Here is a 57,102-nt window from a genome sequence, read left to right on the forward strand (position 1 = left end):
ATCGAAGCTGTCGGGCCGGGGCTAGCTGCTGAGGATCTGCTGGGAGGCCTGCTCTTGCTGCTCGTAGTTGTTGGCGTCGCGGATCAGGCCGTCACGCACTCCGTGCAGCATGTTCACAATGTTGCGGAAGGCCTGGTTCATCTGGCCCATAGTGTCCAGCGAGGTGGCCTCGGCCAGACCGCTCCAGCCTGCGCCGGAGATGTTCTGCGAGGACGCCCACATCCGGCGTGCCTCGTCCTCAACCGTCTGAGCGTGCATCTCGAAGCGGCCCGCCATGTCCCGCATCGCGTGCGGGTCGGTCATGAAGCGTGCGGTCATGGTTCCTGTCTCCTTATCTCGCAGTCTGCAGTTTCAAGAGTTCTAGCATGTGATTGGTGCGGTGGTAGCCCTTCGCGGAATACATTACGGCGCGCCGGTTAATTACCGGCCTCAAACGAGTGACATATCCCCTTTTCTTGGCCGGTTCTTACCGGGGCTACACGACGACCTGTTTGGGCATGACGATCGGCTTGAAGCCGTAACGCGGCCCGGCGTAGGCGCCGGCCCCCTTGGCGGCCGCCGCCATCCCGGGCATCCCGGCCATTCCGGAGACCGGTCCGGCTTCCTCCGGGACGCTCCAGCCGCTGCCGGACAGCAGGCTGGCGGCCGAAGCCGCCGCCGGTGTGGCGCTCGACCAGCTGGCCGGCACCGACAGGCTGCCGACCAGTGATGCCTCGCCCAAACCGGCCGAGACCGCTCCGGCGCCGGCCGGTGCGACCGTTTCCGCCAGCCCCACGCCCGCTGCGGCGGCCGCGCCGGCGGCACCCTCGATGGCTCCGGCGGCTGCCTCCGTCGGCGCGAGGGCGTTGGAGAGGAATATCGCGTTGGGAATCGCGGCCATGACGAACCATGCGGCGGTGTTGATCACCCCGTTGCAGATGTTGGCCACCATCGGCATGGCGAGCAGGTCGTCGATCGCCTGCATGACTCCGGTCAGCCCCGTTGCGTCGGCAACTGAGGTGAGTGGGGAGGCGAGGCTCATCACCGCATTGGGCACGTCGGTGATCAGACTGCTCAGACCGACCTGGTTGACCGTGGCAGCCGCGGCGGCCTGACCGACCGCGGCCGACTGCGCGGCAACCCCGCCCGGGTTGGTGGTCTGCGACGGCGTGGTCAGCGGGTTGAGTGTTCCGGCGCTCGCCGAGGAGGCCGCATAGGCGTACATGGCCATGGCGTCTTGGGCCCACATTTCCATGTAATGAGCCTCGGTGGCCATGATCGCCGGGGTGTTGATGCCCAGGAAATTCGTTGCGACCAGCGCAGCGAGCAGCGTCCGGTTGGCGGCGATGATCGGCGGCGGAACCGTCGCGGCAAACGCCGCCTCGTATGCCGCCGCGGATGCCATGGCCTGCGCGCCGGCACGCTCGGCCGCGGCGCCGGTGTACGTCAACCACGCTAGGTAGGGCTGGGCCGCGGCGGCCATCGACAGCGATGCCGGGCCCAGCCACTGCTCGCCGGTCAGCAGCGTAACCACCGACTCGAAAGAGGCTGCCGTCGCGGACAACTCGGCAGCCAGACCGTTCCAGGCTGCCGCGGCGGCCAGCAGCGGTCCGGCGCCGGCACCCGCATACATGCGCCCGGAGTTGATCTCAGGAGGCAGAGCGGCAAAATCCATTGTTTACCAATCCTTTTGAGTTAGTCTCACTCGTTGATTTGTGCAATTGCGCTGTGCGCAGCGCCTATACGCTCACCGGTTTGGGCATGACGATGGGTTTGACGCCGTAGCGCGGCGCACCGAATCCGGCGCTGTTGCGCGCGGCCGAGGCCAACCCCGGCACGCCGGGGTAGAGCACACCGGGAGCGGCTTGTGGGGCGGCGGCGGTCCAGCCGGCGCCCTGCAGCGCTCCGGCGGTTGTGCTTGAAACCAGGGTGGCCTGCCCGGCCCAGCTGGGCGGCACCGACAAGAGACCGATCGACGACGCCTCGCCGATTCCGGCAGCGACGGAACCTCCACCGAGCACCGCCTCCGCTGCACCGATTTCGGCCAGAGCCGCTTCTCCGCCGAGTGCGGCGTCGGCCGCAGCGGCCTCTTCGGCGGGTAGCAGTCCACCGCCGGCCAAACCGAGCAGGTTCGATGTGGAGGACGCCCAGTTCCCCATCCCGATGTTCATCATGTTGGCCATGCCACCGTTGAACGAGTCCGGAACCGCCGAGGAGCTTCCTTGCATAAGACCGCTCATGCCCGACATGAGTCCGGAGAACGGCGAACCCGCGGCCACCGAGTTGAGCGACTCAGTGGCGCCATAGGTGCCGGCGCTGAACCCCAGGGTGTTCACGAACATGTCGTGCATGGCCGCAGCCTCGGCGCTGACCTGCTGGTAAAGGGTGCCGTAGGCAGTGAACAAGGCCGCCTGCAGCGCCGATACCTCATCGAGAGCCGCCGGAGCGATGGCCGTGGTGGGTGCGGCGGCGGCTGCGTTCTGCGCGGTCAATGAGGTACCGAGTGCACCTAGCTGCGTTGCCGCGGCTGTCAACTCTTCCGGCACTATCTGCAGGAATGACATTGGTTGCTCCTAATGTGAAACATGGCGACCTTTTGACTCCCCGGGTCAACCCTGTGTGTTTGCGTAATGACCCCTGTGTATTGGCGTAACGCTAACCAGCCACGGCTCCACAGTCGCCGCCGAAAGGCAGGGGGTGACTAACGTTTACGGCCTCTTAACGCCGACGCGGGCAGTTTTAACAAGCTCCTTGCGGGCGATACGGCTATGTCATATGACCCAGATGGGCTGCCACTGCGGCCCCGGCGCGCGGCGGGCGATCCTACTCAAACTCCGACCCTGGCGCACGCTAGTGTTTTCTGAGTTCGTATCCAGGAGCGGATATCTCGTGCCCGGCGTCCGCGCGCTACATTCGCCGCCTGGCCCCCATAGCCCAATTGGCAGAGGCAGCGGACTTAAAATCCGTCCAGTGTCGGTTCGAGTCCGACTGGGGGCACGGTATAACGCCTAGTCAAGGGTCTATTGTCGGTGCCACTGTCGCTCGGCGGACGGGGGAACCGGCGCAATACCGGCGTGTGGGCGACCCGCCGCGACGGTAGCTAACTACCGCGCTCCGCTGGGATGCTGGCCACTGACGAGTCGCGCTACATCACCGGGCAAAACTCGTCATCGATGCCGGTTCATTCGCGACGGGAACGGCTGTTCTCGTCGCGAGGACGATGCGATCAAGGAACTGATGGGCGGCTGATATGCGGTTCACCTTCTGGGACTCGATGACGCGTTCGGAGTATCTGCCCTGCCTCGTGACTGCGGCGGAATCTGCGGGGTATCACGGGTTCGCCATCCCCGATTCCATCGGCTATCCGCAGCATTCCGATGCTGTGTACCCGTATACCGCAGACGGTGACTGTAGCTTCCTGGAGGGCAAGGAGTTCATCGAGCCGTTCGTGCTCGCCGCTTACCTCGGAGCGATCACCCGACGCATCCGCTTCAACACCTTCGTGGTGAAGTTTCCGGTCCGTTCACCCGTACTGGCTGCGAAGGAGGCGTTCTCGGTGGCCACACTGACCGGCAACCGCCTCGGCCTCGGAGTCGGCATCGGTAGCAGTCCGTATCCCGACGACTATTTGATGGCCGGCGTTGACCCTGCCCACAAGGGCGCCCGTCTCGACGAGGCGATCGACATCTTTCGGGGGCTGGAGTCCGGGCAGTTCTGTGAGTTCCACGGCCGCTTTTATGACGTGCCGTCGATGAAGGTCTGTCCGGTGCCCACTCACCCCATTCCGTTGTTGATCGGCGGCCACTCGGAGGCCGCCCTGCGGCGCGCGGCGACTAAAGCCGACGGGTGGATGCACGCGGGCGGTCCGAACGACATGCTGGAGTCGATGCTGGTCAAACTGCGGATGTTTCGCGCCAAGGCGGGAAAGTCGAACGAGCCCTTCGAGATTCATGCCGCCAGCCCCGATGGCCGCTCGGTTGACGGACGCAAACGGCTGGAGGGCCTGGGTGTCACCGACGTCATCGTGGGTGTCCGAAATCCCTACACCAAGGGTGAAGATCCGCAGCCGCTGGCGGACAAGGTGGCCAAACTCGAGCGCTTCGCCGACACCGTCATCACCAAGGTCAACCCCTGAAAGGACGTCGTGAAAAACCTTTTCTACTTTGACTGGCGCACCTGGTGGGCGATGGTCCGCCTGGTTCGCTTCGAGCAGGACCCTGCCCGGCGTCGGCGCCAATACCGCACCCTGTGTGTCGTCGTCCCGGCCATGGCGCTGCTGCACACGGTGACGTTCGCACTCGACCCGATCGTCTTCCCGGTGTTGCGACGCACCGACGTCCGACAACCCGTCTTCGTGGTGGGTCACGCCCGCAGCGGCACCACCTACATGCACCGGATGCTCGCCAATGACCCCCGGTTCTCCTATGTCCTGCTATGGGAGATGTTTTTCCCGTCGCTCATCGAGAAGAAGGTGTTGCGGGCGGTGTTGCGGTGGGACCAGCGGCTGGGTGGCCGGCTGTGCAGGCGCATCGACGCCCTCGATGAATGGCTTTTCAGCAAGAGCAACCAAGTTCACGAGTCGGGGCTGTTCGCACCGGAAGAGGACGAGTTCCTGCTGACGATGTCGTGCGCCTCAGGCTACTGGGTGGTGCAGTATCCCCGGGCTCAGCACCTGGACTTCTACTACGTCGACGACCGGTGGCCGGCGCGCAAGCGCCGCCGCGTGATGCAGTTCTACAAAGAGTGTGTGCGTCGCCAACTGGTCCTCAATGGTCCGGGCAAGACGCACCTGTCCAAGGCGCCGATTCACTGCGGCCGCGTCGAAAGCCTGATCCAGACCTTCCCGGACGCCAAATTCGTTGTGCCGGTGCGCAATCCCTACGAAACGATCCCGAGCTTCCTGAAGCTGATGCAGTTTGCCTGGTCGGCCCGTAAGCAATCGGAGCGCGACATGCAGGCGTCGTTCCGGTCGTTCGTGGAGTCGTCGTATCACTACTACCAGCACCCGCTGGACGTCCTCGACGCCCACCCCGAGGTGCCCAGCGTGATCCTCAACTACCGCGACCTGGTGACCGATCCGTCCGGCACGATGCACCGGGTGTACGACAAGCTCGGTCTCGACATGGCCCCAGAGCAAGAGAAAGCGCTCGCGGCCGAGAAGGGGCGTGAGTACCGATCCGGTCACTCCTACAGCTTCGAAGAGTTCGGCCTGGAAGCCGACGGCATCCGCACCCATCTGGCGCCGTTGTTCGATCGGTTTGGTTGGGAGGCTGACCGTGTCGGATGACCACGCCGCCGCATTGCGCGGTGCCTGGGACGAGATGATCGAGCGGTTGGGTAGGGCGCGAGACGCCCTGGAATCTCCCGAGTTATACGCTCCGCCGCAGTCCGGGCCGCGCGAGCTCGCCGAGGGCTATCGCTATCTGCTCGGCTTCGTGCACTCGGCTGTGGAGCGTGCCTTCTTCGGCGATCCCGCGTTCGCGTACTTCCGCCGCGCCATCGGGGCGCTCGACAAGGCAACCATCGACAATGCCGACGCGATGTACCTCTCGACTCCCATCGACGGCCGGTATGAGTACCGGATCACCGGCCAGGTCCAGGACTCACGCCACTGGCGCGGTGAGCCGCCAGCGCCGTCGGGTGCCATTGCGCCGCAGTACCTCATCGTCGAGGCCCATACCGGCTACGCCGGCGACACCGGCGACCTCGCTGAACTGCAGCCGGGCGTGCGCGGCAACACCGGCAAGCTGGACTCCGCCGAGCTGGCTATCGGGCAGGACGGACGTTTCGACATCCTCCTGGCCCCCGAGCGGCCAGCCGGGTACGAGGGCAATTTCATCTCCACCCAACGCATTTCAAAGGGCTCCGATGTTCGGTGTTTCGCGGAGTACGTCACCGTGCGAGCGTTGTATCACGACTGGGACCGCGAGGAGGCCCCCGTGCTGTTGATCCACCGGCTCGACAAGGTCGGTGAACATCCGCCCGCGCTGGACCCGGCCACCGCGGCCGCCGCAATGCGCCGCGTCGGCGAGATCGTCGACAACCAGACCAGGTTCTGGAACAAGTTCTACGACGTGGTGCTCGAGGCGCACGGAGATCGCAACGGTGACGGGCTGACCTTCATGCCGCGCAACGGCTTCAACGCCCCGGCCGGTGCGTCGCTGGCCACTGGCGGAGGACAGAGCACCAACGTCTACTCCGGCGGGATGTACGACCTGGCCGAGGATGAGGTCCTGCTCATCGACACCGAAGTGTTCGAGCCGCCCGCCTACATGGGCTTCCACCTGGCCAACGTCTGGGGCGAGTCACACGACTACGCCAACCACGTCAGCAGCCTCAACGGCACCCAGGCCCGCCGCGACGACGACGGGCACTACCGCTACGTCGTCGCCCACCGCGACCCCGGTGTGCCCAACTGGCTGGATACCACCGGACTACGCCGGGGCTTCATGACCATGCGTTGGACCTATTCCCAGCCGACCGAGCGGCTGCCCGTGGTGACGGTGCGCAAGGTCGTTTTCGACGAGATTGACGATCACCTACCCGCGTCGACACCCAAGTTCTCGCCAGCGGACCGGCGAGAACAAATACGTGTCCGTCAGGAACACGTCCAACGCCGCTACCGGCAGTACTGAGTGGGACGACGGGCTCGAACCGCAACGCCGAACGATCCGGCGACTGGGAATCCATCGAGGATAGGCAGAGGGCCTCGACACTCTGCATTGAGGTCCAAAGTCCCTGTACGAGGAGCGCCTCAAAGAACGAGCGTGGCTTCATGATTCGTTTGAGCTGCATTGTTGCCGCCATTGTTGCGACCGCCGTGAGCACCGCCGCGCCGGCCAGCGCCGACCCGCTGAGCGACTTGACGGGCTTGCTGCCGGCAGGCTACGGCAGCGGCGTATGCAAACCGACCGCTGCTGGGGCGGCACTTGCCGCTGTGAGCTGCGGGGCCAACTCACTGCCCGGCGGCCCGACGGCGGCAACCTATTGGCTGTTCGGCGATGACAAAGCGATGCAAGAGGCATTCGCGTCCGCCTTGAGTGGTCCAGATTGGACGCCTGCGGCGTGTCCCGGCATGCGATCGTCTCTTCCCATTCCGCTAACGAAATCCGACGGGGCCAGATACGGGTCGGTGGTCTGCGGACGTGCGAGCACCTTCCTGCCCGACCGAGATGGCGGCATCGCGTGGACGCGAGACGCCGACAAGCTTCTCGGCGTGGCGTACGTGGGATATCAGGGCCAGGCGTATCCGGCCGGTCTGTTCGAGTGGGTGCGGGCGCAGCAGAGCTAGAGTCCTTATCGCGCCGGCGGCGCCCAGGCAAAGCTGTCCACGCCGGTGTCGACCCGGGTAGGGCTGCGGTTGTCGAGATCCGTTACCACCAGCCAGTTGCCGGAGGAAGTGTCCAGGTAGGCGACGAAGTCGCCGGCACCCCACACCGGTGCCTGGGCGGCATTACAAACGCGCCCTCCGCGAGGCGAGTCTTGGCAGGTCAACATCACCGCGACGTCGGTGACCGTTGTGCGCGGCAGCGACGAACCCGCGTCGAGAACCTGGATCGTCTTCGATGGATCGGCGTCGCCTCGCCCGGCACGTTGCGTCGTGAACGCCACGGCGCCGGAGCCCAAGGCCGTGATGTCGCCGTAGTACGAACCCGGCTTGGTGAATAGCGGAGTGGGTGCGGGCAGCTTCCCGCCGGTTTCGGCGGAGGCTGCCACGGAGTAGATGCCGCCAGTGCGGACGGCGAATGGGGGCACGCCCGCGTCCAGCCCGGATGCGTCACCGTTGGCGAACAGGATCTTCTGCCCATCCTTGGAGTAAGTCACCGCGAAGGCGTTCGTGTCGGTGGCGACAGGCGTGGATTCACCAACGACGGCGAGGACGTTGACATCCACCGGTCTCACGTCGCTGCGTGCCTGAACCCAGGCGATGTGGCGGCCGTCGGGCGCCCATGCGAAGCCGGATTCGGCGAACATTTTCTGTTGTGTGTGTGCGAGCCCACCGGTATCGGCCGCCGCGACCAGCAGGTAGCCGCCGTCCACCGCCCCACCGGTCGGGTTGTCGACGAAGGCAACCTGTTTTCCCGTCGGTGACCACCGGGGACTCGCGACCATTGGCGGTAGGTCGCCGCTGCCATGCGTAAGGGCGGCCGGATCCACCAACGGCCGCGGTGGACCGACGGGTGCCAGTTGCGGTGACAGGTCGAGTATCCACAGTTCACCGCCATAATCGGCGGCTGTCGCCTTGCGGACGAATGCCACGTGCGACAGGTCCGGGGACGGCGCCGGCTGCGCGTCCGCAGGTCCGTCCGTCAGCTTCCGGCCGGGGGTGCCGGCGGGTTCGCTGACGTAGAGCGATCCTGCCTTGGCGTAGAACAGCGCACCCGGTCGCATGGTCATCGGGGCCGTTGTCCCGGACGCCGCGGTGGGCGCCGGCTGCGTGGCGGGTGAATTCGTTCTGGTCCCCGGAGTGCACGCGGCCAGCGCTGACACGGCCAACAGCGTGGCCCACCAACCACTGCGGCGCCGAAACGTGGGCGTCGCCCGACTGTGGGCACCCATGCCGAACGATTAGTCGGCGTCTTCGATGATGTGCATCGCGGCTTCCTCCGCCGAGGCCGCGCCGCCGCTGATACCGACGTCCTCGGCGACCAGTTCCGCCTCGGTGTCTTCGCCGAAGCCCAGGTCAGGCGCGACGAGTCGGCCCGCTCGGGCCCGTCCGACCTCGCTGCGCCGCGGAAACTCGGCTTCGCGCTCGGCTTCGTCGGAGCGTTGCCGTTCGTCTTCGTCCAACAACACATCGATTCGCGACGCCGGATCCGGTTCTTCCTCCGCAAGCAGCTGGTCCAGTGTTTCGGAGGGGCCGAAGGCGCCAGGTGCGTACGGACGCTCCGGCGGGGAGTACCCCTCGTCGAGGATGTCGTCGACGCCCCGGTCGATCAGCGTGTCCTCGGGTTGAAGCTGATTGTCGTCTTCGGTGCCGTATTCACCTGCCGCCGGGCCGGCCCAATAGGCATTGCTCACGGTGTCCCTCCTCCAGATCCTGATCGCGCGGAATCGTTCGACTCGCGGGCAATCCACAACTTAGAGCTTTGCGAGCGTTCCGCCCTAGGGTCGTTGGGCCTTCATGGGCGGCGATGTTGGGCTCGTCGGCCATACCCGCAGCTCCGAATGAAAGTCCTATTACTGCCTACTCAATCACCGACCACTTCTCGGAGCTTTCCCATATCCCGCCCTTGCCGTACTCCGAACCTGTGCAACTGCCGCTGCGTGTCGAGTGCACCTCTCCGGGTCCCCCCCGCATCGCCACCGTCCCGTCCAAACTGAAGACATAGGTAACGGGATCCGACGTATCCGTGGTCCAGATGCACGAGCGATCCGTCTCGTCGGGGTACCTCTGGTGCGTGGTCTGCGTTCCCGTCAACGTAACCCCGGACAAAGTGCCGGTCACGGTTCCTTCATACGACTGCACCGTGTACGACGGCTCCATGCTCAGGGTGCACGTGACCGCATTGTCGTTGACGTAGCAGTCGTGCACAGCGCCGTAGCGTTGGTCGCCGATCCGGAAGTGCTTCATGGGCGGCAGGCCGATGGTGGACGAGGTGGTGCTGGCTGGTTCGTCCTTGCGGCCGTGCGCCGGCTCGGCTACCGGCCTACCCGTCGTCGTCGAGTGGCAGCCTGCAAGCCAGAGCGTGATTACCGTCGTCGCTGCGACCGCGCCCAGTGTTGCTCTAATCGCAGGCATCTGCATGATTCCCCGATTTCGGCGACAGTGCCAAACCCATGGGGGGCACATAAGCCACCGCACCCACAGATGCCAGTGCCAGTTTGGACGCCAGTCTGGTCACCATCGACTCCGTCCCTGATGCCGACCTACCGCCTGCCACCCGCAGGAATCGGGCAACCGTAACAACGCCAACCGGTTGTCAATAGAGACTTTGGGCCTCGCAAGGGTTGTCCGGGAGCGCTGTTCGACAATTTCGGGTGCTGCCTGCGAACTGAGGTCGGAAGTCCCTATTCGACGAGCGCCTCAGCGACGAGCGTGCCGTTATGATCCAACATCGCCCGCATCGTTTCCGCCGGCGCCGGGACCGTGTATTGCGATGGCGCTATTGGTTACTGGCCGGACTGGGCATGACGGTGATCTCGGTCGCGCCGGCGGCTGCCGCCCCGCCAGGGGACGACAACCCACCGCGGGATGACCTCGACCGCTATCCGCTCGCGGCCGGGCTCTACGAAGGTGTTTACGGCAGCCTCACGCCACAGACGCCCAACTTCTGGGGGTATTGGCTCTACTTCAAAACACCCGGGGGATGGTCGTGCGGCCTGGCCCCCAACGGCGGCCCGATCGGCTGCGACATGGTGCCCGCCGACGCGCCGCCGGGCACCAACCAGACCTTCGCCGATGCCGCTCATCCCGCCGGATACCGCCAGTCCAGTACTGCGACCTTCACCCGTGACGTCCCGGTGCTGCCTGCCGGTCAACGGGTGCAGACGCTTGGTGCCAGCTGCGCGATCGACGACACCGGCGCGGTGCACTGCCAGACGCAGGGCAACCACGGCTTCATCCTGTCCGCCGGCCACGGCGTGCTGTGGTAGCTGCGCGCTGCGGTTGCGGCACCGGCCATAAACTGAGCCTTCGTGGGTATGCTCTTTGGTTTTGCGCCGTGGATCGTCTACTGGGTGCTGGTCGGCAATGTCCCGTTCGAGATTGCCGTTGCGGTCGCGTTGTTGATCGCGCTGGCGGTGTTCGCGGTCGGGCGGGCCACCGACAAGCCGGGCCGAACGATTGAAATCGCTGCTGTCGCAACGTTTTCGGTACTGACGGTGCTGACCTTTGCGCTCAGTGAGTCGGTTATGGCGCGGTGGATACAGCCGTTGAGCAGCGCGGGGATCTTGTTGGGGGCGCTGGCCGGCCTGCTGATCGGCAAACCGTTCGTTCGGGAGTTCGCCGCGGCCGAGCAACCGCCCGATGTGGTCAGGACCGAGCTGTTCGACAGGATGACCGTGCGGTTGACCTGGTTGTGGGTCGCCGCGTTTGCCGGCATGACGCTGTCATCGGCGATCCCGCCGATCGTGCTGCGCGACGCTACGATCCTCGACACGAAGACGCCGTTGTCGTTCATCTGTTACTGGGTGGTCCCGTTTTCGCTGTTGGGCCTGGCGGCTCTGGCGTCTCGGCCACTGTCCGACCGGATGCTTGCCGGGGTGGGCGACGCCGTCCGGGAAACCTCCTTCGTCGCCTACGACGAAGCCACCATCGACGAGCTCTATTACCTTGCCCAGGAGCACGCCAATCGCGAAGTCGGCCCAGGTAAGGAGGCCTACAACGTCAGGGTCGGAGGGATGGGCACGCCGCTGACGGGCGACGAGTCGCGCAAGTCGTGGCCCTCGACCTACAAGGTTCGCGACAAGAAGCATTAGCAAATCTCGGCTCCCGTTACCCACGCGACAACTTCTCCTGCTAAATCATGCCCATGGCGAACACGACACGATGGTGGGTTGCGACGGTAGCGGTATCGACGGCGCTGACGGCCTGCTCGTCGAGCACGTCAGACTTCAGGGTCGCGCATCCGGGCAAGGTGGACCTGAGCACCAAGGCCGGAACCGTACTCACGATCACCCCGGACCGGATGCTGGCGGCCACCGGTGGCCTGACACCAGTGGCCTTCGGCAAGCCTGCGCACGGAAAGATCGCATACGCCGCAAACGGGGCAATGACCTACACCCCCGACGCCGGCTTCACCGGTACCGACGAACTCACCGTCACCGTCAGTCGCGCCGTCAAGACCTACGCCGAGAATCAGCTGCCCCTGGTCACCATGGGCGGCGTCGCCATCAAGGCCAGCGCGCACGGGTCCGGGATCGCCGCGGTGCCCGGGGTTGCCGACGAAATCTACGGCCTCACTGACCGCGGCCCCAACGTCGCCGGGCGTACCCCCAACGAAAAGGTGTTCCCGGTACCGGACTTCCAGCCGCATATCGCCAAGCTCAAGCTGGCCGACGGCGTGGCCACGGTCGAGCGGACGATCGCGCTGCGCGGTCCGGACGGCTCACCGTTGGTCGGGCTGGTCGACCGGCAGGCGAATACCGGCGAGTCGGCGGTGGACCTCAACGGCACGCCGCTGCAACCTTCGGACTACGGAGTCGACCCCGAGGGCTTGGTCGCCACGCTCGACGGCAATTTCTGGGTGTCCGACGAGTACGGCCCCTACCTCATCCACTTCGACGCCAATGGCAAAGAGCTGGAACGCCTTTCATCGTTCGACGGCACATTGCCCAAGGAGTTGTCGCTGCGCAGCCCCAACCGCGGAATGGAAGGACTGACCATCAGCCCCGATGGCACGATGTTGGCCGGGATCATGCAGTCGGCGTTGCAGACGCCGGGGCTGCAGGGCTCCGCAAAATCGGTGCCGCTCGCCCGTATCGTGACCGTCAACGTCGTCGACCCCCAAATCGTCCACGAGTATCTGTATCCGCTGGCCAATCCGCAGGAGACCGACGTCGCGGTATCGGAGATCACGGCGCTGAGCGCCACCACGTTCCTGGTCGTCGAGAGGGACAGCAAGGCTGCGCCCAACGCGAACAAGAAGATCTACGCGGTGGACATTGCCGGGGCCACCGACGTCGGGCCGCGCTCGACGGTGCCCGGTGCGTCGTATCAGCCCGACGCCGGCGGCCTGCTCGTCAACGGTGTTCCTATTGAGACCGCCATCGGTGTCAGTACCGATGCGGACGCCGTCGCCAAGCTCAGGGCCGCCGGGATCACCGTCGCCGCCAAGACGCTCAAGCTCGACCTTGAATCACTGCTGCGAACGCTGTCGGCCAACGGCGATTTCTACGGACACGACAAGATCGAAGGCCTCATCACCCCAGACGGTGGTAAGACACTCGTCATTGCCAACGACAGCGATTTCGGCCTGGCCGGCCTGGCTTCGACGACCCTGCCGATGCGTCTGCGGCCCAAGATCCTGCCCAACGGGACGCAGGACAATGGCGAGATCCTGGTCGTCGACACGACGGCGCTGCCGCCGAAGACGGAATCGGTGACGATCCCGATCAAAGTTCGCTGACCGTTCAGCCGGTCAGCGGCCGCAGCCGAAACACCCTGATCTCGCGGGGCGCGCACTTGGTTCGGTAGCGCTCGTAGCCGGTGTAGAAGTCGGTCGCGACGGCCCATGACCGGGCGCGGTCGTCGCCGGTGAGTAACTCGGCCCGGTATCGCCTGGGCGGTCCTTTGAACTCGACGGTGCATTCGGGGTGCGCCAGCAGGTTGGCGCTCCACCCGGGATGGTTGGCCCGCCCGTAGTTGGAGCCGATCGCCAAAAGCCCGTCGGAGTCTTCGAGGAATACCAGCGGCTGGGTGCGCGGCCGGCCGGACTTGGCACCGGTCGAGGTGAGCAGACCGACCTTGTTCCAGCCGACCGAGCTCAGCCGGCCGTTGGTGCGCGGGATCAGCGCCTTGTCGACGCGCGGCGCTACGTGAAGCGCAAACAGGTTACCCACCGGGCTGATCAAAGCGCGTTCCATCAGCGCCTCATCGAGCCGCAACCGCCGCCCGCGAATCGGGTTTTCCCGCCTCAGTGCCACGGCTAGACGGTACTCGATAGGTTGGACGGGGCAGTGGCCGCAGCGGCCTTCCGGACAACCTGCCAGACAAGGAGTGTCGCGATGAACGCTGTCAGTCCGGATGCGATTCGCGCGGAGACGATCACGATCACCGGGCACCGCGGCGATGAGATCGAGGCCTACCGGGCCATGCCGCTCGCCGAGGGGTCACGGGGTGGCATCGTCTGGATTCACCACATGCCGGGCTACGACCGCGAGACCAAGGAGTTCGTCCGCCGGCTCGCGGTCAACGGGTACCACACCGTGGCGCCCAACCTGTATTCCCGCGAGGCCCCGGGCGCCGAACCCGACGATGCCGCCGCTGCGGCCCGGGCAGCCGGTGGTGTCCCCGACGAACGCCTGGTCGGCGATGTCGCCGGCGCGGTGGAACACCTGCGCTCGCTGCCCGGGGCAAACGGCAGATTCGGCGTCATCGGGCACTGCTCGGGCGGGCGGCACGCCTACCTGGCGGCATGCTCGCTGCCGTTCGACGCCGCCGTGGACTGCTACGGCGCGTTCATCGTCGAGGACCCGCCGGAGGGGATGCCCAAGACCATGAAACCCATCCTGAACCTGGCGGCGAACCTGAGCTGCCCGCTGCTGGGGTTGTTCGGGGCCCAGGACCGGTTCCCGGCACCCGCTGGGGTGGCCGCACTGGATGCCGAGCTGACCAGGCTGGGCAAGCCGCACTCGTTCACCTCCTACGAGGGCGCGGGCCACGGGTTCTTTTCCGTCGACCGTCCGGCATACCGCGCGGAGGCGGCGCTGGACGGCTGGCGCCGCATCGACGAGTTCTTCGCTACGCACCTGAAAGGCTAGGTGTCCCAACGCATGTGCACTTACCTGACCGAACACCTGCAGATCGACGGCAGCGCCAAGGGCGCGACCGGGTGGTTCGGCGCCAGCCGGGCCACGGTGTATGTCGATCATCCGGTGCATGCCCGCTACGGCCACACGGTGAACATCGACGTGATCAACCCGGAGTTCGGCCCGTCCGCTCGGGTCGCGCTCGAACTCACCGAGGAAAGCGCGCTGGCGTTGGCCGACGCAATCCGCAAAGCGATCGCCCACGCGCCGGCCGGCCTGGCGTCCAAGGACCAGTAGGCGACAGATGGGCACCCAGCACGACTACCCGCAGATGGCGGCCGCGCGCGGACGCATCGAGCCGGCGCCGCGCCGCATCCGCGGCTTTCTTGACGGCGAACTGGTCTTCGACACCACCGCGGCCAGCTATGTGTGGGAATTGCCTTACTACCCAACGTATTACGTACCGATCGCCGATGTCCGCAGGGAATTCCTGCGCGACGAGGACCACCCCCAGAAAGTTCAGTTCGGTCCGTCGCGGTTGTATTCGCTGGTCGGCGCACACCGGACCCACCCGTCGGCCGCGCGGGTCTTCGACGCCGACGGCGACGGTCCGCTCGCGGGCACGGTGCGCTTCGACTGGGACCCGCTGCGGTGGTTCGAAGAGGACGAGCAAATCTATGGCCACCCGCGCAATCCGTACACCCGGGTGGACGCGCTGCGCTCGCACCGCCACGTCCGGGTGGAGTTGGACGGCGTCGTGCTCGCCGACACCCGGTCAGCGGTGCTGGTGTTCGAAACCGGTTTGCCGACCCGCTACTACAGCGACCCCACTGACGTCGCCTTCGAACACCTGGAACCCAGCTCGACGCGGACGCTGTGCCCGTACAAGGGAACGACATCGGGCTACTGGTCGGTGCGGGTCGGCGACACGATGCACCCTGACCTGGCATGGACCTACCAGTACCCGTTGCCGGCCGTCGCGGCCATCGCCGGCTTGGTGGCGTTTTACAACGAAAAGCTCGACATCATTGTCGACGGTGTCGCGCTATCGCGCCCACGCACCCAATTCGGCTGACGCGGGCCGCGGGAACCCGGCTTAGCGCATTGTGATATTCGCCTCTTTTGGTCGCGCAATATAAGAATTTCTTATCTAACGACTGCGTAATTGCTCGGGAACAAGTTAGCCATAAGACTGAATTTGCTGCCACAGCGGCCCGACGTGTTTGCTCTAGGGTGCTTTACCAAATGCCCGATTATGGCAGCCTGAGTTTAGCCTGAGGCCGCGGAGTGACCTGGGTAACAATGCTGAAATCGAAATCTTTTCGTCGATAATTCAACGGCTAGACTCTTGCGAACGCGGTCAATCAGTGCTTTTTGGTGCTGAATCCGGGTGGTCCCGGGCGGTCAGGTCGCACAGCGCAGTCGCGATGTCTGAAGCCCGCGCAACACAGCAAAGGCGGTGCCAACGTGAGCGATGTGAACGGCCAAAACACCGGCTGGGATGAGCGGGATAGCGCATACGTCCAGCTTTTCGGGTCCGGCGCCACACCCGATTTGCCGGCCGCGGTCGAGATCCGCGTGAACAACGGCCCCATCGCTGCCATGGCCATGAGCGCCGACGGCAGCCGGCTGCTGGTGACCAATTACCGCGACCACAGCGTGTCGGTCATCGACACCGACAGCTGCCGGGTGGGGGAGACCATCGCCGGCGTCAACGAGCCGTTCGCCATCGCCACCGCCAGCGCGCCGGCCGAACGGGCATACGTCAGCATCGTGTCGCCGGCCTACGACTCGATCGGCGTCATCGACGCGTCCACCAACACCCTTGCCGCCACCCACCCGCTGACGCTCAGCGTCAGCGACCTCACCGTCGACCCCGGCGGCAACTACGTCTACGCCAGCCGAAACGGCGCCCGCGGTGCCGACGTCGCCGTCCTGGACACCGCTACGGGCCGCGTCGAGGCCATCGAGGTCGCGACCGTCCCGGGCACCACCGCCCAGTGCGTGCGCATCAGCGCCGACGGGAGCCGGCTCTACGTCGGCATCAACGGTCCGTCCGGCGGCCAGCTGGTCGCCGTCGCGACCCGCCCGGAGCGCGACGCGGATCGCGGCGCCACCGGCCGCTCGCGCTGGCGCCGCAAGAACGCCAAGAGCCCCGAGAAGGCTGAGAAGCCGCAGCTGCGCGTCGTCGGCACTGTCGACATCGGCTCGGCCGTCCGCGATGTCGCGGTGAGTCCCGACGGCGCCATTGTCTACGTCGCCAGTTGCGGCGCCGACTTCGGCGCGGTCGTCGACGTCGTCGACAGCCGCGCCCGCAAGGTCACCGCCACCCGCAAGATCGACCAGATCGGTGGTTTGGTCACCCGCCTGACCCTGAGCGGTGATGGTGATCGGGCCTACCTGGTGAGCGAGGACCGGGTCACGGTGCTGGACACGCTCACCCAGGACATCGTCGGCACCGTCCGCGCCGACCAACCGTCCTGCGTGATCGAGAGCCGCGACGGCGGCCACCTGTACATCGCCGATTACACCGGCACGGTCACGATGGTGCCGGTCGCCGCGACCGTCCCGGGCGTCGACGACGCTGTTGAGTGCGGCGCGTCGACCGAGTGGATCATGCCCGAGCTGCTGCAGTACGAGGCGGCGCTGGCCTGACGGTCCTGCCCGGGCCCACTTCGGCCTGCATTGAACGCGGTTATCGGGGGAACCCGTTTCTCATGACTTGCCCGCGGCGATAGCATTCGCCCGACCAGACATGAGGCGGTGCTGCGCCGAGACCCGTAAGGCGGTACATCGATGTACAGCACGATGCAGGAATTCCCGCTGACCATCAGCGCGATCATGCGGCACGGCTGCGGTATCCATGGTTTGCGCGAGGTCGTCACGGCCAGCGATGACGGGTACCGGCATACCAGCTACCGCGAAGTCGGGCTACGCGCAGCCCAGCTGGCAAACGGACTGCGCCGCCTCGGGATCACCGGGGACCAGCGGGTGGCCACCTTCATGTGGAACAACACCGAACATCTGGTGGCCTACCTGGCCGTGCCGTCGATGGGCGCGGTGCTGCACACGCTGAACATCCGGCTGTTCGCCGAGCAGATCGTCTATGTGGCCAACGAGGCCGAAGACCAAGTCGTCCTGGTCGACCTGTCGCTGGCCAAACTCCTGGCTCCGGTCCTGCCCAAACTCGACACCGTGCACACCGTGATCGCCGTCGGCGACGGCGACACCGCGCCCTTACAGGAATCCGGCAAGACGGTGCTGCGCTACGCCGAGGTGATCGACGGCGAGTCGGCCGAATTCGACTGGCCGCAGCTGGACGAGCACTCCGCGGCGGCGATGTGCTACACCAGCGGCACCACCGGCAATCCCAAGGGCGTTGTGTACAGCCATCGTTCGAGTTTTCTGCACTCCATGGCGACCTGCACCACCAACGGCATTGGGGTCGGCTCCAGCGATCGGGTACTGCCGATCGTGCCGATGTTTCACGCCAACGCCTGGGGACTGCCGTATGCGGCGTTGATGGCCGGTGCGGACTTGGTGCTACCCGACCGGCATCTCGACGCGCGATCGCTCATCCACATGATCGAGAACCTGCGGCCCACCCTGGCCGGCGCGGTGCCGACAATCTGGAACGACGTCATGCATCACCTGGAGAAGGATCCCGGCCACGACGTGTCCTCGCTGCGGCTGGTGGCCTGCGGCGGCTCGGCGGTCCCGGAATCGCTGATGCGCACCTTCGAAGAAAAACACGGCGTCCAGATCCGCCAACTGTGGGGCATGACGGAGACCTCGCCGATGGCCACCATGGCATGGCCGCCGCCGGGAACCCCGGCGGATCGGTACTGGGCCATTCGGTCGACGCAGGGCCAGCCGGTGTGCGGGGTGGAGGCCAGGATCGTCGACGATAACGGCCAAGTGCTGCCCAATGACGGCAAAGCCGTGGGCGAGGTGGAAGTTCGCGGGCCGTGGATCACCGGTTCGTATTACCTGGGATATGACGAGTCGAAGTTCGACTCCGGGTGGCTGCGCACCGGCGACGTCGGCCGCATCGACGAACAGGGCTTCATCACGCTCACCGACCGCGCCAAGGACGTCATCAAGTCCGGCGGGGAATGGATTTCGTCGGTCGAACTGGAGAACTGTCTGATCGGCCATCCCGAGGTCGTCGAGGCCGCGGTGGTGGGCGTTCCCGACGAGCGCTGGCAGGAACGGCCGCTGGCGGTTGTCGTCACCCGCGAAGGGGTCGAGGTGAGTGCCGGGGATCTGCGGAAGTTCTTGGCGGACAAGGTAGCTCGGTGGTGGTTGCCCGAGCGATGGGCTTTCGCCGACGAGATTCCCCGTACCAGCGTGGGCAAATACGACAAGAAGACCATCCGCTCCCGCTACGGCGACGGTGTCTACGACGTCGTCGAGGTGCACAACTGAGCCCACCGGGGGCGCCACCCGCTGTGCGCGAGCAGTCATAGAATCGCATAGCCACGCGGCAAAACGTGCGATTGTGTGTCTGCTCGCGAGGAAGGTGAGTTCGAGGACATGAGTCTGCGGGTCATTCAATGGGCAACCGGGTCGGTGGGGGTCGCCGCGATCAAGGGCGTGCTCGAGCATCCAGAACTCGAATTGGCCGGCTGCTGGGTGCATTCCGAGGCCAAGAACGGCAAAGACGTCGGTGAGATCATCGGCACCGCACCGCTGGGAGTCGTCGCCACCAACAGCGTCGACGAAATCCTGGCCCTCGACGCCGACGCGGTGATCTACGCGCCGCTGCTGCCCAGCGTCGACGAGGTTGCGGCATTGCTGCGCTCGGGCAAGAACGTCGTCACTCCGGTCGGGTGGTTCTACCCGAGCGAGAAGGAAGCCGCACCACTCGAGGTTGCCGCGCAGGCCGGCAATGCGACCCTTCATGGCGCCGGTATCGGGCCCGGAGCGGCCACCGAGCTGTTTCCGTTGCTGCTGTCGGTGATGTCAACCGGCGTGACTTTTGTTCGCTCCGAGGAGTTTTCGGATCTGCGGAGCTACGGGGCACCGGATGTGCTGCGCTATGTCATGGGCTTCGGCGGCACCCCGGACAGTGCGCTGACCGGGCCGATGCAGAAACTGCTCGACGGCGGCTTCATGCAGTCGGTCCGGCTGTGTGTCGACCGGTTGGGTTTCGCCGCCGATCCCAAGATCCGCACATCGCAGGAAGTCGCCGTTGCGACCGCGCCGATAGACTCGCCGATCGGGATCATCGAACCGGGCCAGGTTGCCGGGCGCCGGTTTCATTGGGAAGCGCTCGTCGGGGACAAAGTGGTGGTCGAGATCACCGTCAACTGGTTGATGGGGTCCGAAAACCTTGATCCGCCATGGTCTTTCGGGCCGACGGGGGAACGCTACGAGATCGAGGTGCGCGGTAATCCCGACACCTTTGTCACCGTCAAGGGGTGGCAGCCGGACAGCGTGGCGGCCGGGCTGCAGAGCAACCCGGGCATCGTCGCCACCGCGGCGCACTGCGTCAACGCGATCCCCGCGACCTGCGCCGCCCCGGCGGGCATCCAGAGTTTCTTCGATCTGCCGTTGATCACCGCCCGGGCGGCACCGGAGTTGTCGCGGTGATCACCGGGCCGCACCGTGCTCGATATCGCGGTTAGAGTTATCCGGAAATCGGCCTCGGGACAAAGGGGATGGGCAACTGACACACTCTGTCGTAGTCGAGCAATCGCGGGCAATACCCGTCACTGTCGAGGACGCCTTCAGTCGCACGCTGCCGATAGCGCTGCCGGTGATCTGTTCGCGGTGGTACGGGGTGATCCCGCCGATCAAGGAGGTCCGGGAGCAAACCGGCGATTGGGATGCCGCGGGCCAAACCCGTGTCATCACCATGGTCGGCGGCGGCCTAGTGCGCGAGACGCTGACCAACGTCGACCCGCCGCGATCGTTCAGCTACACGCTCACCGACATCAAGGGCCCGCTGGCGCCGCTGGTCAGCCTGGTGGAAGGCAAGTGGAGCTTCGCGCCGGCGGGGACGGGAACCAGGGTCGCCTGGCAGTGGACCCTGCACCCCAAATCGGGCGTGACCGCACCGCTGCTGCCGCTGTTCGGCAGGATGTGGAAGGGCTACGCCCGCATCGTCCTCGAGAAACTCGCCGAGCAACTGGTGGGCTGAACGGCGCGGCTACTGCGCCGGAGCGGGCTCAGCCCAGAGTCGGGCCGTACACCTGCCGGCCGGCGAGAAACGTCGCCCGCACCTCGAGATCAGCGATCTCCTCGGGGGCGACGGTCCGCGGGTCTTGCGACAGCACGACCATGTCGGCGTACTTGCCGACCGCCAGCGAGCCGATCACGTCGTCGGCGAACAACTGCCACGCCGCGTCGAGCGTCTGGGCGCGGATCGCCTGGTCGACCGTCAACCGCTCCTCGGGGGCCAGCACCCGCCCGCTCGGCGCGGTACGGGTGGCCGCGACGCTGATGTTGCGCAGCGGTTCTTCGGGGGTGACCGGCGGATCATTGTGCAGCGAGATCCGCATACCGGCGGCGACGGCGGAACCGGCCGGCGCCCACTGCGACCCGCGCTCGGGTCCGAAAAGACCGTCGACCAGGATGTCGCCCCAGTAGTGGATCTGGTCGACGAACAGGCTGGCGGTGACGCCCAGCGCGGCGGCGCGCCGCAGCTGGTCCGGGCGCATCAGCGGGACGTGTTCCAGCCGTAGCCGGTGATCGGTTCGCGGGTGCTTGCGCAGTGCTTCCTCGTAGACGTCGAGGATGGTGTCGACTCCGGCGTCACCCATGACGTGACAGGCCATCGGCCATCCGAGCGGGAAGTAGGCGTCGACGATCTCGGTCAGCTGTTCGCGGCTGTAGTTGGCGTGGCCGCAGGAACCCGGCGCGATGCCCATGGCGCGGCTAGCGCCGGTGTCGAGATAGGGAGCCGACAAGTCGATGTTGCCCAACCACGGCGAGCCGTCGACCCAGATCTTGATGCCCACCTGACGCACCATGTCGTCGCCGTTGTCAGGGGTCATGTCGGTGGTCAGCGCGGCGGTGGAGATCTCGTAGGTGCGCAGCCGAACGGTCAGCTCACCCGCGTCGTTCAACTGGGCAAGCATCGGGCGAAAGGTGGGCTCGAACGCCATCTCCGAGCACGTCGTCAGGCCCGCCTGATTCAGCCGGGCGCACTCGGCGCGCAGCATGGCGGGGTAGTCGGCCGGGTTGATCGCCCCGGCGACCAGCGGCAACAACGCGGCGGTTTCCTCGGCGGTGCCGTCGAGATCGCCGTTGGCGTCGCGACCATAGTTGGCGCCCTTAGGGTTTGGCGTATCGCGGGTGATCCCGGCCTGCCTGGCGGCAGTCGAGTTGAAGTAGGCCTTGTGACACGAGTTGTGAAAGATGACCAGCGGGGTGTCGGCGGCCAGGTCGTCGAGCCAGCGCAGGGTCGGCTCCGGCAGCCCTGGTTGCAGCAGTGGATCCCAGCCGAACAGGTAGGCGCCTGTCGCACCCCGGGTGGCCACTTCCCGCCGAATCGCGCCGACCACGTCGTCCGCGTCGCGGACCGTGACCGGGCGGATGTCGACCATCCGGTTCGACAGCACCATGGACTCCAGCAGCGGGTGCCCGTGCGCCTCCACCAGGCCCGGCATGACACAGCCCGATCCGATGTCGACGACCGGCGTATCGGAGCCGACCCAGCCCTCGACATCCGACCAGTTGCCCACCGCGACGATCCGGCCGTCGTTGACGGCAAGGGCTTCGGCGGTAGGTCGGGCGTCGTCGACGGTCAATACCACACCGCGGATCACGAGGTCAGCAGCTGTCATGGGTGGCCTCCCACCTGATATGCCGTCGGCAACCGGGACGCCACCGAGCGCTAGCCCGTATTTGACCACACCGGATGACCGCCGTCATGACTGCCGGTGCGAGCCGGGCCGGCCCGGGGCCGGGTAACGTCGAGGCCATGTGCCGACTCTTTGGCCTGCATGCCGGGAATGAGGTTGCCACGGCGACTTTTTGGCTGCTGGATGCCCCCGACAGCCTGGCCCGGCAAAGCCGCAGAAACCCCGACGACACCGGCGTGGGGGTGTTCGACGAGTTCGGCCGGCCGCAGGTGCACAAAGAGCCGATGGCGGCCTGGCATGACGCCGCGTTCGCGACCGAGGCCCGCGAGCTGACCGGCACGACGTTCGTCGCTCACGTGCGCTACGCGACGACCGGTTCGCTCGATGTCCGCAACACCCACCCGTTCTTGCAGGACGGCCGGATGTTCGCGCACAACGGAGTGGTCGAGGGCCTGGACGTCATCGACGGACGACTCCGCGAGCTCGGCGCGGCGGATCTGGTGTTGGGCCAGACCGATTCGGAGCGGGTATTCGCGTTGATCACCGCTTCGATCCGCGCTCACGGCGGCGACCGGTCAGCCGGTCTGGTCGACGCCCTGCAATGGTTGGCCGCGAACGTGCCGATCTATGCCGTCAACGTGCTGCTCAGCACCGCCACCGACATGTGGGCGCTGCGTTATCCGGACTCTCATGAGCTCTATCTGCTGGACCGGCGCGATCCGTCGTTGTGTGGTCCGGAATTTCACCTGCGCAGCAACCGAATTCGGGCGTGGTCACCGCACCTGTGCACTCGGCCGTCGGTGGTTTTCGCCACCGAGCCGATGGACGAGGATCCGCGTTGGTCGTTGCTCGGCCCGGGCGAGTTGGTCCATGTCGACGCCGCGCTGCAGCTGACCCGCGATGTGGTGCTGCCGGATCCGCCCGGTCAGCTGCTGCGGCGGGCGGATCTGGGCTCGTCGGTGATGGCAGAGTAGGCCGAGGTGGTAGGCAGACGGGCGCTCGTGCTGGCCGGCGGCGGCCTGGCCGGAATCGCTTGGGAGACAGGCGTTCTCCTTGGTATCGCCGAGCAGTCGCCGGCGACGGCCCGGCTGTTGCTGGATTCGGACGTGCTGGTGGGGACATCGGCCGGATCGGCGGTGGCGGCGCAGATCAGCGGCGGTCGGCGCCTGGAAGACCTGTTCGATCTGCAGCTCGCCCAGACATCGGCCGAGATCGACCCGGGCGTCGACATCGACGCCATTACCGAGCTGTTCCTGCACTCCCTGCGGGAGCCGGGGGAGCGCGGGCCGCTGCAGCGGATCGGGGCCGTGGCGCTGGCGACCCACACCGTTCCCGAGCCAGTTCGCCGCGCGGTGATCGCCGAGCGGCTGCCGGTGCACGAGTGGCCGGACCGGGACCTGCGGATTACCGCGATCGACACCGCCACAGGCGAATTGATGGTCTTCGACCGCCACTCGGGTGTCGACCTCGTCGATGCGGTGGCCGCCAGCTGTGCGGTGCCGGGAGCCTGGCCGCCGGTGACGATCGCGGGCCGCCGGTACATGGACGGCGGCGTGGCCAGCTCGGTCAACCTCGGCGTTGCCGACGACTGTGGGGTGGCGGTGGTCTTGGTGCCGTCCGGCCCGGACTCGCCGTCCCCGTTCGGCCCGGGACCGGCCGCCGAGGTCGCGGCATTCCCGGGTACCGGAATCGCCGTGTTCGCCGACGAGGAGTCGCTGGCGGCGTTCGGGCCCAACCCGTTGGATCCGCGCTGCCGGGCAGGCTCGGCCATGGCGGGGCGAGAACAGGGCCGTCGGGAAGCGGCGGCCCTCGCCCGCTTCCTGGGCGGCTGATTCAGCTTTCGATCGCCGGAGGGGCCGGCTGCTCGTCGTCGGCTTCGAGGGCATCCAGGGCCCGCGCGGCCAAGGCCCGGCCGGTGGCGATCACCTCGACGGCCCGGTGGAATTCCAGGCTTCGGCAGGTCGCGCGGGGCACCTCGATCAGCAGGTCGGCGGGGTAGGTCGCCAGAGTGTGGCGGGCCAGCGCGGACTGGGCGATGTCGATCGTTCGGTTCATCACCTCGAAGCTGCCCATCCTGGGGACTTCGGGCGCCCCCTGATCGTCGGTGCCGTCGTCGGCGGCGCGCTCGTCCAGCTCCGCGTCGTCGGACCAGGAATCCGATTCTTGGGAACCCGCACCGAGCCGGCTCAGCACCGCTCGCGCCGTCGGCCGGTCAAGCAGTGCCCGGGCGGCGGTGGCGTCGAAGATCGCCGAGGTGCTGCGGACCACGCGGTTCAGCCATTCGGCGGTGACCCCGGGTTCGGAGCCGCGTGGTAGCCCCGCTTCGCTGCCGTTGAGGCTGACCGCGATGGTCAGATCGGCATTGACCGCGGCGATCGGCGCAATCGGCAGCGGATCCAGGATGCCGCCGTCGGCGAGCAGCCGCCCGTCGAGTTCGTGCGGGGCGATGACCCCGGGTATCGCGATCGACGCCCGGATCGCTTCGTCGAGAGGTCCGCGCTGAAACCACACCGACTTGCCCGCCAACAGGTCCGTCGCCACCGCCGTATAGGGGATCGGTAGTTGTTCGATGGTGACTGGGCCGAGGATGTCGCGCACCGCATCCAGGATCTTCTCGGCCCGCAGCACCCCGGCCGCGGTAATGGACGGGTCCAGCAGTCGCAGAATGGTGCGTTGCGTCAACGACTTGGCCCAGTCGGTGAACTCCTCCAGCCGCCCGGCCGCGTGCAGACCGCCGACCAGCGCCCCCATGGAGGAGCCGGCGATCCCGACGATGTCGTAGCCGCGCTCCCGCAGCGTCTGGATCACCCCGATGTGGGCGTAACCACGGGCGCCGCCGCTGCCGAGCGCCAACGCGACGCGACTGGGAGATGTTCCGCGCATCCGCACGGCTGTTGGCCCGGTCATCTGTTCATTCTGCGTGGCCGTCATGGCTCCCGGGGAACCGGTCGGCAGTTTCTTGCAGCCGTGATCGCAATTGCGCGACCGGCTGGAACATGGCTACCCGCATTCGTTGTTGGCCGCCGCGACCGCCGCCACGATCACCGCCGCCTGACGCGCCGGGGTCAGCTCCGCCCAGCGGATGTTCCAACTGCCGGCAACGCCGGATTGCGAGCCCTGCACCATCGCCAGATAGGGCTCGATCAGCCCGTCGCCGGTGATGGGCTGGGTCTGCATCCACACCTTGGCGGCATGGCAGGCCTGGAAGTATTCCTCCTCGGTCGACTCGGCGGGAACGTCGACCCGGGTCGTCACGCCGGTGGGCGAAACCCCGACAGCACCCGGCGGCAGCGAACTCGGCGCGGTCGGTGACAGCGCCGACGACCTGGCCGAAGACGACGACGCGGTGCTACCGCCGCCGGTATGCCAGCAGCCGGTGACGACCGCCACGCTCGCCGCGACAACCAGCGGCCCCCACAGGCAGGCGCACGCCAAGTCCCGAGGACGCGATCCGCGCATGGTGCCAATTTATGCAACACTGGCGGCCGTGATGAAGTGCGTCGGATTTTTCGAGTGTTGTCGGCCCTGACCTGCCGCCGATAACCCGATCCGTTTTCGCACTCTGGAGTCCCTCGCATGGCTATGCCTCTTTCCAGGCCACTTTCCAGGCCGCTACTCACCGCCCCTGCCGTTGCATCCCCGTTCCCCGGGCCCACCCGGCTGCGGGTGCCCGACCTGTTGCACGCCACCGACCAGGTTGCCGACGACGTGCTCAGCGGGCGCTACGACCACCTGCTGCCCCGGGGCGGCCTGCCCGAGACGGAGCGCTGGTTTGCCCGCGTTCACGGGGACGACGACCTGGATATCTGGCTGATCAGCTGGGTTCCCGGGCACGCCACCGAATTGCACGATCACGGCGGTTCGATCGGGGCGCTGACGGTGCTGTCCGGGTCGCTCAACGAATACCGGTGGGACGGGCGGCGGTTGCGGCGCCGTCGGCTCGATGCGGGCGATCAGGCCGGGTTCCCGCTGGGCTGGGTGCACGACGTGGTGTGGGCGCCGCGCACGGCGCCCGTTACCGAGCCGGCCACCGAGCCGCTGTCGACTCCCATGCCGCCGACGCTGAGCGTGCACGCGTATTCGCCGCCGCTGACGGCGATGTCGTATTACGAAGTCACCGAACGCAATACGCTGCGCCGCCGGCGCACCGAGTTGACCGACCAACCCGAAAAGTCGTGATGAGCCGGATCGATCGGATACTGGACGCCGCGCGCAGCCGGTATCCGCGCTTGCCCGCCGGGGAGGTGCCCGAGGTGTTGCGGCGCGGCGCGGTGCTCGTCGACATCCGGCCGCAGGCGCAGCGTGCCGTTGAAGGGGAGGTGCCGGGTGCGCTGGTGATCGAACGCAACGTCCTGGAATGGCGCTGTGACCCGACCAGCGATGCCCGGCTGCCGCAGGCCGTCGGCGACGACGTCGAGTGGGTGATTCTGTGCTCGGAGGGCTACACCTCCAGCCTGGCCGCGGCCGCGCTACTGGACCTCGGGCTGCACCGCGCCACCGACGTCATCGGCGGCTACCACGCGCTGGTGGCCGCCGGCGTACTGGCCGAGCTCGAACCTCTGGGCAGGTGCTAGCCTGACGAGCCGAGCGGCTTGGCGTTGGAGTGCAACACCGGCCGCAGGCGCTCGGTCATCTGGTGCGTCCAGCCGGGCGGCGACAGTATTGCGGCCCAGGCGTCGGCCGCGTCGGCGACGTAGTGGTGCCCGTGCCCGGGCGGCACCTCCACCGCCACCGCCATGTCGGCGGTGACTTGCAGGAACGTCACCACCGGGATCCAGCGGGTCTGCGGCAGCACGTCGTAGCCGCGCGGTTCGCTCAGCCAGTCGGGTTTCTTGAACAACAGGTCGGGCGTCCACCACGCGATCGGATCCGAGGCGTGCTGCAGATAGACCACCCGTGGCCGCCCCCAGGGTTCGTCGGGGCGTTGCAGATCACTCGGGCGCGCGACGAACCGCACATTGGCGCCGTGGTGATAAATCGGCAGCCACTGCGGTGAACCGGGATCGCGAGTCGAAGTCAAGTCGTTCCAAATGGTGTTGTTGAAGGTCGGGCCGCTGAACAAGGCGCCGTCGGTGCGGGCGAGGACATTGTCGAGGGTCATGAACGGCGCCTCGCCGCCGAAGGATCCGAGGCTCTCACCGAACACCACCAGCTTGGGACGCTTGAATTCCGGCATCTGCCGGATCAACCTGTCGACCGCCTCGAACAGGGCCTGCCCGGCATGGCGGGCGTTCTCCTTGTCCACCAGGAACGACAACCAGCTCGGCAGGTACGAGTACTGCATGCTCACGATCGCGGTGTTGCCGTTGTAGATGTACTCCAGCGCGTCGGCTTCGGCCTCGTTGATCCAGCCGGTGCCGGTCGTGGTGGCGACGGCGACGACAGCGCGTTGCAGACCGCCGGTGCGCTGCAATTCGCGCGCCGCCAGCTCGGCGGTCTCGGTAATTCCGTTCGCCGAGTCCAGGCCGGCGTATGCCCGGATGGGCTCGGTCGCCGGGGTTCCGTTGAACTTGGTCAGGTCGGCGACGTTCGGACCGGCCTCGACGAAGATGCGGCCCTGGTGACCCAGCGAGTCCCACGACACCAGCGACTGCGGGCCGCCCGATCGCAGCGACGTCTTCGGCGGCGCGGTATTGGAGCTCATCTCGTCGTTGACCGAGGCAAAAGTGCTGTTCATGGAGTGCATCGCGAACTTGAGCACGACACCGTTGAGCAGCGTTATCGTCAGCGCCACCAGCAGGACCACCACGATGGTCGCCGACACCCGGAACGGCGCGATCCGGTCGACTTGCCGCACCAGGAAACCGACCAGCCGCCGGATGAACTGGCCGATTTCGACAAGGGTGAACAACGCGATCAGCGATACGGCCGCAGCCAGCGGGTAGTCGTACCACTTCAGGTGCTCGACACCCATCAGGTCGCGCACGTCGTCCTGCCAGACGTGGAACCAGATCGCCATCAGGACCATGCCGACCGCGCCGACCGCGATCAGCGGCAGCCACACCCAGCGCGGTGGTGGCGGACTGGAATTCTGCGAACGCATGTACCGGACCAGCCAGACCGTGAAGACGCCCAGGCCATACCCGATGGCGCCGGAGATGCCGCTGACCAGACCTTGGTAGAGCGGACCGCGCGGCAGCAGTGACGGCGTCATGGAGAACCACAGGAAAATCAACCCGAGCGCGGTGCCGGTGAAGGTGTAGTGGCGTATCCACCATGCCTTGCGAACCGTTTGCGGCTCAGGTGTTTTCGCGACCGGGACGGCGGACGACTCGGCGCCGGCGGCTTTCGGTTCCGTGCCGGTGTCGGTGCTCGTCGCAGAATGCGGTTCGGTCATCGGTGGGTGAAATGAGGCGGCCGCTTCTCGATGAAGGCCGCCATGCCTTCCGATTGATCGTCGGTGGCAAAGGTGGAATGGAAGAGCCGGCGTTCGTAGAGTAATCCTTCGGCCAGAGTCGATTCGAAGGCTCGGTTGACGGCCTCTTTGGCCATCCGGGTCGCCGACCGTGACAGCTGCGAGATGGTGGTGGCGACGGTCTTGGCCTCGGTCAGCAGGTCTTCGGCCGGCACCACCCGCGAGACCAGCCCGCTGCGCTCGGCCTCGGCGGCGTCGATGGTGCGTCCGGTCAGGATGAGGTCCATGGCCTTGGCTTTGCCGATGGCCCGGGTCAACCGCTGCGAGCCGCCCATGCCGGGCAGTACGCCGAGCTTGATCTCCGGCTGGCCGAACTTGGCGGTATCGGCGGCGATCAGCAGGTCGCACATCATGGCCAGCTCGCAGCCGCCGCCCAGCGCGTATCCGGCCACCGCGGCGATCGTCGGGGTACGCACGGCGGCGAGTTTGCCCCAGGCAGCGAAGAAATCGGCATCGAACGCGTCGGCGAACGTCAACCCGGCCATTTCCTTGATGTCGGCGCCCGCGGCGAACGCCTTGGCGGAGCCGGTGATGACGATCGCCCCGATGCCTGGGTCGTTGTCCAATTCCATTGCCGCGCTGGTGACTTCGTTCATCACCTGGCTGTTGAGCGCATTCAGTGCCTGCGGCCGGTTCAGCGTGATGGTGCCCACCCGCTCGTCGCGCTCGACCAGAATCGTTTCGTATCCCATGGATTGCCTTCCTAGAAGCTCAAGTCGTCATCGACCGGCTCGAAATACGCTGTCACGTCGGCCTTGGTGATCTCGGCCAGTGCCGCCGGCGACCATTTCGGCTTGCGGTCCTTGTCGATCAGTTGGGCGCGGATGCCTTCCACCAGATCGTGGGAGCGAAGCGACGCCGATGACACCCGATAGTCTTGGACCAGAACGTCTTCCAGCGTTTCCATGGTGGCGGCGCGGCGTACTGCCTCCAGCGTCACCGACAGCGCGATAGGGGAGCGGGTGGCGATCAGCTCGGCGGCGTCGTTAGCCGGTTGTGCACCATGATCCCGCAGCTTGGCGACGATCTCGGCGACGGTATCGCCGGTGTAGCACTCGTCGATCCAATCGCGTTGTGCGGCAAGCTCACTGGGTGGAGGGTCGACGGTGTAGTGGGCAAGTGCGCTCGCCACGCCATCGGAGGTGATCGCGGCGCGGAACGCGTCGAGGTCGGCGTGCGGCACGTAGTGGTCGGCAAAGCCCATCGCGATGGCGTCGGCTCCAGAAAACGGCGCTCCGGTCAGCGCGGCGTGCAAACCCAGCGCGCCCGGCGCCCGGGACAGCAGATACACCCCACCCACGTCGGGGATGAACCCGATGCCGACCTCGGGCATCGCGACCTTGGAAGTGTCGGTGACCACCCTGACGTCGCCGTGGGCGCTGACGCCCACGCCGCCCCCCATCACGATGCCGTCCATCAGCGCCGCGTACGGCTTGGAGAATCGGCCGATCTGGCCGTTCATCAAATACTCGGCGCGCCAGAACCGCCGCGCCTCGACCCCGTCCTTGCGGGCGCTGTGGTAAACCGCGACGACGTCGCCGCCCGCGCACAATCCGCGTTCGCCGGCCCCCGAGAGCACCACGGCACGGATTGCGTCGTCGCGTTCCCAACGAATGAGCACCGTCCTCAGCAGGTCCACCATCGTTTGGTTCAGCGAATTGATCGCCTTCGGGCGGTTGAGCGTAATCAAGCCGACGCCACCGTCGACGCGGGTCAGAACTTCGTCGGATTCGCCAGTCACGGCCGCAGTCACGCCCTAGTCTCCCCTCGCAGGAATCCGTCCCAAGTCTGCCCATGAGTTTGACGAGCAATCTAGATCGTGACTCGCCCCGGGGTGCCCGCGGGGCTAAGGTTTATCTTGAGCCGGACGACAAAACAGCAGCTCCGCTGGGAACCCGGGCGGGCCACTGATCGTTGAGCAGGTGTTCGCACAACTCGAAGCTGAAGTCCGAAGCTTCCGAAGCTGTAGTCATATGTGGAGCCACAAGAGAGGATCCGACGGTGCGGGAGACAAGTAACCCGGTATTTCGTTCGCTGCCGAAGCAGAGGGGCGGATACGCACAATTCGGTCCGGGCCTGGCCCAGCCGGGATACGCGGCCGACCCTTACCCTGCTCCCTACCAGGAAACCCGGGCTGCGCGCCCGCTGACCATTGACGACGTCGTCACCAAGACCGGCCTGACCTTGGCCACGCTGACCGCCAGCGCCGTGGTCTCCTACTTCCTGGTCGCCCAGAACCTCAACCTCGCGATGCCGCTGACCCTGATCGGCGCGCTCGGCGGGTTGGCGCTGGTGCTGGTGGCCACCTTCGGTCGCAAACAGGACAACCCGGCGATCGTGCTCACCTACGCCGGACTCGAAGGCCTGTTCCTGGGAGCCTTCTCGTTCGTCATGGCCAACTTCTCGGTGGGCTCGGCCAATGCCGGAATGCTCATCGGAGAAGCCGTCCTGGGCACTCTGGGCGTGTTCTTCGGCATGCTCATCGTGTACAAGACCGGGGCCATTCGGGTGACGCCCAAGTTCACCCGGATGGTGGTCGCTGCCCTCTTCGGCGTGCTGTTCCTGATGCTCGGCAACTTCGTGTTGGCGATGTTCGGTGTCGGCGGCGGAACGGGCCTGGGCCTGCGCAGTGGCGGACCGTTGGCGATCATCTTCTCGCTGGTCGTCATTGCTATCGCGGCGTTCAGCTTCTTGATCGACTTCGACGCGGCCGACCAGATGATCCGCGCGGGAGCGCCGGATAAGGCGGCATGGGGTATTGCCCTCGGCCTGACCGTCACGCTGGTCTGGCTCTACATCGAGATCCTGCGCCTGCTCAGCTATCTGCAGAACGACTAGTTCGGTCAGTAAAAGCCGGCACGTACGTGCCGGCTTTTTGCTGCGCTGGTGCCGGTGGTGTCGAGTGTGCGGTGGTGGTGTCGAGTGTGCGGTGGTGGTGGTGCCGGTCGGCGTGTCTTCGCCCTAGACGCACGGTGAACGCCCAGGACGCACACTCGACCCCGCCAGGACGCACGCTCGATCGGCTGGCCGGAGCGGCGTGTCAGCTCAGCCGCTCGATCACCATCGCCATGCCCTGGCCGCCGCCCACGCACATCGTCTCCAGACCGAATGTCTTGTCGTGGGTCTGCAGGTTGTTCAGCAGCGTGGTGGTGATGCGCGCGCCGGTCATGCCGAACGGGTGTCCCAGGGCGATCGCTCCGCCCGAGACGTTCAGCTTGTCCTCGTCGATGCCCAGCTCGCGGGCCGATCCCAGCACCTGCACGGCGAAGGCTTCGTTGATCTCGACCAGATCGATGTCGTTGATCGACATGCCGGCTCGTTCGAGTGCCTTCTTGCAAGCCTCGATCGGGCCGAGGCCCATGATCTCCGGGGACAGACCGCTGACGCCGGTGGACACGATGCGCGCCAAGGGGGTCAGGCCGAGTTCCTTGGCCTTGGTGTCGCTGGTGATCACCACCGCGGCGGCGCCGTCGTTGAGTGGGCAGGCGTTCCCGGCGGTCACGGTGCCGTTTGGCCGGAAAACCGGCTTGAGCTCGCTCACCTTCTCGTAGGTGGTGCCGGGCCGGGGGCCGTCGTCAGCGCTGACCGTGGTGCCGTCCGGGAGCGTGACCGGGGTGATCTCGCGCTGAAAGAAGCCGCTCTTGATCGCCTCCTCGGCGCGGTTCTGGCTGCGTACTCCCCAGTGGTCCTGGTCTTCGCGTGAGATGCCGGTGAGGATTGCGACGTTTTCTGCGGTCTGGCCCATCGCGATATAGACGTCGGGCAGCTTGCCGTCGGCGCGGGGGTCGTGCCATTCGTCGGCCCCGGCGGCGGCAGCAGTGGAGCGTTCCTGAGCCTCGTCGAAGATCGGGTTCTTGGTGTCCGGCCAGGAGTCGGAGTTGCCCTTACCGAACCGGGAAACTGTCTCCACCCCCGCGGAGATGAATGCGTCGCCTTCGCCGGCCTTGATCGCGTGGAAGGCCATTCGGGTGGTCTGCAGCGACGACGAGCAGTACCGGTTGACCGTGGTGCCCGGCAGGAAGTCATAGCCGAGCGCAACAGCGACGACGCGCGCGATGTTGAAGCCCGACTCGCCGCCCGGCAGACCACAGCCCATGATCAGGTCGTCGATCTGGTGTGGGTTCAGCGCGGGCACCTTGTCCAGGGCGGCACGGACCATCTGCACGGCCAGGTCGTCGGGCCGCATGGTGACCAGTGAGCCTTTCATGGCGCGGCCGATAGGCGAGCGGGCGGTTGAGACGATGACGGCTTCCGGCATGACGGGCTCCCTCCATTGGGGTGTGCGAAGCCGAATTTAGCCTGGCGACGATGCGGCCCGCGAAGCGGGGCGAGGAGGAGCCGGGCGATTGGGGTGAGCCTGGCGACGATGCGGCCCGCGAAGCGGGGCGAGGAGGAGCCGGGCGATTGGGGTGAGCCTGGCGACGATGCGGCCCGCGAAGCGGGCACCTCCGAGCTGGCGAGCCGGGCAACCCTGGCGGCGGTCAGCCGCCGGCCGGCGCGACGACGACGGCTGCGGGCATGGCCGGCGTCGGGCGCCGCCACAGCCGCGACACGATGCTGCCTCGGGTGGGCTCACAACCGCGTGCCGGCGCAGCGGCGCGGGATGGCCGATCAATCGCTGCGCAACCGACCTTTCCGCGCAGCGCGTCGCGCAGGGCGAGCAGCAGTTGGTCGGCTGCCAACGCGTAGGCGGTCGCCGACGGGTGGTACCGGTCGGCGGAGAACATGCCTTCGGGAGCGGCCCGGAATTGGGGCGCCAGTAGGTGCGCCAACGGCACCGGCACCCCACCGGCCGCTTTGACGGCGACAGTCTGAGCGCGGGCCAGCCGCGCTGCACGCGTGTGCGCCAGGGAACGCAGTGGCTGGGGGATGGCCGTGATGACGCCGAAGTCGGGACAGGTGCCGACGACCACGGCCGCGCCGCGGGCACGCAACCTGCGCACCGATGAGGCCAGCCGCTCGGCGGATTCTCCGATGCGGTTGAGGGACGTGACGTCGTTGGCACCGATGATGATCACTGCCGCGTCCGGCGGCGGTCCGGCCACGAACATCGCATCGACTTGACCGCTAACGCCTTTCGAGGTGGCGCCGACGATGGCTTTGGTGCTCAACCGGACCCGCTTGCCGGTCTGCTCGGCGAGTTTGCGTGCGATCAGCCCGCCCGGGACTTCCTCGGCGCTGGTACACCCGTATCCGCATGCCGTCGAGTCGCCGAACATCATCAGGTGCAGGTCGAAGGGTGTTCCGCGGCGCCACCGTTGCACCGGCCCGCCGCTGCGGGTGTATACGCCATCGGCACGAGGCGGCATGTCGCAGGCTCTGGGAATGACAGTGCGCGCGTGTGTCGCCTGGCCGACCAGCAAGTTGCGTGCGCCCAGATAGGCCGTGCCCGTCGAGGCGAGTGCACCTGCTGTGGCCAAAGCGATGGTCGAACGTCGCGGCACGCTTATGCCCACGAGACCAGTTTAGATCGGCTTCGCTGTTTGCGCGGGTAGCTGACAAAACAGCTGAATTACGGTGCGGATCAATTGTGATATCGAATCAGACTCTACGAACGTCGCCTCGGGAATATGCTGTCAAGCTAAGTCGGACGAGTTGGCTGACCGCTTCGGGGGAGCAGGTGAACCGGACGCTCAACCCTTTCGTCACATGCTGTATCGGACTACAACGGCGTAGGAAGTGTTGAGCATGACGGCACCGAACAGGGTATCCGGTTCCCCCAGACATCCGATTCGCCCACGGGACGTGCTCAAGGCACGTAGACTGCAGGCACGCAGATTTGCCATCAGCGACGGCGCTCCGGTTGAGGTCGTCGAGTCTGGCCCGAGTATTGCTGCGCGAGTTGCTACGCTGGCGTCGCGACTGACGATCCGGCCGGCTCTCACTGTGGGTAGCTATGTTCCGCATGTGCCATGGCCGTGGGGACTGATCGACCACGCTGCCAAGATGCTGCTTCCGGCACCGGTAACCGTCAGGGCCTCGGTGAGCTTGCCGAATGCGTCGGCGCAACTGGTTCGGGCGCGCGGCGTGCTGCCTGCGGACGGCACCCGGCGAGTGGTTCTGTATCTGCACGGCGGCGCGTTCCTGACCTGTGGAGCAAACTCGCACGGGCGGCTCGTCGAGTTGCTGTCACAGTTTGCTGATTCGCCTGTCCTGATCGTCAACTATCGGTTGATGCCCAAGCACTCGATCGGGATGGCGCTCGACGACTGTCACGACGGCTACCGTTGGCTGCGGCTGTTGGGTTACGACCCGGAGCAGATAGTGCTGGCCGGCGACTCCGCCGGCGGGTATCTCGCATTGGCGCTCGCGCAGCGGCTGCAGGACGAGGACGAGGAGCCGGCAGCTCTGGTAGCGATCTCGCCACTGCTACAGCTGGCAAAGGAAAACAAGCAGGCGCACCCGAACATCAAAACCGACGCGATGTTCCCGGCGAAGGCCTTCGATGCGCTCGGCGAATTGGTTGCTAGCGCAGCGGCCACCAACGCTGTCGACGGCAAACCCGAGGAGCTTTACGAGCCACTGGAGCACATCCGGCCGGGCCTGCCGCGAACGCTGATTCACGTGTCCGGATCCGAGGTGCTGTTGCACGATGCACAGCTGGCCGCGCGCAAGCTGGCGGCGGCCGGTGTGCCCGCGGAGCTTCGCGTCTGGCCCGGCCAGGTGCACGACTTCCAGGTCGCCGGGCCGCTGCTGCCCGAGGCGGTGCGCTCGCTGCGCCAGATCGGCGAGTACATCCGGGAAGCCACCGGCTAGTAGCTGGATGTACGCGGGCCCAAACCGCCTGAGACCATGAACGCATGCGGATCGCGCAGCACATCAGTGACCTCATCGGCGGCACGCCACTGGTCCGCCTGAACTCGGTCGTCCCGGACGGGGCGGCGACCGTGGCGGCAAAGATCGAATACCTCAACCCGGGAGGCAGTTCCAAGGACCGGATCGCGGTGAAGATGATCGACGCCGCCGAGGCCAGCGGTGAGCTGAGACCGGGCGGCACCATCGTCGAACCCACCTCTGGCAACACCGGTGTCGGACTCGCGTTGGTGGCACAGCGCCGCGGGTACCGGTGCGTGTTCGTCTGCCCGGACAAGGTCAGCGAGGACAAGCGAAATGTGTTGCGCGCCTACGGCGCCGAGGTAATCGTGTGCCCGACGGCGGTGCCGCCTACCGACCCGGACAGCTACTACAGCGTCTCCGACCGGTTGGTCAGAGAAATCGACGGCGCCTGGAAGCCCGACCAGTACGCCAACCCGGAAGGACCGGCCAGCCACTACGCAACCACCGGGCCGGAAATCTGGGCCGACACCGACGGCAAGGTCACTCATTTCGTCGCCGGCATCGGCACCGGCGGAACGATCACCGGCGCGGGCCGCTATCTCAAAGAGGTGTCCGGAGGTCGGGTGCGCATCATCGGCGCCGACCCCGAGGGCTCGGTGTATTCGGGCGGGACCGGCCGCCCCTATCTAGTCGAGGGGGTCGGCGAGGACTTCTGGCCGGCGGCCTACGACCCTTCGGTTCCCGACGAGATCATCGCGGTGTCAGACGCCGACTCGTTCGACATGACCAGGCGGCTGGCCCGGGAGGAAGCGCTGCTGGTGGGTGGGTCGTGCGGGATGGCGGTGGTGGCGGCGTTGAAAGTCGCCGAAACCGCCGGGCCCGACGCGCTGGTTGTCGTCCTGCTGCCCGACGGCGGCCGCGGTTATATGTCGAAGATCTTCAATGACGCCTGGATGTCGTCGTACGGATTCCTGCGGAGCCGTCTTGACGGGTCGACCGAGGAAGCCACGGTCGGTGATGTGTTGCGCCGCAAGTCCGGTGCGTTGCCCGATCTGGTGCACACCCATCCATCGGAGACGGTGCGTGACGCAATCGGGATCCTTCGCGAGTACGGGGTGTCGCAGATGCCCGTCGTCGGCGCCGAGCCGCCGGTGATGGCCGGCGAGGTTGCCGGCAGCGTGTCCGAACGCGAACTGCTGTCGGCCGTTTTCGAGGGCCGCGCCAAGCTGGCCGATGCCGTGTCACAACATATGAGCCCGCCGCTGAAGCTGATCGGGGCCGGCGAATTGGTCAGCGTGGCCGAAAAGGCGTTGCGGGACAGCGACGCGTTGATGGTAGTGGAGGAAGGCAAACCGGTCGGCGTGATTACCCGCTACGACCTGCTGGGTTTCCTGTCCGAAGGGGCAGGTCGACGCTGAGCGACGGCGGGAATAGCCACGCGGCACAGCGTGCCCGGCGGCTTTCGCCCAGCCGCCCTCGCGCATTCGACCTCAGGTACTGTAAGGCCGCCGCAAGCGAACCCTGAGTGGAAGGTTGCTCCCATGACCGATCAGCCGCCCCCCGGCGGGTCTTACCCCCCACCGCCACCGCCTCCCGGCTCCTCCGGTGGGTTTGAGCCACCGTCCCAGCCTTCGCAGCCGAGCGGCGGCTCCTACCCGCCGCCTCCGCCGCCTGGCGGGTCTTATTCGCCACCACCCCCGCCGGAGGGCGGCTATCCGCCACCGCCGCCGCCGTCGGCCGCCGGCTATGCGCCACCGCCGCCCGGGCCGGCGATCCGCTCCCGGCCGACGGAGTCCTACACCCCGTGGATAACCCGCGTACTGGCCTTCCTCATCGACACCGCTCCGATTGTCGTCGTCTACGGCATCGGTTGGGTGATCGCAATGGTCACCCAGCAGTCGTCGTGCGTCACCAGCGTCAATCAGTACGACGTGAGCCAGTACTGCTATGCGCAGGACTCGATCATCGGGGTGCTGGCGCAGGGGCTGGCGTCGCTGGCGATACTCGCCTACGGGGTGTGGAACTACGGCTACCGCCAGGGCACCACCGGATCGAGCATCGGCAAGTCGGTGCTGAAGTTCAAGGTGGTCAGCGAAACCACCGGTCAGCCGTTGGGCTTCGGGATGTCATTGGTACGTCAACTCGCACACTTTGTCGACGCGATCATCTGCTACGTGGGCTTCCTGTTCCCGTTGTGGGACGCCAAGCGACAGACGCTGGCCGACAAGATCATGACCACGGTCTGCCTGCCGGTCTGACCCTGGCATTGACTCGGCAAGGCGCTATCCCGGACGCGGCGACCCGGGGTAGCGCCTTGCTATTAGGCTTGACCATCGATGAATGACGACCGTCTGGGGCATCACCAGTTCAGCGGGCTAGCCACCAAAGCCATCCACGCCGGCTACCGACCCGACTCGGCAACCGGAGCCGTCAATGCTCCGATCTATGCCAGCAGTACGTTCGCGCAGGACGGTGTCGGCGGACTGAGGGGCGGCTACGAATACGCTCGCACCGGAAACCCGACGCGGGCCGCCTTGGAGGCGTCGCTGGCCGCCGTCGAGGACGGCGGGTACTGCCGGGCGTTCAGTTCCGGGATGGCCGCCGCCGACTGTGCGCTGCGGGCCATGCTGCGACCCGGGGACCACGTGGTCATTCCCGACGACGCCTACGGCGGCACCTTTCGGCTGATCGACAAGGTGTTCACCCGGTGGAACGTCGAGTACACACCGGTGGCGCTTTCCGATCTGGATGCGGCGCGCGGTGCGATCACGCCGCGCACCCGGCTGATCTGGGTGGAAACACCGACCAACCCGTTGCTGTCGATCGCCGACATCGCGAGCATCGCTCAGCTGGGTGCGGATAGCTCCGCAAAAGTGTTGGTGGACAACACGTTTGCATCGCCAGCTCTGCAGCAGCCGTTGACACTGGGCGCCGATGTGGTGTTGCACTCGACTACCAAGTACATCGGCGGGCACTCCGACGTCGTGGGCGGTGCCCTGGTCACCAACGACGAGGAGCTGGACCAGGCGTTCGGCTTCCTGCAGAACGGGGCGGGAGCCGTCCCGGGTCCGTTCGACGCCTACCTGACCATGCGCGGGCTGAAGACCTTGGTGCTGCGGATGCAGCGGCATAGCGAAAATGCTGGTGCCGTAGCCCAATTCCTCGCCGAGCATCCCGCGGTCACTACTGTGCTGTATCCGGGACTCCTGGAGCACCCCGGGCATGACGTCGCCGCGCGGCAAATGCGCGGCTTCGGCGGCATGGTATCGGTGCGCATGAAAGCCGGGCGGGAAGCCGCTCGGAATCTATGCGCCAACACCAAGGTCTTCATCCTGGCCGAATCGCTGGGCGGGGTGGAATCGCTTATCGAACATCCCGCCGCCATGACCCATGCGTCGACTGCGGGCTCGCAGCTCGAGGTCCCCGACGATCTGGTACGGCTTTCGGTCGGCATCGAGGACATCGCCGACCTGCTCGGCGATCTGGAGCAGGCGCTCGGCTAGGCGCGCCGACGGCCTACCGGACGCTCGGGCGCGATTACGAGTGATATGGCTCCGCGCTGACCAGGGTGACCTCGACGGTGCTGCCGTTGGGGACCTTGTAGCTGCGGGTCTCACCGACCTTGGCGTCGATCAGCGCGCCGCCCAGCGGTGAATTCGGCGAGTAGACCTCGAGCTTGCCGTCGTTGACGCCCTCCTGGCGGGTGGCGATCAGGAACGTTTCGGTGTCGGACTTGTCGCCGTTGTAGTAGACCTTGACGACCGAACCGGGCAGGGCCACCCCGGACTGCGTGGGCGCTTCGCCGACCTTGGCATTGCTGAGCAGGTCTTGTAGCTGACGGATGCGGGCTTCCTGTTGCCCTTGTTCTTCGCGAGCGGCGTGGTATCCGCCGTTCTCGCGCAGGTCGCCTTCCTCGCGGCGGTCGTTGATTTCGGCGGCGATGATCGGACGATTCGCGATCAGCTGATCGAGCTCGGCCTTGAGTCGGTCATGTGACTCCTGGGTCAACCAGGTCACCTGAGTATCCGTCATCTCGTCGCGCTCCTTGTGTTCTCTTATGCGTATTCGCATAAGGTGCTGATCCCGCTGTCGGTGTGCGGGTGGCCGCCCCGGTTGCTGTCACGCCGTGTTGCTTACGGCCGTTAATGCAGCAATACACGGTCCAAAGCAGGACCGTGCATCCAGCAATGTTACCACTGCGCAAACACTCAATGACGGCATCTGCGCAGTTCGGCTCACGGTGAGCCGGAAGATGCGCCTCACGACGAGCGCAGGTATGCGGGCACGTCTGTGCCGCAACCATATATGTCCGCCATCACCGGCGGCTTGCTCGATTTCAGCGTCGTCGTCACCTGCACGGTGGTCTGATCCGACGGTGCCACCAGCACTTCGCGCCGGCCCGTCTCGCTGCCGTCGTGGGCCCGAACCCGCACAATGCAGTCCACCGGCCGCGACGGGTCCTTGCGGGTCACGCTGATCGTGACCGATGCGGTTTCGTCGTCGATCACCCGATAGGCGGCCAGCGAGCCGGTCACCTCGCTGGTGCCGATCCGTTGGTAGGCGATGAAGGCCACGGCCAATCCGGCCGCCACGGCCACCACCGTCAGGGCGATGGCCAGGCGGCGCCGCGACCGGCTGGACAGCCGCGCTCGCCCGTAGCGGGCTTCGGGACGGGAAACGGGTACTGGTTTCATACCTGGATGGTTGGCGGGAAGCCGGGGTGCGGCCGAGGAGGATGGGACGATCGAGAACTGGAATTATAGGGTCGCAACCGGGCGAGCAGCAGACCGGCCGGCCGGCACAGGAACAAGGGAGCACGTGAGCGAACTGCGGTTGATGGCGGTGCACGCCCACCCTGACGACGAGTCCAGTAAGGGCGCGGCCACCCTTGCCCGCTACGCCGACGAGGGCCATCGGGTGTTGGTGGTGACCTTGACCGGCGGCGAGCGCGGCGAAATTCTCAACCCGGCGATGGACCTGCCCGACGTGCATGGCCACATCTCGGAGATCCGCCGCGACGAGATGGCCAAGGCTGCCGAGATCCTCGGTGTGGAGCACAGCTGGCTGGGCTTCGTCGACTCCGGACTTCCCAAGGGCGACCCGCCATCACCGCTGCCCGAAGGCTGCTTTGCGCTGGTGCCGCTGGAGGAGTCCATCGAGGCGTTGGTGCGGGTGGTCCGTGAATTCCGGCCGCACGTCATCACTACCTACGACGAGAACGGCGGGTACCCGCATCCCGATCACATCCGCTGCCACCAGGTCTCGATCGGCGCCTACGAGGCGGCCGGCGACTACCGTCGATTCCGGGATGCCGGTGAGCCGTGGACGGTGTCCAAGCTGTACTACATCCACGGCTTTCTGCGGGAGCGGATGCGTATTTTGCAGGAGGAGTTCATCAAACGCGGTCAGGAGGGTCCGTTCGCGAAGTGGCTCGAGCACTGGCATCCCGACCACGATCCCTTTGCCAACCGGGTGACGACGCGCGTCGAGTGCTCGAAGTACTTCGCTCAGCGTGACGACGCGCTGCGCGCACACGCCACCCAGATCGACCCGAACGCCGAGTTCTTCGCCGCTCCGCTGTCCTGGCAGCAGGAGCTCTGGCCGACCGAGGAATTCGAATTGGCGCGCTCGCGCGTTCCCATCCGGCTGCCGGAGACGGAGCTGTTCGCCGGGATCGAGCCGGACCAGTGAACCGCCTTTTGCTCAGCGTGATGGCAGACGATGCACCCCGCAACCATGGCCCCGATTTCGGCAAGGCAAGTCCGTTGGGGCTGCTGGTCATCGTGCTGCTGGTGGTCGCCACGCTGTTCTTGGTGCGATCGATGAACCGGCAACTGAAAAAGGTTCCCGAATCGTTCGACCGCCTGCACCCCGAGCCCGACCAGGCTGCCGACGAGGGCACCGACCCGGTCACCCGCGACGAGCCGCCCGGTATCGACGGTAAGGGATCCGCGCGACCACCGGGACCCGTCGATGAGCCCGGCTGATCCGTCTGGAGCCAATACCCTGGCGGCGGCAACCAGCCCTTACTTGCGTCAGCATGCCGACAACCCGGTGCACTGGCAGCAGTGGACGCCGCAGGCACTGGCCGAGGCGGCCGCGCGCGACGTGCCGATCCTGCTGTCGGTGGGCTACGCCGCCTGTCACTGGTGTCACGTGATGGCCCACGAATCCTTCGCCGACGACGAGGTGGCCGCCGCGATGAATGCCGGATTCGTCTGCATCAAGGTCGATCGCGAGGAACGGCCGGACATCGACGCGGTCTACATGAACGCCACCGTCGCGCTGACCGGGCAGGGCGGCTGGCCGATGACGTGTTTCCTCACCCCCGACGGCCGGCCCTTCTTCTGCGGCACCTACTATCCGAAAGATGCGTTCCTGCAACTGCTTTCGGCTATATCCGAGACCTGGGAGCAGCGCCGCGACGAGGTCGAGCAGGCTTCGGACCATATCGCCGGCGAGCTGCGCTCGATGGCGTCCGGCCTGCCCGGCGGCGGGACGGACGTTGCGCCGCAGTTGTGCGATCACGCCGTCGCGGTGGTGCTGGGTGACCAGGACACGGCTCACGGCGGCTGGGGCAGGGCACCAAAATTCCCGCCGTCGGCGCTGCTGGAAGCGCTGCTGCGGCACTACGAGCGCACCGGTTCCTTGGCGGCGCTTCAGGCGGTGTCGCGCACCGGCACCGCGATGGCCCGGGGCGGCATCTACGACCAACTCGCCGGCGGCTTCGCCCGATACAGCGTCGACAACGCTTGGGTGGTACCGCATTTCGAGAAGATGCTGTACGACAATGCGCTGCTGCTGCGCGCCTACGCACACTGGGCCCGGCGCACCGGGGATCCGCTGGCCCGCCGCATCACCGCCGAGACTGCGCGGTTCTTGCTCGACGAGCTGGCCGACGGTGACATGTTCACGTCATCGCTGGATGCCGACGCCGACGGCCGCGAGGGCTCTAGCTACGTGTGGACCCCCGCGGAGCTGGCCGAGGTGCTCGGCGCCGACGACGGGCGTTGGGCGGCAGAGGTTTTCGCCGTCACCCTTGCCGGCACCTTCGAACAGGGGGCCTCGGTGCTGCAGCTACTCAGGGACCCCGACGACCCGCGGCGTTTCGAGCGGATCAAGGGCGCGTTGTTGGCGGCCCGGCTCACCCGTGCCCAGCCGGGGCGCGACGACAAGGTCGTCACCTCCTGGAACGGGCTGGCCGTCACCGCGCTGGCCGAGGCCGCCGTGGCATTGCCGGAGCCGTCACTGGCGCAAGCCGCACAGCGATGCGCGACCGCGCTGCTGGACTTACACGTGGTCGACCGCCGGTTGCGGCGTGCCAGCCTGGGCGGGGTGGTGGGCGACAGCGCCGCCATCTTGGAGGACCACGCCATGCTGGCCACCGGTCTGCTGGCGCTGTACCAACTGACCTCCGATGCGGCCTGGCTAACGGCGGCTAGCGGCTTGCTCGACACGGCGTTGCAGCACTTTGCCGATCGGCAGCATCCGGGCCGGTGGTTCGACACCGCCGACGACGCCGAGCAGCTGATGCTGCGGCCCGCCGACCCGCTGGACGGGGCGACGCCGTCGGGGGCGTCGTCGATCGCCGAGGCCTTGCTGACCGCCGCGCACTTGGTCGAGCCTGGCCGCGCCGAGCGGTATTTGCAGGCGGCCACCGACACGCTGCGCGAACATTCGGTATTGCTGGCCCGGGCGCCACGGTCGGCGGGTCACTGGTTGTCGGTCGCCGAGGCGGCGGTACGCGGGCCGCTGCAGATCGCGGTCGCTTGTGCCGATCCGCAGTCACCGCTGTTGGCCGCCGCTCGCCGGCTCGCGCCCGGAGGGGCGATCGTCATCGGTGGCCGGGTCGGCTCGTCGCCGCTGCTGATCGACCGGGACCGGGTAAACGGCGCCGACGCGGCCTACGTGTGCCGCGGGCGAGTCTGTGACCTGCCGGTGACCAGCGCAGACGAACTCGCCGCCGCTCTGCGACCGCCGGGATAGTAGCGTGCCCCACATGCCGGACCGCACCGACAGAGCCCAGGCGATCGCTGACACCGTCCACCGTTACATCGCGGTGCTCAACGACGGCGGCGTCGAGGGCCTGGTCAGCTTCTAACCGCCGACGCCACTCTCGAGGATCCCGTCGGCGGGGAGGTGCACATCGGCACGCATGCAATCCGTGGCTTCTACTCGGCGGTCGCCGGGTTCGAGCGGGCGTGTGAGCTGGTGTCGCTGCGGGTTTCCGGCAACGAGGCGGCGTTGCAGTTTCGGCTGACCGTGACGGCGGGCGACAACGCAATGCGGGTGGAGCCCATCGAGGTGATGGTTTTCGACGACCGCGGCAAGGTCAGCGCGATGAAGGGGTACTGGTCGGCCGACGACGTCGCCCGGCTTTAGCGTGCCGACGATCCCGGCCGTGCAGCGGGCGGGGGAGGAGGTGCGCAATTGGGTTCCCGCGTGCCGACGATCCCGGCCTGGAGCGGCTGCTAAAACACCACGAACCACATCGCGATGTAATGGCAGATCGCCGCGACCGCGGTGCAGGCGTGGAAGAACTCGTGATAGCCGAACGTCGACGGCCACGGGTCTGGCCAGCGTACCGCGTAGAGAATGCCGCCGATGCTGTACAGCGCGCCGCCGACGAACAGCAGAACCAGCGCCGTCACCCCCGCGTTGTTCAGGATCGTCGCGGTGTACCAGACGGCCACCCAGCCCAGCAGGAGATAGAGGGGCACGCCCACCCAGCGTGGCGCGGTCGGCCAGCACATCTTCAGCAGCACCCCGGCGATCGCACCACCCCACACGATCGACAACACCACCCGCCCCGCGTGGCCCGGCAGGGCCAACAGCGCAAACGGCGTGTAGCTGCCCGCGATGAACACGAAGATCATCGAATGATCGGCGCGCTTCATCCAGGCGCGGGCCGACGCGGATTCCCAGTCGACTCGGTGATAGGTGGCGCTGACGGTGAACATCACCACGGTGGCCATGATGTAGGCCAACGTAGCCAGCCCGGCCTTGGTGGAACTGACGGCCCACGAGACCGCGACCAGCGACGCCCCGGCGAAAACGGCGATACCGGCCGAGTAGACATGGATCCAGCCCCGGAAGCGGGGTTTGGTCAGGGCCCGGGCAACGCCCTCGACGATGTGGTGGGCAGCATTGGACGGCGTGAGCCCGTGTGATTCGGGTGCTGCGGCGGTAGCCGTGCTGGCCTGGCTGCTCATGTCTCCCGTCTCCCCGTTGTGTTGTTGCCGGTAACCGTCACAATCACCCTAGTCGGGTTGGTTGTCGCAGACGGTTACGACGTGGGCGCGCATGCGGTGATTTTGGCCCGGATCAAGGCCGGAATCTGGTGTCTGTCACAGTAGTCTGGATTCTCGTGGAGATCATCCCGCCGCGGCTCAAAGAGCCTTTGTATCGGATTTACGAGCTTCGGCTGCGGCAGGGTCTGGCCGCCACTCGATCCGAATTGCCGAGACACATCGCGGTGCTATGCGACGGTAACCGCCGGTGGGCGCGCAGCGCAGGTTACGAGGACGTCAGCTACGGCTACCGGATGGGTGCCGCCAAGATTGCCGAGATGCTGCGGTGGTGCCAGGACGCCGGCATCGAGATGACCACCGTCTACCTGCTTTCCACCGAAAACCTGCAGCGTGATCCCGACGAGCTCGCCGGACTGATCGAGATCATCACCGACGTCGTCGAGGAGATCTGCGCCCCCGCCAACCGCTGGAGTGTGCGTACCGTCGGGGATCTGGGGCTGATCGGCGAGGAGCCGGCCCGCCGGGTGCGCGACGCGGTGGAATCGACCCCCGAGACGGCGTCGTTCCATGTCAACGTCGCGGTGGGCTACGGTGGGCGCCGCGAGATCGTCGACGCGGTTCGGGCGTTGTTGAGCAAAGAATTGGCCAATGGCGCCAGCGCCGAGGAGCTGGTCGACGCGGTGACCGAAGACGGCATTTCCGAAAATCTCTACACCTCGGGACAACCCGACCCGGATTTGGTGATTCGCACCTCGGGTGAGCAACGCCTGTCCGGTTTCCTGCTGTGGCAAAGCGCCTATTCGGAGATGTGGTTCACCGAAGCGCACTGGCCCGCGTTCCGCCGGGTCGATTTTCTGCGCGCGCTGCGCGATTACAGCCAGCGCCATCGGCGCTACGGCAAGTAACCCGTGCCGATCGCAAGCGCGGCGAAGCCGGGCGCTGGGGGTACCTCCCGCTCGCGGGCGCAGCGGGTCGGCACGAATTGGACCCCGTGTCAAACTGGATGCATGGCTGCGCTGTCGGCGGCGGTGTTCACGCTGAGCCTGTGGCTGGGGCTCTATCTGCTGGCCCGTGATCCGCGCAAGCCGGTGCTGGTGTTGGCGGCGACCGGACTGTGCGGTTTCGCGCTGGTGGTGGCCTTGGATGCGGTGCGCACGACCAGCGTCGTGCCCGCCGCGCTGCTGAGCCGACTGGAGATCTACCTCGTCGCCGTCCCCGGCGTCGCGTGGTTGGCGGTGCTGCTTGAACTGGCCCGGCCGTGCGACAGCTGGCGGGCCCGCACGCGGGAGCTCGTGCTGATCGGCGGTGTCGCGGCGCTCACCCTGTTCGGCGCGACGATGGCGGGCGGCGTCACCGGGCCGTTGCGGGCCGGCCACCTAATGATGTTGGCGGTGATATCCGCGTCCACCCTGGGGGCGATGGTCGTCGCGGTGTTGCGGCCCGCCCAGCCGACCCCCGTCATTGGCGTGGTGATCGTGGCAACCCTGTTCTTCGCGCTGGCCAATGCCATCCTGGTCATTCCGCTGGGCCTGGTGCCCAGCTGGCTGGCTCTGGCGTCGACGGGCTTCGACGTTTTGGCGCTCGGGGTGGCGGTTGCCCTGTGGGACGCCTTCGACGAGGGCCAGGCGTTGCGGGCAGACATGCTGCGCTCGTTTTTCGGCATGCTGGCGGTGGCGGTGCTGTTCGGCGGCCAGGCGCTGATCGGTTTGGCGATCACCCGCGCCGAGCCCACGGCGCAGACAACGCTGACGGTGCTGCTTTTCACCAGCCTGGCTATCGCGATCATCGTGCAGGTGCTCGCCGATCCGCTGGCGGGAATGCTGGACCGGCTGGCGTTTTCCCGGTCGCCCACGCTGCGCGCCGACCGGGCCGCGCTGCGGCATACCGGGGCGGGTTTGCCGCTGCGGTCCATGAACCCCCTCGCCGACGTGGACGACGACACCTTCGTCCGGCTCACTCGCCGGGCGCTGGGCCACTACGGCGACCTGACCAAACTCGTCGCCAGCCCGCTGACCGCATTGCCGGTGATCGATGAGCGGTTGGCCGCACGCGGGGCACCCGATCATCCTTTGGAGCGGGCCAACGAACTCAAGGCGGTGCTAGCCGACGGTATTGCCCGGCTCAAGCCGCGCGACGCCGGCGATTTTGGAACCAGCGAACACTGGCGTTACTACAACTCGCTGTATTTCCCCTACGTCGTGGGCGTGCGCGCCTACGCGCAAAACGGCCACCGCAGCCGGTTTGGATGCGACTGCCCGCCAAGCCTGGCAGTGGCTGGTCACCGAGGTGCCGCAGCGCTCACTGCACAACTGGCAGAACGCCGCGGCTCGGCCGATCGCCGCCGATCTGCGCGGGCGGGTCACTGTTGCCAGCGATTAGCCCAGGCGCTGACCGGCGACCATCCTCGGCGGCCTGTGCTTCGAATACCCGGTTGAGCGGGGTCGAAAAGGGCTCGCGGAAGCGCGCGAACGCACCGCCGACGAGTACGGCCAGCTCTTCGGGCTCGCGGGTTTTCGCGTGACGCGGGTGGTGGCAACCGCCTCGCCATACGGCCTGGTCGAAGGCATCGCGGTGTGATCTTGGCCCGTCGATGGCAGTAGCTGGCAGTGTCATGCGTCGATCTGGCAGTGCTTCGGCGGCACCGTGAAACCTGTTCGACAAACCGGCTTCCACACAGCCAAGGAGTAATGGCATGACCGCTCTTTCCAGTTCGACAATCCGGCCCCTGTACGACTCCACGGACTCACTGCTGCGGTTCGCGATGCGCGCCGATGCCACGTTGACGGAACTGCTGGGTTTGGCCGTCGCCGTCGCCGCCGACCCGATTTCGAAGCTGACCGGCCTGATGTCCGGTCAGGAATACAGCGTGGGCGCTTTCTTCGTGCTCTACGGCCTGGTGGTGTTCGGCCTTGCCGCGCTGCCGAACTTGCGACGGGCAGGCATCGGCGTCGTCGCGGGCAACATCATTTACACGGTCGCGGCGGTCGTGGCGACTGAACTGGTGCCGATGACCGCCGTCGGGGTGGTCGCGACGCTGGCCAGCGGCGGATACACGGCGGTGTTCGCCGGTCTGCAGTATTTGGGGGTGCGCCGGCTGGCCACCTAGTGCACATCAGCCATTCGACCGGCGCCTTCGGCAAAAAGCCGAAGACGCCGTTTCGGGCGGCGATACGGTCCAACTTCGGGTTATTGCTGGCAGCGCAGGTAAGGAGATTGGAGAGCCATGCCTTTGTGATCGCGAGCCCGGAAATGATGGTCGCGGCGGCCACCGATTTGGCGAATATCGGTCCGACCGTCAGCGCGGCCAACGCTGCCGCGGCGGCCCCGACGGCCGGGCTGGCGGCCGCGGCGGCCGACGAGGTGTCCGCGGTTGCTGCCGCACTGTTTTCCGCCTACGCACAGGCCCATCAGCACCTCGGCACGCTATAAGCCGAGTTTCACGCACAGCTCATGCGGGCCTTGACGGCAAGTGCGGGTGCGTACGTGAGCACCGAGGCCGCCAATGTCGAGCAGAACCTTCTCAATGCGATCAACGCCCCCACCCAGACGTTGCTGGGTCGGCCGCTGATCGGCAACGGCGCCGACGGTGGACCCGAGCAGCCCGGAGGCCCCGGCGGGCTGCTGTTGGGCGGTGGCGGTCACGGCGGAAACGGCGGGCCCGACCAGCCTGGAGGTGCCGGTGGGTCCGCCATCCTGATCGGCAACGGCGGCAACGGCTCCAATGGCGGCATCGGTGGGGCGGGCGGCACGGGTGGGCTGCTGTTGGGGCAAGCACGGAGTCCACGGCGCATCGCCGGTCTGATTCGCCACCGGCTCGACGCGGGCCGTGCTACAGCTTGCGCAGCCGCAGCCGGTTGATCGAGTGGTCGGCGTCTTTGCGCAGCACCAGGGTGGCACGCGGCCGGGTCGGCAGGATGTTCTCGACGAGATTGGGCCGGTTGATCGACCGCCAGATCTCACGGGCCGCGACCACGGCCTGCGGGTCGGACAATGCCGAATAGTGGTGAAAGTGTGACTCCGGGTTGGCGAACGCCGTGCTGCGCATGGCCAAGAACCGCGACACGTACCACTGCTCGATGTCCTCGATGCGCGCGTCGACGTAAAGGGAGAAGTCGAACAGGTCCGAGACCATCAGGGTGGGTCCGGTCTGCAAGACGTTGAGCCCCTCCAAGATCAGAATGTCCGGATGGCGGACCACGTGTTTGGCCCCGGGAATGATGTCGTAGTGCAGATGTGAATACACCGGCGCACACGCATATTCCGAACCCGACTTCACCGAGGTCACGAACCGCATCAGCGCCCGGCGGTTATAGCTCTCCGGAAAACCCTTGCGGTGCATGAGGCTTCGCCGTTCCAGCTCGGTGTTGGGGTAGAGAAAGCCGTCGGTGGTCACCAGGTCCACCCGCGGATGGTGGTCCCAGCGGGCAAGCAGCGCCTGTAGCACACGTGCGGTGGTCGACTTGCCGACCGCCACGCTGCCGGCCACACCGATGATGAACGGCACCGGCCGGTCCGGGTTCTGTTGCGGCTCGCCGAGGAATTCGGCGGTGGCGGCGAACAACCGCTGACGGGCGGCGACCTGAAGATGAATGAGCCGGGCCAGAGGCAGATACACCTCTTCGACTTCCAACAGGTCGATCTGCTCACCCAGACCACGCAGGCCGACCAATTCCTCTTCGGTGAGGGCCAGTGGGGTCGACATACGAAGCGCGCGCCATTGCTTTCGGTCGAACTCGACATACGGGCTCGGCTCGCTAAGCCGTGGCATGGTGTCAGTCTTGCAGGGATCGACGCGGGTCTGACGGCTGGGCCGGGTAAAGCGTGCGGCACGGCCACGGCGAAGTGTCCGGCTATCAGCGACGACCGGACCCGGCGGACAGGGTCGCCGACGGGTGGGCAGGTCGTTACCCGGTTACCCGCCTGACAGGTGAGACCTCCGGTAGCCGCGCCGGACACGATCAGCCGTGAAGCGGCGGCCTCGATAGACTGGCGCCCGTGACTGCCGCACCTGACGCCCGTACCTCTGCCCACGTAAGGGCCCCTGAGACCAGCTCGGTCATGTCGGCGCCGCTGGCCGAGGTCGACCCCGATATCGCAGAGCTGCTAGGCAAGGAACTCGGCCGGCAACGGGACACCTTGGAGATGATCGCCTCGGAGAATTTCGTGCCGCGATCGGTGTTGCAGGCCCAGGGCAGCGTGTTGACCAACAAGTATGCGGAGGGGCTGCCGGGCCGGCGGTACTACGGCGGTTGCGAGCACGTCGACGTGGTGGAAAACATCGCCCGGGACCGGGCCAAGGCGCTGTTCGGTGCCGATTTCGCCAACGTGCAGCCGCATTCGGGCGCCCAGGCCAACGCCGCGGTGCTGCATGCGCTGATGACCCCGGGGGAGCGGCTGCTGGGTCTGGACCTCGCCAACGGCGGCCACCTGACCCATGGCATGCGGCTGAACTTCTCCGGCAAGCTGTACGAGAACGGGTTCTACGGTGTGGATCCCACGACGCACCTGATCGACATGGACGCGGTGCGCGCCAAGGCGCTGGAATTCCGCCCCAAGGTGATCATCGCCGGCTGGTCGGCCTACCCCCGGATTCTCGACTTCGCGGCCTTCCGCGCCATCGCCGACGAGGTCGACGCGAAGTTGTGGGTGGACATGGCGCATTTCGCCGGTTTGGTAGCCGCCGGATTGCATCCGTCGCCGGTGCCGCACGCCGACGTGGTTTCCACTACGGTGCACAAGACGCTCGGCGGAGGTCGTTCCGGCATGATCCTGGGCAAGCAGGAGTACGCCAAGGCGATCAACTCGGCGGTGTTCCCCGGCCAGCAGGGCGGACCGTTGATGCATGTGATCGCGGGCAAGGCGGTCGCCCTGAAGATCGCTGCCACCCCCGAGTTCGCCGACCGCCAGCGGCGCACCCTGTCCGGTGCCCGGATCCTCGCCGACCGACTGCTCGGTGACGACGTCGCCAAGGCCGGGGTCTCGGTCGTCAGCGGCGGAACCGACGTCCACCTGGTGCTGGTCGACCTGCGCAACTCTCCACTGGACGGCCAGGCCGCCGAGGATCTGTTGCACGAGGTGGGAATTACGGTCAACCGCAACGCCGTGCCCAACGACCCCCGGCCGCCCATGGTGACTTCGGGCCTGCGGATCGGAACACCCGCGCTGGCGACCCGGGGGTTCGGCGATGCCGAATTCAGCGAGGTCGCCGACGTGATCGCTACCGCCCTGGCCGACGGCAGCGCTGCCGATGTCCCGGCGCTGCGGACCCGAGTGACCCGTCTGGCCAGGGAGTTTCCGCTCTACGAGGGCCTCGAGGACTGGAGCCTGGCAGGTCGCTAGCCTGCGGCGAATCCCGTTGTCAGCATGATGACGCGGGTAGGCCACGACACGCGCAGGCCCAATTTCACGAAACCTGTGTCGTCGGGTTACAGTTACTGCATGGCACAGAAACCTGTCGCTAATGCGCTGACCCTGGAACTCGAGCCTGTGGTGGAAGAGAACATGGCTCGACATCTTGACACCGAGGACATCTGGTTCGCCCACGACTACGTTCCGTTCGACCGCGGCGAGAACTTCGCCTTCCTCGGCGGCCGGGATTGGGATCCGTCCCAGGCGACGCTGCCCCGGGTCATCACCGACGCCTGCGAGATCCTGCTGATCCTCAAGGACAACCTGGCCGGCCACCACCGCGAGCTGGTCGAGCACTTCATCCTCGAGGAGTGGTGGGGCCGCTGGCTTGGCAGATGGACCGCCGAAGAGCATCTGCACGCCATCGCGCTGCGCGAATACCTCGTGGTGACCCGCGAGGTGGACCCGGTCGCCAACGAAGAGGTCCGGGTCCAGCACGTCATGAAGGGCTACCGCGCCGACACCTACACCCAAGTGGAGACCCTGGTCTACATGGCGTTCTACGAGCGCTCCCTTGCCGTGTTCTGCCAAAATCTGGCCGCACAGATCGAAGAGCCGATTCTGGCCGGGTTGATCGACCGGATCGCCCGGGACGAGGCGCGCCACGAGCTGTTCTTCGCCAACCTGGTCACCCACTGCCTCGACTTCACCCGGGACGAGACGATCGCCGCGATCGCGGCCCGCGCCGCCGATCTCGAGGTCGTCGGTGGCGACATTGACGCCTACCAGGACAAGGTGCAGAAGGTGGCCGACGCCGGGATCTTCGGCCCGCAGCAGCGGCGGCAGCTGATTTCCGATCGCATCACCGCCTGGGGTCTGGCGGACGAGCCCGCGCTCAAGCAGTTCGTCACCGGCTAGCCCCGACCTCCACGGAGTGCGTCGGCGCGCCTGTCCTGCGGGAGTGTCGCCACCGGAGTAGCGTCGCAGTCGATGGTCAGCGACATGCTCTGCTGCCAGGGCGGCATCTTCCGTCACTACAACGGCAGGACCGGCCCCGGTCCTGGTGCCGCGGCCCGCGCCGACACGCTCGTGTGGGTTCGCGCGAGCGTCATTCGCTCGAGGAGCGTTTCGTGACCGATATCCGGACGTATGTGCTCGACACCTCTGTGCTGCTGTCCGATCCCTGGGCGTGCAGTCGGTTCGCCGAACACGAGGTGGTGGTTCCGCTGGTGGTGATCAGCGAACTGGAGGCCAAGCGTCACCACCACGAGTTGGGCTGGTTTGCTCGTCAGGCACTGCGGTTGTTCGACGATCTCCGGCTGGAGCACGGACGGCTGGATCAGCCCATTCCGGTTGGTACCCAAGGCGGTACGCTGCACGTCGAACTCAACCACAGCGACCCGGCGGTGCTACCAGCCGGCTTCCGGACCGATAGCAACGACTCCCGGATCTTGAGCTGTGCTGCCAACCTCGCCGCCGAGGGCAGGCGAGTCACGTTGGTCAGCAAGGACATCCCCCTGCGGGTCAAGGCTGCCGCGGTGGGCCTGCCCGCCGACGAGTACCACGCGCAGGACGTCGTCGCTTCCGGATGGTCGGGGATGCGCGAGATCGAAACTGCTGCCGAGGAGATCGCCACCCTGTTCACCGACGGCGAAATCGACCTGGCCGAAGCCCGGGACCTGCCCTGCCACACCGGGATTCGGCTGCTGGGTGGGAGTTCGCATGCGCTGGGCCGGGTGAACCCGGCCAAACGCGTCCAGCTGGTTCGCGGTGACCGCGAAGTGTTCGGGCTGCGCGGCCGCTCCGCCGAGCAGCGGGTAGCGCTCGACCTGCTGCTCGACGAGTCGGTGGGCATCGTCTCGTTGGGCGGTAAGGCCGGCACCGGAAAGTCGGCGCTGGCGTTGTGTGCTGGCCTGGAGGCCGTGCTGGAGCGCCGGACCCACCGCAAGGTGGTCGTCTTCCGCCCGCTGTATGCCGTCGGCGGCCAGGAGCTGGGCTATCTGCCCGGCAGCGAGAGCGACAAGATGGGCCCCTGGGCTCAGGCCGTCTTCGACACGCTCGAAGGGCTGGCCAGCCCGGCGGTGCTGGACGAAGTCCTGTCCAGGGGCATGCTCGAAGTGCTGCCGCTGACCCACATTCGGGGCCGTTCACTGCACGACTCGTTCGTCATCGTCGACGAAGCTCAATCGTTGGAACGCAACGTGCTGCTGACCGTGCTGTCGCGGCTGGGCACCGGGTCGCGGGTGGTGCTGACCCACGACATCGCCCAGCGCGACAACCTGCGGGTCGGCCGCCACGACGGGATCGTCGCGGTGATCGAGAAGCTCAAGGGCCATCCGCTGTTCGCCCACATCACGCTGCTGCGCAGTGAACGGTCCCCGATCGCTGCGCTGGTCACCGAGATGCTGGAAGAAATCACCGGGCCGCGCTGACGGGTGTTACGCCGGGATCATCGAGCGTGCGTCCTGGGCTTCGGGCGTGTGTCCAGGGCGGGAAAATCGAGCGGATCGCGCCCTGAGCGCACACTCGACGCCGCCAGCGCACACTCAGCGCCCGGTAAACTTCCTAGGTGCCCAAACGACCCGACAACCAGGCCTGGCGCTACTGGCGCACGGTGATAAGTGTCGTGGCGGCCGTCGCCGTGCTGGTGATCGGCGGGCTGACCGGCCACGTCACCCGCGCCGACAACCTCAATTGTTCGGTTGCCAAGTGTGTGGCGCTGACCTTCGACGACGGGCCGGGACCCTACACCGACCGGCTGCTGCAAATCCTGAAAGACAACGACGCCAAGGCGACGTTCTTCCTGATCGGCAACAAGGTGGCGGCCAACCCGGCGGGCGCCAAGCGCATCGCCGACGCCGGCATGGAGATAGGCAGCCACACCTGGGAACACCCGAACATGACGACAATCCCTCCCGAGGACATCGCCGGCCAATTCGCCAGGGCCAACGACGCGATCACTGCGGCCACCGGCCGCACGCCCACGCTGTACCGTCCGGCCGGCGGCCTGTCCAATGACGCGGTGCGGCGAACCGCCGTCAACTTCGGCCAAGCCGAAATCCTTTGGGACGTCATTCCTTTCGACTGGGCCAACGACTCCAACACGGCGGCAACGCGGCTCCTGCTGATGACCCAGATCAAGCCGGGCTCGGTGGTGCTGTTCCACGACACTTACTCCAGCACCGTCGACCTGGTGTATCAGTTCATCCCGGTGCTCAAGGCCAACGGATACCGGCTGGTGACGGTCAGCGAGCTGCTCGGGCCGCGCGCCCCCGGCAGCAGCTACGGCAGCCGGGAGAACGGGCCTCCCGTCAACGAACTCCACGACATCCCGCCTGGCGAAATCCCGTCGTTGCCCAACACCCCCTCGCCCAAGCCGATGCCCAACTTCCCGATCACCGACATTCCCGGCCAAAACTCGGGCGGGCCGAACAACGGTGCGTAGGGCTCGCGCTTCCACAGCTGACGCGCAGCCCCCAAGCGCCCGCAGGTTGTTGGCTCTCTATGCGCTCGGCCTCGCCGTCGCCTACCTCTTGGCCGTCCTCGACGCATCGGCCATCTTGATTCCGCTGAGAGGCCACACCTACGTCGACTTCGCCGAGAAAAACATGACGTTGGTATCGGTGTTGGTCGTGTTGGGGACCGTCGGCGTCGCGGTGGGTGGTGTCCTGCTCCTGGCTCCCACGCTGCGATGGTTCGTCTCCGGCGACGAGCCCACCCCACAGCAGCGAGAGGCCGCGATCAAGCTCGGCGGCCGGCAGTCGGCCATCTTGGTAGGTGCCTGGTCAGCGTCTGGCTTGGTGCTGATGCTGATCAATCATGCTGACGGCGCCAAGATATTGCTGCCCATTCTGCTTGGTGTGCTGCTAGGTGGACCCGCCGCCGCGGGCACCGGCTTGCTGCTCGCACAACGCACCCTGCGGCCGATCATGGGAGTGGCCACCAGGGGTGCTCAGCCGCGCCTGGCGGTCCCCGGCGTGCTGGCGCGACTGGTCCTGTTGTGGTTTTTGTGCAGCGCGATCCCGATCGGGGTGATCGCCGCCTTTGTCGTGCTGCGGTCCTATGGCTGGCTGATTCAGGAGTCGGCATCGCTGGATGTGCCCATCTTGGTGGTGTCGCTGGCGGCGCTGCTGCTTGGGCTGCCGACGATGATCCTGACGTCGCGATCCATTTCCGATCCGCTCGATGAGATCGTCGCCGCGATGGCGCAGGTCGAACACGGCAACATCGCCACCTACGTCGGCGCCTACGAACGTTCCCAAATAGGTCGACTGCAAACCGGATTCAACCGGATGGTCGCCGGGCTGGAGGAACGGGAGCGGCTGCGTGACCTGTTGGGCCGGTATGTCGGAACGGATGTCGCCCGCCGGGCCATCGAGGAGGGCTCGTCGCTGTCGGGCGATGTGGTGGAGGCCGCAGTCCTCTACATCGACCTGGTGGGTTCGACGCAGCTGGCCGAAAATCGTCCGCCGCAAGAGGTGGCCCACGTGCTCAACGACTTTTTCCGGATAGTCGTCGACGCCGTGGACGAGCATCAGGGCCTGGTCAACAAATTCGAGGGAGACGCGGCGCTGGCGATCTTCGGAGCGCCGCTGCGCACGAGCCAACCGGCATCGGCGGCGCTGGCGACGGCACGTGCACTGGCGAGCCGATTACGTGAGCTGCCGGTGGTCGACTTCGGGATCGGCGTGTCGGCAGGACGGGTGTTTGCCGGCAATATCGGCGCCGAAAACCGGCACGAGTACACCGTTATCGGCGACGCCGTCAATGAAGCCGCGCGGCTGGCCGATCTCGCCAAAACGTCGGACCGGCGGATCCTGTGCTCAGCGGCGGCCGTCGAACACGCGGCCGAGGACGAGCGTGAGCACTGGGCAGAATGCTATTCCACGGTGCTGCGTGGCCGCTCCGAAGCCACGCACATCTCGGCACCGGCCGGTGATGCGTAGTGGTCACCCGGGGCTGCGATCGCGGATCATGCGCCGAGATCGACGTTAGCCTCACACGTTCTCGTGATTTCCCCGCGGGTGTAGATCTCGACGCTTGTCGGGTGAACGCCGGCCTCATGACAGACCGACCGCCGAATGCGACAAAGGGTCGCTAGGCGTTGGGGGGACGAGCCGCCGACGACGTCGACGCCGGTGCGAGCGAACTCGTCGATATCGCGGTCTGGCTGGCGGGGGCACCCGGAGCCTGGCTGACCGCGATGGTGCGCATGTGTGCGGCGGGCAGCTCATCCGCGGTGGTGGCGGCGAATTCGACCCGCAGATCGTAGAGATGATCGGCTGTCTGATATTTGAAAGCGATCGGCATGTAGGGTTGCTGCTCGAAGCCGGCCATCATGTTGGGTGCGCCGAAGACGGCTCCGACGTCGGTGGCGGTACTGTCCCAGGTCCATCCTTCGGGGAGTTTGCCCCGGTAGAGGTATTTCTGTTCGCGGATGTCGTTGTACAACACGACGCTTACCACGGTGGCGTGTTCGTCAGGAACCAGCCCGAACCCCTCGTTGGGGACTCGGACGATATCGGTCAGCGCGCGGATGTCCTGCGGGTCCGGGGTTGACTGTTGACAGAGTTTGGGGTCGCCGTAGCAGACCCGTCCGGGTCCGCCCGGCGCCGAGTTGAGGTAGTCCCGCAACATCGGATCGGTGAGCATGTTTTTTCCGATTGCCCATTGCCATATCTCGCCGCTGGGTGTCGCCGGCACCGCGGCCGCGGGCACCGAGATGACCGCCCACGCCGAGGTCAATACCGTCAAGACCGCCGCCAACGCGAGGCAGCACTTGCTTATCAATCGAGGCATATCGGAAGTATGGACGCGCGGGCCCGATTCGTCACGATTTCGACACCTTCAGCGCGGCGATGACCTTGCTGATCGTTGCCGCCGAGCCGGCGTCGCCGATGGGTGTGGCGCCCATGAAGATGGTGACCGGTTTGGTGTCAACCGCGATGATGGTGACGGTGTCACCCTTCACGTGGCGTGAGGTGTCGGCGATCGTGATGTCGGCGTCCGCCCGAGCGGCTTTGACACCGTCGACCGTGATCGACGACGTCTTCGTCGGCCCCAGGGTGGGCTGGGACTGCGAATAGCCCGGGCCGCTGGCCACACACTG

General features: G+C 66.6%; 54 protein-coding genes, 1 tRNA gene and 3 pseudogenes (1 of these 58 running past the window's edge). 37 read left to right on the top strand and 21 right to left on the bottom strand.

The features are described from left to right. Positions 1-21: 21 nt before the first annotated feature. The 3 genes from CDN38_RS19545 to CDN38_RS19555 form a co-directional block, all read right to left on the bottom strand. On the bottom strand, positions 22-318 hold the full coding sequence (locus CDN38_RS19545) for a WXG100 family type VII secretion target (protein WP_023367038.1): 297 nt from the start codon (positions 316-318) through the stop codon (positions 22-24). Between the two features lie 157 nt (positions 319-475). Beyond that, positions 476-1,654 carry a PPE family protein gene (locus tag CDN38_RS19550; protein ID WP_075509923.1) on the bottom strand — a complete coding sequence of 393 codons (1,179 nt, stop codon included), beginning with the start codon at positions 1,652-1,654 and terminating at the stop codon, positions 476-478. A gap of 64 nt (positions 1,655-1,718) precedes the next feature. After that, positions 1,719-2,543, bottom strand: a complete 825-nt coding sequence (locus CDN38_RS19555) for a PPE family protein, SVP subgroup (RefSeq protein WP_075509922.1) — start codon at positions 2,541-2,543, stop codon at positions 1,719-1,721. 359 nt (positions 2,544-2,902) lie between these two features. On the opposite strand from CDN38_RS19555, the gene CDN38_RS19560 reads away from it, so the two are divergent. From CDN38_RS19560 to CDN38_RS19580, 5 genes are all read left to right on the top strand, one after another. Then, a tRNA-Leu gene (locus CDN38_RS19560) sits at positions 2,903-2,976 on the top strand. Between the two features lie 253 nt (positions 2,977-3,229). After that, a complete protein-coding gene (locus CDN38_RS19565) occupies positions 3,230-4,114 on the top strand; it encodes an LLM class flavin-dependent oxidoreductase (RefSeq protein WP_075509921.1) in 885 nt (294 codons plus the stop codon). 9 nt (positions 4,115-4,123) lie between these two features. Next, the gene (locus CDN38_RS19570) at positions 4,124-5,266 is read left to right on the top strand and encodes a sulfotransferase family protein (RefSeq protein WP_233026948.1); all 1,143 of its coding nucleotides are present in this window, start codon (positions 4,124-4,126) and stop codon (positions 5,264-5,266) included. Then, a complete protein-coding gene (locus CDN38_RS19575) occupies positions 5,256-6,614 on the top strand; it encodes a hypothetical protein (RefSeq protein ID WP_233026949.1) in 1,359 nt (452 codons plus the stop codon). The genes CDN38_RS19570 and CDN38_RS19575 overlap by 11 nt, the downstream gene beginning before the upstream one ends. A 140-nt stretch (positions 6,615-6,754) precedes the next feature. Beyond that, entirely contained in the window at positions 6,755-7,270 is a 516-nt protein-coding gene (locus tag CDN38_RS19580) for a hypothetical protein (protein WP_142361295.1), read from the top strand. Positions 7,271-7,275: 5 nt separating this feature from the next. On the opposite strand, the gene CDN38_RS19585 is transcribed toward CDN38_RS19580, so the two are convergent. From CDN38_RS19585 to CDN38_RS19595, 3 genes are all read right to left on the bottom strand, one after another. Further along, positions 7,276-8,376 carry a hypothetical protein gene (locus tag CDN38_RS19585; protein ID WP_233026950.1) on the bottom strand — a complete coding sequence of 367 codons (1,101 nt, stop codon included), beginning with the start codon at positions 8,374-8,376 and terminating at the stop codon, positions 7,276-7,278. Positions 8,377-8,547: 171 nt separating this feature from the next. Beyond that, on the bottom strand, positions 8,548-9,000 hold the full coding sequence (locus CDN38_RS19590) for a DUF5709 domain-containing protein (RefSeq protein WP_075509919.1): 453 nt from the start codon (positions 8,998-9,000) through the stop codon (positions 8,548-8,550). A gap of 166 nt (positions 9,001-9,166) precedes the next feature. Then, positions 9,167-9,721 carry a hypothetical protein gene (locus CDN38_RS19595; protein WP_142361297.1) on the bottom strand — a complete coding sequence of 185 codons (555 nt, stop codon included), beginning with the start codon at positions 9,719-9,721 and terminating at the stop codon, positions 9,167-9,169. Between the two features lie 353 nt (positions 9,722-10,074). Here CDN38_RS19595 and CDN38_RS19600 point away from each other — a divergent pair, with 353 nt between their 5' ends. From CDN38_RS19600 to CDN38_RS19610, 3 genes are read left to right on the top strand one after another with little or no spacing between them, the layout of a single operon-like run. Beyond that, positions 10,075-10,575 (top strand): hypothetical protein, encoded by a 501-nt coding sequence (locus CDN38_RS19600; protein ID WP_099319436.1) that lies wholly within the window; start codon positions 10,075-10,077, stop codon positions 10,573-10,575. Between the two features lie 42 nt (positions 10,576-10,617). After that, positions 10,618-11,400 (top strand): hypothetical protein, encoded by a 783-nt coding sequence (locus CDN38_RS19605; protein ID WP_075509916.1) that lies wholly within the window; start codon positions 10,618-10,620, stop codon positions 11,398-11,400. A gap of 47 nt (positions 11,401-11,447) precedes the next feature. Then, positions 11,448-13,049, top strand: a complete 1,602-nt coding sequence (locus tag CDN38_RS19610; protein WP_075509915.1) for an esterase-like activity of phytase family protein — start codon at positions 11,448-11,450, stop codon at positions 13,047-13,049. A 4-nt stretch (positions 13,050-13,053) separates the two neighbouring features. On the opposite strand, the gene CDN38_RS19615 is transcribed toward CDN38_RS19610, so the two are convergent. After that, on the bottom strand, positions 13,054-13,566 hold the full coding sequence (locus CDN38_RS19615; protein ID WP_233026952.1) for a nitroreductase family deazaflavin-dependent oxidoreductase: 513 nt from the start codon (positions 13,564-13,566) through the stop codon (positions 13,054-13,056). 81 nt (positions 13,567-13,647) lie between these two features. Here CDN38_RS19615 and CDN38_RS19620 point away from each other — a divergent pair, with 81 nt between their 5' ends. The 7 genes from CDN38_RS19620 to CDN38_RS19650 all read left to right on the top strand — a co-directional run bounded on the left by CDN38_RS19620 (position 13,648) and on the right by CDN38_RS19650 (position 20,536). Further along, entirely contained in the window at positions 13,648-14,403 is a 756-nt protein-coding gene (locus tag CDN38_RS19620; protein ID WP_075509914.1) for a dienelactone hydrolase family protein, read from the top strand. A gap of 12 nt (positions 14,404-14,415) precedes the next feature. Continuing rightward, the gene (locus CDN38_RS19625) at positions 14,416-14,688 is read left to right on the top strand and encodes a DUF6295 family protein (protein ID WP_075509935.1); all 273 of its coding nucleotides are present in this window, start codon (positions 14,416-14,418) and stop codon (positions 14,686-14,688) included. Positions 14,689-14,695: 7 nt separating this feature from the next. Continuing rightward, the gene (locus tag CDN38_RS19630; RefSeq protein WP_075509913.1) at positions 14,696-15,466 is read left to right on the top strand and encodes a DUF427 domain-containing protein; all 771 of its coding nucleotides are present in this window, start codon (positions 14,696-14,698) and stop codon (positions 15,464-15,466) included. 392 nt (positions 15,467-15,858) lie between these two features. Then, complete coding sequence (locus CDN38_RS19635; protein WP_075509912.1) at positions 15,859-17,046, top strand: YncE family protein; 1,188 nt, start codon at positions 15,859-15,861, stop codon at positions 17,044-17,046. 141 nt (positions 17,047-17,187) lie between these two features. Further along, entirely contained in the window at positions 17,188-18,819 is a 1,632-nt protein-coding gene (locus CDN38_RS19640) for a long-chain fatty acid--CoA ligase (protein ID WP_075509911.1), read from the top strand. A 108-nt stretch (positions 18,820-18,927) separates the two neighbouring features. Continuing rightward, the gene (locus tag CDN38_RS19645; RefSeq protein ID WP_075509910.1) at positions 18,928-19,986 is read left to right on the top strand and encodes an NAD(P)H-dependent amine dehydrogenase family protein; all 1,059 of its coding nucleotides are present in this window, start codon (positions 18,928-18,930) and stop codon (positions 19,984-19,986) included. 76 nt (positions 19,987-20,062) lie between these two features. Then, positions 20,063-20,536 carry an SRPBCC family protein gene (locus tag CDN38_RS19650; protein WP_075509909.1) on the top strand — a complete coding sequence of 158 codons (474 nt, stop codon included), beginning with the start codon at positions 20,063-20,065 and terminating at the stop codon, positions 20,534-20,536. A 28-nt stretch (positions 20,537-20,564) separates the two neighbouring features. Here CDN38_RS19650 and CDN38_RS19655 read toward each other — a convergent pair whose 3' ends face one another. Continuing rightward, complete coding sequence (locus tag CDN38_RS19655; RefSeq protein WP_075509908.1) at positions 20,565-22,184, bottom strand: amidohydrolase; 1,620 nt, start codon at positions 22,182-22,184, stop codon at positions 20,565-20,567. Positions 22,185-22,321: 137 nt separating this feature from the next. On the opposite strand from CDN38_RS19655, the gene CDN38_RS19660 reads away from it, so the two are divergent. After that, positions 22,322-23,176 (top strand): class II glutamine amidotransferase, encoded by an 855-nt coding sequence (locus tag CDN38_RS19660; RefSeq protein ID WP_075509934.1) that lies wholly within the window; start codon positions 22,322-22,324, stop codon positions 23,174-23,176. Positions 23,177-23,182: 6 nt separating this feature from the next. Continuing rightward, complete coding sequence (locus CDN38_RS19665; protein ID WP_075509907.1) at positions 23,183-24,034, top strand: patatin-like phospholipase family protein; 852 nt, start codon at positions 23,183-23,185, stop codon at positions 24,032-24,034. Between the two features lies 1 nt (position 24,035). Here the strand turns inward: CDN38_RS19665 and CDN38_RS19670 are convergent, their stop codons facing one another. Then, positions 24,036-25,109 (bottom strand): patatin family protein, encoded by a 1,074-nt coding sequence (locus CDN38_RS19670; protein ID WP_075509933.1) that lies wholly within the window; start codon positions 25,107-25,109, stop codon positions 24,036-24,038. Between the two features lie 93 nt (positions 25,110-25,202). Beyond that, positions 25,203-25,661, bottom strand: a complete 459-nt coding sequence (locus tag CDN38_RS19675; protein WP_075509906.1) for a lipoprotein LpqV — start codon at positions 25,659-25,661, stop codon at positions 25,203-25,205. A gap of 123 nt (positions 25,662-25,784) precedes the next feature. Between CDN38_RS19675 and CDN38_RS19680 the strand changes: the two genes are divergently transcribed. Together CDN38_RS19680 and CDN38_RS19685 are read left to right on the top strand one after the other, a co-directional pair. Continuing rightward, complete coding sequence (locus tag CDN38_RS19680) at positions 25,785-26,381, top strand: cysteine dioxygenase (protein WP_082277026.1); 597 nt, start codon at positions 25,785-25,787, stop codon at positions 26,379-26,381. Next, positions 26,381-26,776: a rhodanese-like domain-containing protein gene (locus tag CDN38_RS19685; protein WP_075509904.1), complete on the top strand. Its 396-nt coding sequence runs from the start codon at positions 26,381-26,383 to the stop codon at positions 26,774-26,776. Before CDN38_RS19680 ends, CDN38_RS19685 begins: the two co-directional genes overlap by 1 nt. Here the strand turns inward: CDN38_RS19685 and CDN38_RS19690 are convergent. From CDN38_RS19690 to CDN38_RS19700, 3 genes are read right to left on the bottom strand one after another with little or no spacing between them, the layout of a single operon-like run. After that, positions 26,773-28,539, bottom strand: coding sequence for an alpha/beta hydrolase (locus CDN38_RS19690; RefSeq protein WP_075509903.1), 1,767 nt, complete (start codon positions 28,537-28,539; stop codon positions 26,773-26,775). The two genes, CDN38_RS19685 and CDN38_RS19690, sit on opposite strands and share 4 nt — an antisense overlap. Further along, complete coding sequence (locus tag CDN38_RS19695) at positions 28,536-29,309, bottom strand: enoyl-CoA hydratase (protein WP_075509902.1); 774 nt, start codon at positions 29,307-29,309, stop codon at positions 28,536-28,538. Before CDN38_RS19695 ends, CDN38_RS19690 begins: the two co-directional genes overlap by 4 nt. 11 nt (positions 29,310-29,320) lie before the next feature. After that, complete coding sequence (locus CDN38_RS19700; protein ID WP_099319437.1) at positions 29,321-30,358, bottom strand: enoyl-CoA hydratase/isomerase family protein; 1,038 nt, start codon at positions 30,356-30,358, stop codon at positions 29,321-29,323. A 260-nt stretch (positions 30,359-30,618) separates the two neighbouring features. Between CDN38_RS19700 and CDN38_RS19705 the strand changes: the two genes are divergently transcribed. Continuing rightward, positions 30,619-31,455, top strand: a complete 837-nt coding sequence (locus CDN38_RS19705; protein WP_075509901.1) for a Bax inhibitor-1/YccA family protein — start codon at positions 30,619-30,621, stop codon at positions 31,453-31,455. A gap of 202 nt (positions 31,456-31,657) precedes the next feature. Here CDN38_RS19705 and CDN38_RS19710 read toward each other — a convergent pair whose 3' ends face one another. Together CDN38_RS19710 and CDN38_RS19715 are read right to left on the bottom strand one after the other, a co-directional pair. Next, on the bottom strand, positions 31,658-32,875 hold the full coding sequence (locus CDN38_RS19710) for an acetyl-CoA C-acetyltransferase (protein ID WP_075509900.1): 1,218 nt from the start codon (positions 32,873-32,875) through the stop codon (positions 31,658-31,660). Between the two features lie 223 nt (positions 32,876-33,098). After that, positions 33,099-34,061, bottom strand: coding sequence for an SGNH/GDSL hydrolase family protein (locus CDN38_RS19715; RefSeq protein ID WP_099319134.1), 963 nt, complete (start codon positions 34,059-34,061; stop codon positions 33,099-33,101). 244 nt (positions 34,062-34,305) lie between these two features. Between CDN38_RS19715 and CDN38_RS19720 the strand changes: the two genes are divergently transcribed. The 4 genes from CDN38_RS19720 to CDN38_RS19735 all read left to right on the top strand — a co-directional run bounded on the left by CDN38_RS19720 (position 34,306) and on the right by CDN38_RS19735 (position 38,897). Continuing rightward, positions 34,306-35,373, top strand: a complete 1,068-nt coding sequence (locus CDN38_RS19720; RefSeq protein WP_075509898.1) for an alpha/beta hydrolase — start codon at positions 34,306-34,308, stop codon at positions 35,371-35,373. A 44-nt stretch (positions 35,374-35,417) separates the two neighbouring features. Further along, on the top strand, positions 35,418-36,812 hold the full coding sequence (locus CDN38_RS19725; protein WP_075509897.1) for a cystathionine beta-synthase: 1,395 nt from the start codon (positions 35,418-35,420) through the stop codon (positions 36,810-36,812). A gap of 123 nt (positions 36,813-36,935) precedes the next feature. Next, positions 36,936-37,652: an RDD family protein gene (locus tag CDN38_RS19730; RefSeq protein ID WP_099319135.1), complete on the top strand. Its 717-nt coding sequence runs from the start codon at positions 36,936-36,938 to the stop codon at positions 37,650-37,652. Positions 37,653-37,730: 78 nt separating this feature from the next. After that, positions 37,731-38,897, top strand: coding sequence for a cystathionine gamma-synthase (locus CDN38_RS19735; protein ID WP_075509895.1), 1,167 nt, complete (start codon positions 37,731-37,733; stop codon positions 38,895-38,897). A gap of 34 nt (positions 38,898-38,931) precedes the next feature. On the opposite strand, the gene greA is transcribed toward CDN38_RS19735, so the two are convergent. Further along, the gene (gene greA / locus CDN38_RS19740) at positions 38,932-39,426 is read right to left on the bottom strand and encodes a transcription elongation factor GreA (RefSeq protein WP_075509931.1); all 495 of its coding nucleotides are present in this window, start codon (positions 39,424-39,426) and stop codon (positions 38,932-38,934) included. 227 nt (positions 39,427-39,653) lie between these two features. Then, positions 39,654-40,088, bottom strand: a complete 435-nt coding sequence (locus CDN38_RS19745; RefSeq protein ID WP_075509894.1) for a DUF4307 domain-containing protein — start codon at positions 40,086-40,088, stop codon at positions 39,654-39,656. Positions 40,089-40,212: 124 nt separating this feature from the next. Between CDN38_RS19745 and mca the strand changes: the two genes are divergently transcribed. The 4 genes and pseudogenes from mca to CDN38_RS19765 all read left to right on the top strand — a co-directional run bounded on the left by mca (position 40,213) and on the right by CDN38_RS19765 (position 43,776). Further along, on the top strand, positions 40,213-41,085 hold the full coding sequence (mca, locus tag CDN38_RS19750) for a mycothiol conjugate amidase Mca (protein ID WP_075509893.1): 873 nt from the start codon (positions 40,213-40,215) through the stop codon (positions 41,083-41,085). Further along, positions 41,082-41,381, top strand: a complete 300-nt coding sequence (locus tag CDN38_RS19755; protein WP_075509892.1) for a hypothetical protein — start codon at positions 41,082-41,084, stop codon at positions 41,379-41,381. The genes mca and CDN38_RS19755 overlap by 4 nt, the downstream gene beginning before the upstream one ends. Then, positions 41,368-43,380 carry a thioredoxin domain-containing protein gene (locus tag CDN38_RS19760; protein ID WP_075509891.1) on the top strand — a complete coding sequence of 671 codons (2,013 nt, stop codon included), beginning with the start codon at positions 41,368-41,370 and terminating at the stop codon, positions 43,378-43,380. Before CDN38_RS19755 ends, CDN38_RS19760 begins: the two co-directional genes overlap by 14 nt. Positions 43,381-43,393: 13 nt before the next feature. Further along, positions 43,394-43,776: pseudogene (locus CDN38_RS19765) on the top strand (nuclear transport factor 2 family protein). Positions 43,777-43,865: 89 nt separating this feature from the next. Here CDN38_RS19765 and trhA read toward each other — a convergent pair. Next, positions 43,866-44,606, bottom strand: coding sequence for a PAQR family membrane homeostasis protein TrhA (gene trhA, locus CDN38_RS19770; protein WP_075509890.1), 741 nt, complete (start codon positions 44,604-44,606; stop codon positions 43,866-43,868). A 155-nt stretch (positions 44,607-44,761) separates the two neighbouring features. Here trhA and CDN38_RS19775 point away from each other — a divergent pair, with 155 nt between their 5' ends. The 4 genes and pseudogenes from CDN38_RS19775 to CDN38_RS19790 all read left to right on the top strand — a co-directional run. Continuing rightward, entirely contained in the window at positions 44,762-45,550 is a 789-nt protein-coding gene (locus tag CDN38_RS19775) for a (2Z,6E)-farnesyl diphosphate synthase (RefSeq protein WP_023366928.1), read from the top strand. A gap of 102 nt (positions 45,551-45,652) precedes the next feature. Further along, positions 45,653-47,024: pseudogene (locus CDN38_RS19780) on the top strand (hypothetical protein). Positions 47,025-47,337: 313 nt separating this feature from the next. After that, complete coding sequence (locus tag CDN38_RS19785; protein WP_075509889.1) at positions 47,338-47,751, top strand: hypothetical protein; 414 nt, start codon at positions 47,338-47,340, stop codon at positions 47,749-47,751. Positions 47,752-47,894: 143 nt separating this feature from the next. After that, positions 47,895-48,413 (top strand): annotated as a pseudogene (locus CDN38_RS19790) (PE family protein); the annotation flags it as partial. 61 nt (positions 48,414-48,474) lie between these two features. On the opposite strand, the gene coaA reads toward CDN38_RS19790, so the two are convergent. After that, entirely contained in the window at positions 48,475-49,413 is a 939-nt protein-coding gene (gene coaA / locus CDN38_RS19795; protein ID WP_099319136.1) for a type I pantothenate kinase, read from the bottom strand. Positions 49,414-49,703: 290 nt separating this feature from the next. Between coaA and glyA the strand changes: the two genes are divergently transcribed. The 5 genes from glyA (at position 49,704) to CDN38_RS19820 (ending at position 55,939) form a co-directional block, all read left to right on the top strand. Beyond that, complete coding sequence (gene glyA, locus CDN38_RS19800; RefSeq protein ID WP_075509886.1) at positions 49,704-50,984, top strand: serine hydroxymethyltransferase; 1,281 nt, start codon at positions 49,704-49,706, stop codon at positions 50,982-50,984. A gap of 99 nt (positions 50,985-51,083) precedes the next feature. Continuing rightward, positions 51,084-51,911 carry an acyl-ACP desaturase gene (locus CDN38_RS19805; RefSeq protein WP_075509885.1) on the top strand — a complete coding sequence of 276 codons (828 nt, stop codon included), beginning with the start codon at positions 51,084-51,086 and terminating at the stop codon, positions 51,909-51,911. A 212-nt stretch (positions 51,912-52,123) separates the two neighbouring features. Then, on the top strand, positions 52,124-53,425 hold the full coding sequence (gene phoH2, locus CDN38_RS19810; protein ID WP_099319137.1) for an RNA 5'-3' helicase PhoH2: 1,302 nt from the start codon (positions 52,124-52,126) through the stop codon (positions 53,423-53,425). Between the two features lie 137 nt (positions 53,426-53,562). Beyond that, entirely contained in the window at positions 53,563-54,438 is an 876-nt protein-coding gene (locus CDN38_RS19815) for a polysaccharide deacetylase family protein (RefSeq protein ID WP_075509884.1), read from the top strand. A 49-nt stretch (positions 54,439-54,487) separates the two neighbouring features. Then, positions 54,488-55,939, top strand: coding sequence for an adenylate/guanylate cyclase domain-containing protein (locus CDN38_RS19820; protein WP_075509928.1), 1,452 nt, complete (start codon positions 54,488-54,490; stop codon positions 55,937-55,939). Positions 55,940-56,090: 151 nt separating this feature from the next. On the opposite strand, the gene CDN38_RS19825 is transcribed toward CDN38_RS19820, so the two are convergent. Next, positions 56,091-56,792, bottom strand: coding sequence for a hypothetical protein (locus CDN38_RS19825; protein WP_142361298.1), 702 nt, complete (start codon positions 56,790-56,792; stop codon positions 56,091-56,093). A 31-nt stretch (positions 56,793-56,823) separates the two neighbouring features. Then, positions 56,824-57,102 carry the end of a hypothetical protein gene (locus CDN38_RS19830; protein ID WP_075509882.1) on the bottom strand. Its footprint extends 684 nt past the window's final position, so the window shows 279 of its 963 coding nt (coding positions 685-963); its start codon lies beyond the right edge, outside the window; it ends in the stop codon at positions 56,824-56,826.

It is taken from the genome of Mycobacterium ostraviense, assembly GCF_002705925.1.
In the GTDB taxonomy this organism is placed as follows: domain Bacteria; phylum Actinomycetota; class Actinomycetes; order Mycobacteriales; family Mycobacteriaceae; genus Mycobacterium; species Mycobacterium ostraviense.

What these genes read in the sequence shown, in the direction of transcription:
- CDN38_RS19630 (WP_075509913.1), top strand. Translation starts at nt 14,696, where the DNA reads ATGGGCACCCAGCACGACTACCCGCAGATGGCGGCCGCGCGCGGACGC.
- CDN38_RS19675 (WP_075509906.1), bottom strand. Translation starts at nt 25,661, where the DNA reads ATGCGCGGATCGCGTCCTCGGGACTTGGCGTGCGCCTGCCTGTGGGGG.
- greA (WP_075509931.1), bottom strand. Translation starts at nt 39,426, where the DNA reads ATGACGGATACTCAGGTGACCTGGTTGACCCAGGAGTCACATGACCGA.
- trhA (WP_075509890.1), bottom strand. Translation starts at nt 44,606, where the DNA reads ATGAGCAGCCAGGCCAGCACGGCTACCGCCGCAGCACCCGAATCACAC.
- CDN38_RS19595 (WP_142361297.1), bottom strand. Translation starts at nt 9,721, where the DNA reads ATGCCTGCGATTAGAGCAACACTGGGCGCGGTCGCAGCGACGACGGTA.
- CDN38_RS19690 (WP_075509903.1), bottom strand. Translation starts at nt 28,539, where the DNA reads ATGACCGAACCGCATTCTGCGACGAGCACCGACACCGGCACGGAACCG.
- CDN38_RS19730 (WP_099319135.1), top strand. Translation starts at nt 36,936, where the DNA reads ATGACCGATCAGCCGCCCCCCGGCGGGTCTTACCCCCCACCGCCACCG.
- CDN38_RS19640 (WP_075509911.1), top strand. Translation starts at nt 17,188, where the DNA reads ATGTACAGCACGATGCAGGAATTCCCGCTGACCATCAGCGCGATCATG.
- CDN38_RS19620 (WP_075509914.1), top strand. Translation starts at nt 13,648, where the DNA reads ATGAACGCTGTCAGTCCGGATGCGATTCGCGCGGAGACGATCACGATC.
- CDN38_RS19685 (WP_075509904.1), top strand. Translation starts at nt 26,381, where the DNA reads ATGAGCCGGATCGATCGGATACTGGACGCCGCGCGCAGCCGGTATCCG.
- CDN38_RS19825 (WP_142361298.1), bottom strand. Translation starts at nt 56,792, where the DNA reads ATGCCTCGATTGATAAGCAAGTGCTGCCTCGCGTTGGCGGCGGTCTTG.
- CDN38_RS19745 (WP_075509894.1), bottom strand. Translation starts at nt 40,088, where the DNA reads ATGAAACCAGTACCCGTTTCCCGTCCCGAAGCCCGCTACGGGCGAGCG.
- CDN38_RS19555 (WP_075509922.1), bottom strand. Translation starts at nt 2,543, where the DNA reads ATGTCATTCCTGCAGATAGTGCCGGAAGAGTTGACAGCCGCGGCAACG.
- CDN38_RS19580 (WP_142361295.1), top strand. Translation starts at nt 6,755, where the DNA reads ATGATTCGTTTGAGCTGCATTGTTGCCGCCATTGTTGCGACCGCCGTG.
- CDN38_RS19585 (WP_233026950.1), bottom strand. Translation starts at nt 8,376, where the DNA reads ATGACCATGCGACCGGGTGCGCTGTTCTACGCCAAGGCAGGATCGCTC.
- CDN38_RS19655 (WP_075509908.1), bottom strand. Translation starts at nt 22,184, where the DNA reads ATGACAGCTGCTGACCTCGTGATCCGCGGTGTGGTATTGACCGTCGAC.
- CDN38_RS19735 (WP_075509895.1), top strand. Translation starts at nt 37,731, where the DNA reads ATGAATGACGACCGTCTGGGGCATCACCAGTTCAGCGGGCTAGCCACC.
- CDN38_RS19610 (WP_075509915.1), top strand. Translation starts at nt 11,448, where the DNA reads ATGCCCATGGCGAACACGACACGATGGTGGGTTGCGACGGTAGCGGTA.
- CDN38_RS19545 (WP_023367038.1), bottom strand. Translation starts at nt 318, where the DNA reads ATGACCGCACGCTTCATGACCGACCCGCACGCGATGCGGGACATGGCG.
- CDN38_RS19710 (WP_075509900.1), bottom strand. Translation starts at nt 32,875, where the DNA reads ATGCCGGAAGCCGTCATCGTCTCAACCGCCCGCTCGCCTATCGGCCGC.
- CDN38_RS19785 (WP_075509889.1), top strand. Translation starts at nt 47,338, where the DNA reads ATGACCGCTCTTTCCAGTTCGACAATCCGGCCCCTGTACGACTCCACG.
- CDN38_RS19645 (WP_075509910.1), top strand. Translation starts at nt 18,928, where the DNA reads ATGAGTCTGCGGGTCATTCAATGGGCAACCGGGTCGGTGGGGGTCGCC.
- CDN38_RS19695 (WP_075509902.1), bottom strand. Translation starts at nt 29,309, where the DNA reads ATGGGATACGAAACGATTCTGGTCGAGCGCGACGAGCGGGTGGGCACC.
- CDN38_RS19680 (WP_082277026.1), top strand. Translation starts at nt 25,785, where the DNA reads ATGCCTCTTTCCAGGCCACTTTCCAGGCCGCTACTCACCGCCCCTGCC.
- CDN38_RS19760 (WP_075509891.1), top strand. Translation starts at nt 41,368, where the DNA reads ATGAGCCCGGCTGATCCGTCTGGAGCCAATACCCTGGCGGCGGCAACC.
- CDN38_RS19660 (WP_075509934.1), top strand. Translation starts at nt 22,322, where the DNA reads ATGTGCCGACTCTTTGGCCTGCATGCCGGGAATGAGGTTGCCACGGCG.
- CDN38_RS19670 (WP_075509933.1), bottom strand. Translation starts at nt 25,109, where the DNA reads ATGACCGGGCCAACAGCCGTGCGGATGCGCGGAACATCTCCCAGTCGC.
- CDN38_RS19550 (WP_075509923.1), bottom strand. Translation starts at nt 1,654, where the DNA reads ATGGATTTTGCCGCTCTGCCTCCTGAGATCAACTCCGGGCGCATGTAT.
- CDN38_RS19805 (WP_075509885.1), top strand. Translation starts at nt 51,084, where the DNA reads ATGGCACAGAAACCTGTCGCTAATGCGCTGACCCTGGAACTCGAGCCT.
- CDN38_RS19725 (WP_075509897.1), top strand. Translation starts at nt 35,418, where the DNA reads ATGCGGATCGCGCAGCACATCAGTGACCTCATCGGCGGCACGCCACTG.
- CDN38_RS19625 (WP_075509935.1), top strand. Translation starts at nt 14,416, where the DNA reads ATGTGCACTTACCTGACCGAACACCTGCAGATCGACGGCAGCGCCAAG.
- coaA (WP_099319136.1), bottom strand. Translation starts at nt 49,413, where the DNA reads ATGCCACGGCTTAGCGAGCCGAGCCCGTATGTCGAGTTCGACCGAAAG.
- CDN38_RS19565 (WP_075509921.1), top strand. Translation starts at nt 3,230, where the DNA reads ATGCGGTTCACCTTCTGGGACTCGATGACGCGTTCGGAGTATCTGCCC.
- glyA (WP_075509886.1), top strand. Translation starts at nt 49,704, where the DNA reads ATGTCGGCGCCGCTGGCCGAGGTCGACCCCGATATCGCAGAGCTGCTA.
- CDN38_RS19720 (WP_075509898.1), top strand. Translation starts at nt 34,306, where the DNA reads ATGACGGCACCGAACAGGGTATCCGGTTCCCCCAGACATCCGATTCGC.